Annotated in this window: 53 protein-coding genes and 6 tRNA genes (1 of these 59 running past the window's edge); 43 read left to right on the forward strand and 16 right to left on the reverse strand. The window is 55.2% G+C overall.

The annotated features are described in order from the left end of the window. The first annotated feature begins 66 nt into the window (after positions 1-66). Positions 67-142 (forward strand) — tRNA-Trp (locus B2Q93_RS14820). A 101-nt stretch (positions 143-243) separates the two neighbouring features. Here the strand turns inward: B2Q93_RS14820 and hdfR are convergent. Further along, positions 244-1,095 carry an HTH-type transcriptional regulator HdfR gene (hdfR, locus tag B2Q93_RS14825; RefSeq protein ID WP_172657828.1) on the reverse strand — a complete coding sequence of 284 codons (852 nt, stop codon included), beginning with the start codon at positions 1,093-1,095 and terminating at the stop codon, positions 244-246. 88 nt (positions 1,096-1,183) lie between these two features. Here hdfR and B2Q93_RS14830 point away from each other — a divergent pair, with 88 nt between their 5' ends. After that, positions 1,184-1,522 (forward strand): DUF413 domain-containing protein, encoded by a 339-nt coding sequence (locus B2Q93_RS14830; RefSeq protein ID WP_040078058.1) that lies wholly within the window; start codon positions 1,184-1,186, stop codon positions 1,520-1,522. Positions 1,523-1,546: 24 nt separating this feature from the next. Here B2Q93_RS14830 and B2Q93_RS14835 read toward each other — a convergent pair whose 3' ends face one another. Beyond that, on the reverse strand, positions 1,547-3,067 hold the full coding sequence (locus tag B2Q93_RS14835; RefSeq protein WP_286933628.1) for a YifB family Mg chelatase-like AAA ATPase: 1,521 nt from the start codon (positions 3,065-3,067) through the stop codon (positions 1,547-1,549). 341 nt (positions 3,068-3,408) lie between these two features. Between B2Q93_RS14835 and ilvL the strand changes: the two genes are divergently transcribed. From ilvL to ilvA, 6 genes are all read left to right on the forward strand, one after another. Next, entirely contained in the window at positions 3,409-3,507 is a 99-nt protein-coding gene (gene ilvL / locus B2Q93_RS14840) for an ilv operon leader peptide (protein ID WP_040090233.1), read from the forward strand. A 139-nt stretch (positions 3,508-3,646) separates the two neighbouring features. Next, positions 3,647-5,293 carry an acetolactate synthase 2 catalytic subunit gene (ilvG, locus tag B2Q93_RS14845; RefSeq protein ID WP_046886626.1) on the forward strand — a complete coding sequence of 549 codons (1,647 nt, stop codon included), beginning with the start codon at positions 3,647-3,649 and terminating at the stop codon, positions 5,291-5,293. After that, positions 5,290-5,553 (forward strand): acetolactate synthase 2 small subunit, encoded by a 264-nt coding sequence (ilvM, locus tag B2Q93_RS14850; RefSeq protein ID WP_040078062.1) that lies wholly within the window; start codon positions 5,290-5,292, stop codon positions 5,551-5,553. The genes ilvG and ilvM overlap by 4 nt, the downstream gene beginning before the upstream one ends. A 17-nt stretch (positions 5,554-5,570) precedes the next feature. After that, a complete protein-coding gene (locus tag B2Q93_RS14855) occupies positions 5,571-6,500 on the forward strand; it encodes a branched-chain amino acid transaminase (protein ID WP_040078063.1) in 930 nt (309 codons plus the stop codon). A 60-nt stretch (positions 6,501-6,560) separates the two neighbouring features. Then, entirely contained in the window at positions 6,561-8,411 is a 1,851-nt protein-coding gene (gene ilvD / locus B2Q93_RS14860; RefSeq protein WP_286933629.1) for a dihydroxy-acid dehydratase, read from the forward strand. Positions 8,412-8,413: 2 nt separating this feature from the next. After that, a complete protein-coding gene (gene ilvA / locus B2Q93_RS14865) occupies positions 8,414-9,958 on the forward strand; it encodes a threonine ammonia-lyase, biosynthetic (RefSeq protein ID WP_154298931.1) in 1,545 nt (514 codons plus the stop codon). On the opposite strand, the gene ilvY is transcribed toward ilvA, so the two are convergent. Further along, positions 9,955-10,845 carry an HTH-type transcriptional activator IlvY gene (gene ilvY, locus B2Q93_RS14870; protein WP_040078066.1) on the reverse strand — a complete coding sequence of 297 codons (891 nt, stop codon included), beginning with the start codon at positions 10,843-10,845 and terminating at the stop codon, positions 9,955-9,957. The two genes, ilvA and ilvY, sit on opposite strands and share 4 nt — an antisense overlap. Before the next feature lie 152 nt (positions 10,846-10,997). Here ilvY and ilvC point away from each other — a divergent pair, with 152 nt between their 5' ends. Next, positions 10,998-12,473: a ketol-acid reductoisomerase gene (ilvC, locus tag B2Q93_RS14875; RefSeq protein ID WP_046886624.1), complete on the forward strand. Its 1,476-nt coding sequence runs from the start codon at positions 10,998-11,000 to the stop codon at positions 12,471-12,473. Positions 12,474-12,529: 56 nt separating this feature from the next. Here ilvC and B2Q93_RS14880 read toward each other — a convergent pair whose 3' ends face one another. Next, positions 12,530-13,168, reverse strand: a complete 639-nt coding sequence (locus tag B2Q93_RS14880) for a class I SAM-dependent methyltransferase (RefSeq protein ID WP_052953298.1) — start codon at positions 13,166-13,168, stop codon at positions 12,530-12,532. Between the two features lie 124 nt (positions 13,169-13,292). Here B2Q93_RS14880 and B2Q93_RS14885 point away from each other — a divergent pair, with 124 nt between their 5' ends. Next, positions 13,293-13,733 carry an RrF2 family transcriptional regulator gene (locus tag B2Q93_RS14885; RefSeq protein WP_040078070.1) on the forward strand — a complete coding sequence of 147 codons (441 nt, stop codon included), beginning with the start codon at positions 13,293-13,295 and terminating at the stop codon, positions 13,731-13,733. Between the two features lie 19 nt (positions 13,734-13,752). Here the strand turns inward: B2Q93_RS14885 and ppiC (B2Q93_RS14890) are convergent, their stop codons facing one another. Together ppiC (B2Q93_RS14890) and ppiC (B2Q93_RS14895) are read right to left on the reverse strand one after the other, a co-directional pair. Continuing rightward, positions 13,753-14,034, reverse strand: a complete 282-nt coding sequence (gene ppiC / locus B2Q93_RS14890; protein ID WP_003017999.1) for a peptidylprolyl isomerase PpiC — start codon at positions 14,032-14,034, stop codon at positions 13,753-13,755. Between the two features lie 49 nt (positions 14,035-14,083). Next, a complete protein-coding gene (ppiC, locus tag B2Q93_RS14895) occupies positions 14,084-14,365 on the reverse strand; it encodes a peptidylprolyl isomerase PpiC (RefSeq protein ID WP_046886622.1) in 282 nt (93 codons plus the stop codon). A 112-nt stretch (positions 14,366-14,477) separates the two neighbouring features. On the opposite strand from ppiC (B2Q93_RS14895), the gene rep reads away from it, so the two are divergent. Then, positions 14,478-16,499: a DNA helicase Rep gene (gene rep / locus B2Q93_RS14900; protein ID WP_207292613.1), complete on the forward strand. Its 2,022-nt coding sequence runs from the start codon at positions 14,478-14,480 to the stop codon at positions 16,497-16,499. Positions 16,500-16,530: 31 nt separating this feature from the next. Here rep and gppA read toward each other — a convergent pair whose 3' ends face one another. Both gppA and rhlB read right to left on the reverse strand, forming a co-directional pair. Beyond that, a complete protein-coding gene (gene gppA / locus B2Q93_RS14905) occupies positions 16,531-18,015 on the reverse strand; it encodes a guanosine-5'-triphosphate,3'-diphosphate diphosphatase (protein ID WP_286758212.1) in 1,485 nt (494 codons plus the stop codon). A gap of 5 nt (positions 18,016-18,020) precedes the next feature. Further along, positions 18,021-19,286: an ATP-dependent RNA helicase RhlB gene (gene rhlB, locus B2Q93_RS14910; protein WP_040078076.1), complete on the reverse strand. Its 1,266-nt coding sequence runs from the start codon at positions 19,284-19,286 to the stop codon at positions 18,021-18,023. A gap of 144 nt (positions 19,287-19,430) precedes the next feature. On the opposite strand from rhlB, the gene trxA reads away from it, so the two are divergent. The 21 genes from trxA (at position 19,431) to B2Q93_RS15010 (ending at position 36,735) form a co-directional block, all read left to right on the forward strand. After that, complete coding sequence (trxA, locus tag B2Q93_RS14915) at positions 19,431-19,760, forward strand: thioredoxin TrxA (RefSeq protein ID WP_006179218.1); 330 nt, start codon at positions 19,431-19,433, stop codon at positions 19,758-19,760. 163 nt (positions 19,761-19,923) lie between these two features. After that, positions 19,924-20,007 (forward strand): rho operon leader peptide, encoded by an 84-nt coding sequence (locus B2Q93_RS21230; protein ID WP_325948127.1) that lies wholly within the window; start codon positions 19,924-19,926, stop codon positions 20,005-20,007. An 87-nt stretch (positions 20,008-20,094) separates the two neighbouring features. Continuing rightward, a complete protein-coding gene (rho, locus tag B2Q93_RS14920; RefSeq protein ID WP_001054528.1) occupies positions 20,095-21,354 on the forward strand; it encodes a transcription termination factor Rho in 1,260 nt (419 codons plus the stop codon). Between the two features lie 243 nt (positions 21,355-21,597). Then, on the forward strand, positions 21,598-22,692 hold the full coding sequence (gene wecA, locus B2Q93_RS14925) for a UDP-N-acetylglucosamine--undecaprenyl-phosphate N-acetylglucosaminephosphotransferase (RefSeq protein ID WP_040078077.1): 1,095 nt from the start codon (positions 21,598-21,600) through the stop codon (positions 22,690-22,692). A gap of 21 nt (positions 22,693-22,713) precedes the next feature. Further along, positions 22,714-23,760, forward strand: a complete 1,047-nt coding sequence (gene wzzE / locus B2Q93_RS14930) for an ECA polysaccharide chain length modulation protein (RefSeq protein WP_040078079.1) — start codon at positions 22,714-22,716, stop codon at positions 23,758-23,760. A gap of 56 nt (positions 23,761-23,816) precedes the next feature. Then, positions 23,817-24,947: a non-hydrolyzing UDP-N-acetylglucosamine 2-epimerase gene (wecB, locus tag B2Q93_RS14935; RefSeq protein WP_040078080.1), complete on the forward strand. Its 1,131-nt coding sequence runs from the start codon at positions 23,817-23,819 to the stop codon at positions 24,945-24,947. Next, on the forward strand, positions 24,944-26,206 hold the full coding sequence (wecC, locus tag B2Q93_RS14940; protein WP_286933632.1) for a UDP-N-acetyl-D-mannosamine dehydrogenase: 1,263 nt from the start codon (positions 24,944-24,946) through the stop codon (positions 26,204-26,206). The genes wecB and wecC overlap by 4 nt, the downstream gene beginning before the upstream one ends. Next, a complete protein-coding gene (gene rffG, locus B2Q93_RS14945; protein WP_233804480.1) occupies positions 26,203-27,270 on the forward strand; it encodes a dTDP-glucose 4,6-dehydratase in 1,068 nt (355 codons plus the stop codon). The genes wecC and rffG overlap by 4 nt, the downstream gene beginning before the upstream one ends. A gap of 12 nt (positions 27,271-27,282) precedes the next feature. Beyond that, positions 27,283-28,164 carry a glucose-1-phosphate thymidylyltransferase RfbA gene (gene rfbA, locus B2Q93_RS14950; RefSeq protein WP_046886617.1) on the forward strand — a complete coding sequence of 294 codons (882 nt, stop codon included), beginning with the start codon at positions 27,283-27,285 and terminating at the stop codon, positions 28,162-28,164. Beyond that, positions 28,142-28,816, forward strand: a complete 675-nt coding sequence (gene rffC, locus B2Q93_RS14955; protein ID WP_414672037.1) for a dTDP-4-amino-4,6-dideoxy-D-galactose acyltransferase — start codon at positions 28,142-28,144, stop codon at positions 28,814-28,816. The genes rfbA and rffC overlap by 23 nt, the downstream gene beginning before the upstream one ends. Positions 28,817-28,820: 4 nt before the next feature. Further along, positions 28,821-29,951, forward strand: a complete 1,131-nt coding sequence (rffA, locus tag B2Q93_RS14960; RefSeq protein WP_046886615.1) for a dTDP-4-amino-4,6-dideoxygalactose transaminase — start codon at positions 28,821-28,823, stop codon at positions 29,949-29,951. A gap of 1 nt (position 29,952) precedes the next feature. Beyond that, positions 29,953-31,203, forward strand: coding sequence for a lipid III flippase WzxE (wzxE, locus tag B2Q93_RS14965; RefSeq protein WP_286933633.1), 1,251 nt, complete (start codon positions 29,953-29,955; stop codon positions 31,201-31,203). Then, the gene (locus B2Q93_RS14970) at positions 31,200-32,279 is read left to right on the forward strand and encodes a TDP-N-acetylfucosamine:lipid II N-acetylfucosaminyltransferase (RefSeq protein WP_207292605.1); all 1,080 of its coding nucleotides are present in this window, start codon (positions 31,200-31,202) and stop codon (positions 32,277-32,279) included. The genes wzxE and B2Q93_RS14970 overlap by 4 nt, the downstream gene beginning before the upstream one ends. Beyond that, positions 32,276-33,628 carry an ECA oligosaccharide polymerase gene (gene wzyE, locus B2Q93_RS14975; protein ID WP_286933634.1) on the forward strand — a complete coding sequence of 451 codons (1,353 nt, stop codon included), beginning with the start codon at positions 32,276-32,278 and terminating at the stop codon, positions 33,626-33,628. The genes B2Q93_RS14970 and wzyE overlap by 4 nt, the downstream gene beginning before the upstream one ends. Positions 33,629-33,640: 12 nt before the next feature. After that, positions 33,641-34,381: a lipopolysaccharide N-acetylmannosaminouronosyltransferase gene (wecG, locus tag B2Q93_RS14980; protein WP_286933635.1), complete on the forward strand. Its 741-nt coding sequence runs from the start codon at positions 33,641-33,643 to the stop codon at positions 34,379-34,381. Between the two features lie 264 nt (positions 34,382-34,645). Further along, entirely contained in the window at positions 34,646-36,031 is a 1,386-nt protein-coding gene (gene thrP / locus B2Q93_RS14985; protein ID WP_046886610.1) for a bifunctional threonine/serine APC transporter ThrP, read from the forward strand. A 102-nt stretch (positions 36,032-36,133) separates the two neighbouring features. After that, positions 36,134-36,210, forward strand: a tRNA-Arg gene (locus B2Q93_RS14990). A gap of 57 nt (positions 36,211-36,267) precedes the next feature. Beyond that, positions 36,268-36,343: transfer RNA gene (locus tag B2Q93_RS14995), tRNA-His, on the forward strand. A 19-nt stretch (positions 36,344-36,362) separates the two neighbouring features. Beyond that, positions 36,363-36,448: transfer RNA gene (locus B2Q93_RS15000), tRNA-Leu, on the forward strand. 42 nt (positions 36,449-36,490) lie between these two features. Further along, a tRNA-Pro gene (locus tag B2Q93_RS15005) sits at positions 36,491-36,567 on the forward strand. Positions 36,568-36,658: 91 nt separating this feature from the next. After that, positions 36,659-36,735: transfer RNA gene (locus B2Q93_RS15010), tRNA-Pro, on the forward strand. A gap of 501 nt (positions 36,736-37,236) precedes the next feature. Here B2Q93_RS15010 and B2Q93_RS15015 read toward each other — a convergent pair. From B2Q93_RS15015 to hemC, 5 genes are all read right to left on the reverse strand, one after another. Further along, the gene (locus B2Q93_RS15015) at positions 37,237-38,448 is read right to left on the reverse strand and encodes an MFS transporter (RefSeq protein WP_286933637.1); all 1,212 of its coding nucleotides are present in this window, start codon (positions 38,446-38,448) and stop codon (positions 37,237-37,239) included. Positions 38,449-38,617: 169 nt separating this feature from the next. Then, complete coding sequence (gene hemY, locus B2Q93_RS15020; protein WP_286933639.1) at positions 38,618-39,817, reverse strand: protoheme IX biogenesis protein HemY; 1,200 nt, start codon at positions 39,815-39,817, stop codon at positions 38,618-38,620. Between the two features lie 2 nt (positions 39,818-39,819). Further along, positions 39,820-41,007 carry a uroporphyrinogen-III C-methyltransferase gene (hemX, locus tag B2Q93_RS15025; RefSeq protein ID WP_046886528.1) on the reverse strand — a complete coding sequence of 396 codons (1,188 nt, stop codon included), beginning with the start codon at positions 41,005-41,007 and terminating at the stop codon, positions 39,820-39,822. 21 nt (positions 41,008-41,028) lie between these two features. After that, positions 41,029-41,769: a uroporphyrinogen-III synthase gene (gene hemD / locus B2Q93_RS15030; protein WP_046886529.1), complete on the reverse strand. Its 741-nt coding sequence runs from the start codon at positions 41,767-41,769 to the stop codon at positions 41,029-41,031. Beyond that, the gene (hemC, locus tag B2Q93_RS15035; RefSeq protein WP_040078100.1) at positions 41,766-42,707 is read right to left on the reverse strand and encodes a hydroxymethylbilane synthase; all 942 of its coding nucleotides are present in this window, start codon (positions 42,705-42,707) and stop codon (positions 41,766-41,768) included. The genes hemD and hemC overlap by 4 nt, the downstream gene beginning before the upstream one ends. Before the next feature lie 343 nt (positions 42,708-43,050). On the opposite strand from hemC, the gene cyaA reads away from it, so the two are divergent. Next, positions 43,051-45,594 carry a class I adenylate cyclase gene (gene cyaA / locus B2Q93_RS15040; RefSeq protein ID WP_040078101.1) on the forward strand — a complete coding sequence of 848 codons (2,544 nt, stop codon included), beginning with the start codon at positions 43,051-43,053 and terminating at the stop codon, positions 45,592-45,594. A 39-nt stretch (positions 45,595-45,633) separates the two neighbouring features. Here cyaA and cyaY read toward each other — a convergent pair whose 3' ends face one another. Continuing rightward, positions 45,634-45,954: an iron donor protein CyaY gene (gene cyaY / locus B2Q93_RS15045; RefSeq protein ID WP_207292602.1), complete on the reverse strand. Its 321-nt coding sequence runs from the start codon at positions 45,952-45,954 to the stop codon at positions 45,634-45,636. A 139-nt stretch (positions 45,955-46,093) separates the two neighbouring features. On the opposite strand from cyaY, the gene lptM reads away from it, so the two are divergent. The 8 genes from lptM (at position 46,094) to corA (ending at position 53,021) form a co-directional block, all read left to right on the forward strand. Next, positions 46,094-46,297 (forward strand): LPS translocon maturation chaperone LptM, encoded by a 204-nt coding sequence (gene lptM, locus B2Q93_RS15050; RefSeq protein WP_040078103.1) that lies wholly within the window; start codon positions 46,094-46,096, stop codon positions 46,295-46,297. A gap of 34 nt (positions 46,298-46,331) precedes the next feature. Then, positions 46,332-47,156, forward strand: a complete 825-nt coding sequence (gene dapF / locus B2Q93_RS15055) for a diaminopimelate epimerase (RefSeq protein ID WP_040078104.1) — start codon at positions 46,332-46,334, stop codon at positions 47,154-47,156. Further along, positions 47,153-47,860, forward strand: coding sequence for a DUF484 domain-containing protein (locus tag B2Q93_RS15060; RefSeq protein WP_040078105.1), 708 nt, complete (start codon positions 47,153-47,155; stop codon positions 47,858-47,860). The genes dapF and B2Q93_RS15060 overlap by 4 nt, the downstream gene beginning before the upstream one ends. Continuing rightward, positions 47,857-48,759, forward strand: a complete 903-nt coding sequence (xerC, locus tag B2Q93_RS15065; RefSeq protein WP_207292601.1) for a tyrosine recombinase XerC — start codon at positions 47,857-47,859, stop codon at positions 48,757-48,759. Before B2Q93_RS15060 ends, xerC begins: the two co-directional genes overlap by 4 nt. Continuing rightward, complete coding sequence (yigB, locus tag B2Q93_RS15070) at positions 48,759-49,475, forward strand: 5-amino-6-(5-phospho-D-ribitylamino)uracil phosphatase YigB (RefSeq protein WP_040078108.1); 717 nt, start codon at positions 48,759-48,761, stop codon at positions 49,473-49,475. The genes xerC and yigB overlap by 1 nt, the downstream gene beginning before the upstream one ends. Before the next feature lie 76 nt (positions 49,476-49,551). After that, positions 49,552-51,714 (forward strand): DNA helicase II, encoded by a 2,163-nt coding sequence (uvrD, locus tag B2Q93_RS15075; protein WP_040078109.1) that lies wholly within the window; start codon positions 49,552-49,554, stop codon positions 51,712-51,714. Between the two features lie 149 nt (positions 51,715-51,863). Then, positions 51,864-51,920 carry a YsgD/CorL family protein gene (gene ysgD, locus B2Q93_RS15080; RefSeq protein ID WP_212743980.1) on the forward strand — a complete coding sequence of 19 codons (57 nt, stop codon included), beginning with the start codon at positions 51,864-51,866 and terminating at the stop codon, positions 51,918-51,920. Positions 51,921-52,070: 150 nt separating this feature from the next. Further along, positions 52,071-53,021 carry a magnesium/cobalt transporter CorA gene (corA, locus tag B2Q93_RS15085; RefSeq protein ID WP_040078111.1) on the forward strand — a complete coding sequence of 317 codons (951 nt, stop codon included), beginning with the start codon at positions 52,071-52,073 and terminating at the stop codon, positions 53,019-53,021. A 35-nt stretch (positions 53,022-53,056) separates the two neighbouring features. Here corA and rarD read toward each other — a convergent pair whose 3' ends face one another. Beyond that, a complete protein-coding gene (rarD, locus tag B2Q93_RS15090) occupies positions 53,057-53,953 on the reverse strand; it encodes an EamA family transporter RarD (protein ID WP_046886532.1) in 897 nt (298 codons plus the stop codon). 51 nt (positions 53,954-54,004) lie between these two features. Then, a complete protein-coding gene (yigI, locus tag B2Q93_RS15095) occupies positions 54,005-54,472 on the reverse strand; it encodes an acyl-CoA thioesterase YigI (RefSeq protein WP_040078113.1) in 468 nt (155 codons plus the stop codon). A gap of 159 nt (positions 54,473-54,631) precedes the next feature. On the opposite strand from yigI, the gene pldA reads away from it, so the two are divergent. Together pldA and recQ are read left to right on the forward strand one after the other, a co-directional pair. After that, a complete protein-coding gene (gene pldA / locus B2Q93_RS15100) occupies positions 54,632-55,501 on the forward strand; it encodes a phospholipase A (protein ID WP_207292599.1) in 870 nt (289 codons plus the stop codon). An 89-nt stretch (positions 55,502-55,590) separates the two neighbouring features. After that, positions 55,591-57,050, forward strand: the 5' portion of a protein-coding gene (recQ, locus tag B2Q93_RS15105) for an ATP-dependent DNA helicase RecQ (protein WP_286933640.1). It continues 370 nt past the right edge of the window; 1,460 of the gene's 1,830 nt are visible here — the first part of the coding sequence; its start codon is at positions 55,591-55,593; its stop codon lies off the right edge, out of view.

Raw genomic sequence — 57,050 nt, forward strand, 5'->3', positions numbered from 1 at the left:
CCGTCCGTTCCGCCACTTATTCAAATTAAGCCTGCTTTATAAGCAGGCTTAATGGTAAGAAAATTTAGGGGCGTAGCTCAGTTGGTAGAGCACCGGTCTCCAAAACCGGGTGTCGCGAGTTCGAGTCTCTCCGCCCCTGCCATATAAGAATCCTTTGCTACGGCAAAGGATTTTTTTTTGCCTGCGAATCCTCCACTTCCCCTCAACACAGTCTCTCATTAGCATCCTTGCTAACCCGATTCATTAGTCCATCACGTTGATTTTTAGAAGATCTTTTATCTGCCCTTGCTTATCGCTATTTTGTAGCCAAATAGCATATAGCGGACGCTGAAGCGTCGCCGAATCGGCCACTGTATGTAACCCCGCTTTGGTACTTGCCCATCGTTGCGGCAACCAGGTGCAGCCTTTCAGCAGTGCGAGTTGCTGACAGGCGATTTCTGCCGAACTGGTCGTCAGAAGAGGCACGTCTTCGGCAGTGATCAACCCTGCTTCATGTTGCTGAAAGTCCGGCCCCCACTCTAATCGCAGGTAATTCAGGTCGCTTTTCATGACCGCAGGTTCAGAGGCGTAAAGCGCCAGCGTGAACTGACCAAGTATTTGGCTGCTAAATTCGTCCATTTTCGGTGCTTCGGTGGTAATAAGCAGATCCAGCTGTCTTTCATGGAGTTGCTTAACCAAAGACTGCCGTTGCGCAATGCGCGCCTCAAATTGCAGGTGACCATGTGAACGATAGAGACGGTTAAGCCACGGACTTAACATACACTCCCACAGTGAAGCGCTGGCACCAATAGAGAACTCGTTATGCCGCGACGTATGCGCGACCTCTTTACGCGCAGCCTGCCAGGTATTCATCAACGTCTCAGCATAGGGCAGTAACTTCTCTCCTGCCGTCGTCAGGCGAATGTTATTGCGATGACGAGTGAACAGATTGACGCCCAATTGGTTTTCAAGCTGTCGAATACGAAAGCTGACGGCCGACTGAGTCAGGTAAAGCGCTTCAGCGGCGCGACCGAAGTGTCGCGTTCTGCTCACTTCGAGAAAAGTTTTTAGCAATTCCGTATCCACGGTTTTCTCCGCAAAATAATTTGTCGTTATGATTTAAATGTTTTGTTTTACACTCTGTCAAGCGTAACTAATACTCCGCGCCATAAATAGCTCGGCCAAAGATATAGGAGCGTGTAGGATGGCGGAAAGCTTTACGACTATTAATCGTTTTTTCGACAACAAAAATTATCCACGCGGATTTTCTCGTCATGGTGATTTCACCATCAAAGAGGCACAACTGCTTGAGCGCCATGGTTATGCTTTTAACGAGTTGGATCTGGGAAAACGTGAACCTGCGACTGAAGAAGAGACGCTGTTCGTTGCCGTATGTCGTGGCGAGCGCGAGCCTGTAACAGAAGCGGAACGTGTATGGATCAAGTACATGGCACGTATTAAGCGTCCTAAGCGTTTCCACACTCTGTCTGGTGGCAAGCCACAGATGGAAGGTGCAGAAGATTACACCGATTCAGACGACTAAATGAGAGGGGCTACGGCCCCTTTTTTAGGTCAGCATCTTTTGTAAGTGCTGTAATAATCTGTCGATGGCGCGATAGCCCAGCGCTTCCTGCAGATGCCTTCGTTCAATATTCAAACATTTCTCCAGATCGGCAATCGTGCGCGCGACCTTTAGCAGGCGCTGCCAGGCCCGTACGGAAAGACCGAAGCGAGTAAGCGTCTCCTCCAGCCATTTTGCATCTTCTGCTTCCAGCTGACAAAACCGGCGTATCTCGGCGTTATCAAGATGGGCGTTGAGTTTGTTTTGCCGCGCCATTTGCGTGCCCTGTGCTGCCATGACCCTTTTCCGCACGGTCGCGCTGTCCTCTCCCGTTTTCTGCATCTGGCAAAGCAGCCCTGGCGGCGGCAGGGGGATCTCCAGAGATAAATCAAACCTGTCGAGAAAAGGGCCGGACAGCCGCGACAGATAGCGCAACGTCTGCTCTGGCGTGCAGCGATTGTGTTGACCCTGATAGTGTCCTGTCGGACTGGGATTCATCGCTGCAATCAGCTGAAAACGGGCCGGATACGCTATCTTTGCGCGCGTGCGGGAGATATTGATCTGCCCTGACTCAATAGGCTCTCGCAGGGCATCAAGCACCCGTCGCTCAAACTCTGGCAGCTCATCCAGAAAAAGAATGCCATTATGGGCCAGCGAGATCTCGCCGGGAGCCGGAATAGAACCACCTCCCACCATGGCCGCCAGCGAGGCGCTATGATGTGGTGCGCGGAACGGGCGCATACGCCACTGTTTATGCAGAGAGCTGGCATTGACGAGGCTAATAATCGCTGCGCTTTCCAGAGCTTCATGATTACTCAGCGGCGGTAACAGTCCATTCAGCCGACTGGCAAGCATGGTCTTTCCTGTACCCGGAGGACCAATGAGCAAGAGATTATGAGAGCCAGCCGCGGTGATCTCGAGGGCGCGCTTGCCATGCTCCTGGCCAATAATATCATTGATATCATTTGATTCAGGCTCGGTGGAAAAGGGGACCGGCTCGGGCTCGGCCAGCTGATGTTTCCCTTCCAGGAAGGCGCAGACCTCCTGTAAATGCCCCGCGACCAGGCAGCCTTTCTGCTCGATAAGACTGACTTCTGCTGCATTATCGGTAGCGACGATGATCTCCCGACCAGCATTCAGCGCTGCGATTGCACCGGATATTGCACCTGGAACCCCTCTCAACGCGCCTGTAAGGGCCAGCTCACCCACAAACTCGTAATGACCCAGACGTGGTGCAGAGAGTTGCTCAGACGCAGTGAGAAGCGCAATAGCGATAGGTAAATCGTATCGCCCTCCCTCTTTGGGTAAATCCGCAGGGGCGAGGTTGATGGTGATTTTCTTTGCCGGAAAGGTATAACCGCTGTTGATAATCGCGCTGAGTACCCGGTCTCTGGCCTCCTTAACGGTGGTTTCCGGTAGACCCACCAGGGTCAGCCCCGGAAGCCCATTACTCAAATGCACTTCAACAGAAATGAGCGGCGCTTTTACCCCTAACGCCGCACGCGTGTAAACAACCGACAATGACATAGACACCCTCCTTAAAGGTGTACTATGCCATTACGATCGCTGCCAAATTACGGATGATTGCTCTCTTTGCGCGCACGATTCGTAATTTTCTTTACGTGGATGCAATGCTTGCAATGCACTGGAACAGCCGCCGCAAAAAGTCATCATTTTTTCTTTTTAAACGAAATTTGGTCAAAAAAATGAAAATAATTCATTTTCTATTTTTGTGATAAAAAACAATGATTTTTAACTAAATTCGTTGTCGCATAAAAAATAGCGTAATAAAAAAATCTTGTGATACCGAGCGAATCTGTGATAACTCTTTAGGTATTCCTTCGAACAAGAAGCTTAAAGAACTAAAAATGACAACCCTTCTACGAGTGATTAGCCTGGTCGTGATTAGCGTGGTGGTGATTATTATCCCACCGTGCGGGGCTGCACTTGGACGAGGAAAGGCTTAAAAATCAAGCCTTAACGAACTAAGACCCCCGCACCGAAAGGTCCGGGGGTTTTTTTATGGCCAAAAAATATAAGTGAGGAGCAGATTATGGGTTTTAGCATAAAATTCTGTTTCTCCCGATTTACGACGGGGAAGTAACTATGAATGGGGCACAGTGGGTAGTACATGCGTTGCGTGCACAGGGAGTCGAGACCGTTTTTGGTTACCCGGGTGGCGCAATTATGCCGATTTATGATGCGTTGTATGACGGCGGCGTGGAACATCTGTTGTGCCGACACGAGCAGGGAGCAGCGATGGCGGCCATTGGTTACGCCCGCTCTACCGGAAAAACCGGTGTTTGCATGGCAACATCGGGGCCTGGTGCAACCAACCTGATCACCGGCCTGGCCGATGCGCTGCTCGACTCCGTTCCCGTTGTTGCTATCACCGGTCAGGTTGCTTCTCCCTTCATCGGTACCGACGCCTTCCAGGAAGTGGATGTGCTCGGGTTATCGCTGGCTTGCACCAAACACAGTTTCCTTGTTCAGTCCCTGGAAGAGTTGCCGCGCGTGATGGCTGAAGCCTTTGAAGTGGCAAACTCGGGTCGACCTGGGCCGGTTCTGGTCGATATCCCGAAAGATATCCAGGTGGCCCTGGGCGATCTGGAACCGCATTTCTCCACCGTTGAAAGCGCCGATGTTTTCCCACACGCCGAAGTGAAAGAGGCCTTTCACATGTTGGCTCAGGCGCAAAAACCGATGCTCTACGTCGGCGGCGGGGTCGGCATGGCACAGGCGGTTCCCGCGCTGCGTGAGTTTCTCGCCGTTACGCAAATGCCGGCCACCTGTACGCTGAAAGGATTGGGCGCTGTCGATGCAGATAATCCGTACTATCTCGGCATGTTGGGCATGCACGGTACCAAAGCGGCGAACCTGGCGGTGCAAGAGTGTGACCTGCTCATCGCTGTAGGGGCCCGTTTTGACGACCGTGTTACCGGCAAGCTGAATACCTTCGCCCCCAATGCCAAAGTGATTCATATGGATATCGATCCGGCAGAGATGAACAAACTGCGTCAGGCGCACGTTGCTTTGCAGGGCGACCTCAATGCCCTGTTACCGGCGTTGCAACAACCGCTCAATATCGATGCGTGGCGCCAGCATGCAGCGGATATGCGCTGTGAGCACGCCTGGCGTTACGACCATCCCGGCGACGCCATTTATGCCCCTTTGCTGTTAAAACAGCTGTCGGATCGCAAGCCAGCAGACAGCGTAGTGACGACGGATGTCGGTCAGCATCAGATGTGGTCGGCCCAGCATATGACATACACTCGCCCGGAGAATTTCATCACTTCGAGTGGATTAGGCACGATGGGCTTCGGTCTGCCCGCTGCCGTTGGCGCGCAGGTCGCACGTCCAGACGATACTGTTATCTGCATCTCCGGTGATGGCTCGTTCATGATGAACGTGCAGGAACTGGGCACGGTGAAACGTAAGCAGTTACCGGTCAAGATCGTACTGCTTGATAACCAGCGTTTAGGCATGGTCCGCCAGTGGCAGCAGCTCTTCTTCCAGGAGCGCTACAGCGAAACGACCCTTACCGACAATCCCGATTTCCTTGTTCTGGCCAGCGCGTTTGGCATTCCAGGCCAGCACATCACCCGTAAAGACCAGGTTGAAGCGGCGCTCGACACCATGTTGTCCTGCAAAGGGCCGTACCTGCTTCATGTCTCAATCGACGAGCTTGAGAATGTCTGGCCGTTGGTGCCGCCTGGCGCCAGTAACTCACAAATGCTGGAGAAATTATCATGATGCAACATCAGGTCGCCGTGCAGGCTCGCTTCAACCCGGAAACGTTAGAACGTGTTTTACGCGTGGTTCGCCATCGGGGCTTTCAGATATGCTCGATGAATATGGAAACCGCAACGGATGCACAGAACATAAATATCGAATTGACCGTTGCCAGTCCACGGCCTGTCGAATTACTGTTTAGCCAGCTAAGTAAACTGGTCGACGTCGCGCATGTCGCCATCTGCCAGAGCACAACCACATCGCAACAAATCCGCGCCTGAGCGCAATAGGAAGAAAAATGACCACGAAAAAAGCTGATTACATTTGGTCCAATGGTGAGATGATTCGCTGGGAGGACGCGAAGGTCCACGTGATGTCCCACGCGCTGCACTACGGTACCTCTGTGTTTGAAGGTATCCGCTGCTATGACTCACACAAAGGTCCAGTGGTGTTCCGCCATCGCGAACATATGCAGCGTCTGCGTGATTCAGCCAAAATCTATCGATTCCCTGTTTCTCAAAGCGTTGATGAGCTGATGGAAGCTTGCCGCGCGGTTCTGCGTAAAAACAACCTGACCAGCGCCTACATCCGCCCGCTGGTATTTGTAGGTGATGTGGGCATGGGCGTGAACCCGCCGGCCGGCTATACCACTGATGTGATCATCGCGGCGTTCCCTTGGGGAGCTTACCTGGGCGCAGAAGCGCTAGAGCAGGGGATCGATGCCATGGTCTCCTCATGGAATCGTGTCGCACCCAACACCATTCCGACCGCGGCCAAAGCGGGCGGCAATTACCTCTCCTCTCTGCTGGTAGGCAGCGAAGCGCGTCGCCACGGTTACCAGGAAGGGATCGCACTGGATGTGAACGGCTACATCTCCGAAGGCGCTGGGGAAAACCTGTTTGAAGTGAAAGACGGTATTCTTTTCACGCCGCCGTTTACCTCTTCGGCACTGCCGGGTATCACCCGCGATGCCATTATCAAGCTGGCGCAGGATCTGGGGATCGAGGTTCGTGAGCAGGTTCTCTCTCGTGAATCCCTGTACCTGGCGGATGAAATATTTATGTCCGGTACCGCCGCAGAAATTACACCGGTACGCAGCGTTGACGGGATCCAGGTTGGCGAAGGCCGCCGTGGTCCGGTGACCAAGCGTATTCAGGAAGCGTTCTTTGGTCTCTTCACCGGCGAAACAGAAGATAAATACGGTTGGTTGGATCAGGTTAATCCATAAGCATCACTATGGGACGGCACGCACCGTCCCATTTACAAGATAGACGGGAGTAAATAAAGCATGCCTAAGTATCGTTCCGCCACCACCACCCACGGCCGCAACATGGCTGGTGCCCGCGCGCTGTGGCGCGCCACCGGGATGACCGACGCCGATTTTGGAAAACCGATTATCGCCGTGGTGAACTCTTTTACCCAGTTCGTTCCGGGTCACGTACACCTGCGCGATCTCGGTAAACTGGTCGCCGAACAGATCGAAGCTACGGGCGGTGTGGCGAAAGAGTTCAATACCATCGCCGTCGATGACGGTATCGCGATGGGCCACGGGGGCATGCTCTATTCACTGCCGTCGCGTGAGCTGATTGCCGACTCGGTTGAGTACATGGTGAATGCCCACTGTGCCGACGCCATGGTCTGTATCTCTAACTGTGACAAAATCACCCCAGGGATGCTGATGGCCTCCCTGCGCCTGAATATTCCAGTGATCTTCGTCTCTGGCGGCCCAATGGAAGCCGGTAAAACCAAGCTTTCCGACAAAATCATCAAGCTTGACCTTGTTGATGCCATGATTCAGGGTGCGGACCCGAAAGTCTCTGACGAGCAGAGCGATCAGGTAGAACGTTCGGCCTGTCCGACCTGCGGCTCCTGTTCAGGTATGTTCACCGCGAACTCCATGAACTGTCTGACCGAAGCGCTTGGCCTGTCCCAGCCGGGTAACGGCTCGCTGCTGGCGACCCACGCCGATCGTAAACAGCTGTTCCTTAATGCGGGTTCACGTATCGTTGAGCTGACTAAACGCTACTACGAGCAGGACGACGCCAGCGCACTGCCGCGCAACATCGCCAGTAAAGCGGCGTTTGAAAATGCCATGACGCTCGATATCGCCATGGGTGGCTCCACTAACACCGTTCTGCACCTGCTGGCTGCCGCCCAGGAAGCCGAAATCGACTTCACCATGAGCGATATCGACAAGCTTTCCCGCAAAGTGCCACAGCTGTGTAAAGTGGCGCCAAGTACCCAGAAATACCATATGGAAGACGTCCACCGCGCGGGCGGGGTTCTCGGTATCCTCGGCGAGCTGGATCGCGCCGGGTTGATGAACCGCGACGTGAAAAACGTGTTGGGTCTGACGCTGTCAGAGGCGCTGGAACAGTACGACGTGATGCTGACCAAAGATGAGGCGGTGAAAAAGATGTTCCGCGCAGGGCCGGCGGGTATCCGTACCACGCAGGCCTTCTCGCAGGATTGCCGCTGGGATACGCTGGATGACGATCGCGCAGAAGGCTGTATCCGCTCGCTGGAGCACGCCTACAGCAAAGACGGTGGGCTCGCGGTGCTCTACGGTAACTTCGCAGAAAATGGCTGTATCGTAAAAACCGCAGGCGTGGACGACAGCATCCTTAAATTTACCGGCCCTGCCAAAGTCTACGAAAGCCAGGACGAGGCAGTAGACGCTATCCTCGGTGGCAAAGTCGTAGAAGGCGACGTGGTCGTTATCCGTTACGAAGGGCCAAAAGGCGGTCCGGGTATGCAGGAAATGCTCTACCCAACCACCTTCCTGAAATCCATGGGGCTTGGCAAAGCCTGCGCGCTGATCACCGACGGTCGTTTCTCCGGCGGGACGTCCGGGCTCTCTATCGGCCACGTGTCACCAGAAGCGGCAAGCGGCGGCAACATCGCGATCATTGAAGATGGCGATCTGATTGAAATCGATATCCCGAACCGCGGTATTCAGCTGAAGCTGAGCGATCAGGAGATTGCTGCACGCCGTGAAGCGCAAGAAGCTCGCGGTGAGAAAGCCTGGACGCCGAAAGATCGTCAACGCGAAGTCTCCTTTGCTCTGCGTGCTTACGCGACCCTGGCCACTAGTGCAGATAAAGGCGCAGTGCGCGATAAATCGAAACTCGGGGGCTAATGATGGCCGACTCACAACCCCTGTCTGCCGCCCCCGAGGGGGCGGAATATCTCCGGGCGGTGCTACGCGCACCGGTCTATGAAGCCGCGCAGGTCACGCCGCTGCAGAAGATGGAAAAGATCTCTTCGCGCCTCGATAACGTGATTCTGGTGAAGCGTGAAGATCGGCAGCCGGTGCACAGCTTTAAGCTGCGGGGCGCTTACGCCATGATGGCCGGGCTAACCGAAGAGCAAAAAGCGCGTGGTGTGATCACCGCTTCGGCGGGTAACCATGCCCAGGGGGTTGCGTTCTCTGCGGCGCGTCTGGGTTTGAAAGCCTTGATTGTGATGCCTGTAGCAACGGCTGACATCAAAGTCGATGCCGTACGTGGCTTCGGTGGCGAGGTGCTGCTGCACGGTGCGAATTTCGATGAAGCGAAAGCCAAAGCGATTGAGCTGGCACAACAGCAGGGTTTTACCTGGGTCCCGCCGTTCGACCATCCGATGGTGATTGCCGGGCAGGGTACGCTGGCGCTTGAGCTTTTGCAGCAGGATGCCCACCTCGACCGCGTCTTCGTGCCGGTAGGCGGTGGCGGACTTGCGGCAGGCGTGGCGGTGCTAATCAAACAGCTAATGCCACAGATCAAAGTGATTGCCGTTGAAGCGGAAGACTCGGCCTGCCTGAAAGCGGCGCTGGAGGCCGGACATCCGGTTGACCTGCCGCGGGTCGGGCTGTTTGCCGAGGGGGTGGCCGTCAAACGCATTGGCGATGAAACGTTCCGTCTCTGTCAGGAATATCTCGACGATATCGTCACGGTTGATAGCGACGCTATCTGCGCGGCGATGAAAGATCTGTTCGAGGACGTTCGCGCTGTGGCGGAGCCGTCCGGCGCGCTGGCGCTGGCGGGAATGAAAAAATACATCGCGCAGCACAACATTCGCGGGGAACGTCTGGCTCACGTGCTCTCGGGCGCTAACGTCAACTTCCACGGTCTGCGCTACGTTTCCGAACGCTGCGAGCTGGGTGAGCAGCGTGAAGCGTTACTGGCGGTGACCATTCCGGAAGAGCAGGGGAGCTTCCTCAAGTTCTGCCAGCTGCTGGGTGGCCGTGCGGTGACGGAGTTTAACTACCGTTTTGCCGATGCGAAAGACGCCTGCATTTTTGTTGGTGTTCGCCTGAGCCGGGGTCTGGAGGAGCGCAAAGAGATCCTCAACCTGTTGCACGAAGGTGGCTACAGCGTAGTGGATCTTTCTGACGATGAAATGGCCAAGCTGCACGTGCGCTACATGGTCGGTGGCCGTCCATCGAAGCCGCTGCAGGAGCGTCTGTACAGTTTCGAATTCCCGGAATCGCCCGGCGCGTTGCTGAAGTTCCTGCATACGCTGGGCACGCACTGGAACATTTCGCTATTCCACTACCGCAGCCATGGCACCGACTATGGCCGCGTGCTGGCGGCGTTTGAACTGGGTGAGCACGAGCCGGATTTCGAAACCCGTCTGAACGAACTGGGTTATGACTGTCATGACGAGACCCATAACCCGGCGTTCCGCTTCTTCCTGGCGGGTTAACTGCCTGGCAGTAATTTCCAGAACGCATCAATAAGCGGCTCATGCAGCCGCTTTTTTTGTGCGCACACGCCAAGTTCGAACGGCGTTTTTTCATCACTGCGTTCGAGAATCATTACGCGGTTGCGCACCGGCTCCGGGCTGTTTTCCAGCACCACTTCCGGCAGCAGCGCCACGCCGCAGCCTAATGCCACCATTGAAACCATTGCCTCGTGGCCGCCCACCGTGGCGTAAATCGACGGATTGCTGATTTTTTGCCGACGGAACCAGAGTTCGATGCGACGACGCACTGGCCCCTGGTCGGCCATGATAAACGGCACCGTTGACCAGTCGGGTTTTTCCACCGATACCTGATTTCGCACCGGACACGGCAGCGCCGGTGCAATTAACACCACGGCCAGGTTCTCGAGCATTGAGAATGCCACCGCGCCCGGCAGGGTTTCCGGTTTGCCGGCGATCGCCAGATCGGCCTCACGGGTCACCACTTTTTCCATCGCATCGGCCGCATCGCCGGTGGTGAGTTTGATCTCTACCGAAGGGTGTTCAGCGCGAAAGCGATCCAGAATGGGGGGCAGATGACTGTAAGCCGCCGTCACAGAACAGAAAATATGGAGTTCGCCTGAAAGTGACGGGCCCTGCTGATCGATGGTGTGTCGCAGTTGCTGATACTGTAATAACGTCTGCTGAGCAAAAACGCGCAACTCTTCGCCCGCTTCCGTGAGCGTAACGGTGCGATTATCGCGTACAAACAGCGGCTGGCCGAGATCCTCCTCCAGACGCTGGATCTGGCGCGAGAGCGTGGAGGGGCTGACGTGCATCGCCCGCGCGCTGCGGCCAAAGTGGCGGCTTTCCGCCAGATGGAGAAACATTTTCAGATCGCGTAAATCCATTGATTTCACCCGCCCTTTTTACATTGCAGATATTGCAACGTGACGTTGTGAATATATCAATTTCCGCAATAAATTTCCTGTTGTAATGTGGGTACATTCTCGCTGAACAGCGAACCGAACAATAAGACACACAACATCACGAGGTATCACCCATGGCTAACTACTTTAATACACTGAATCTGCGCCAACAGCTGGCGCAGCTGGGCAAATGCCGCTTCATGGCGCGCGATGAATTTGCTGATGGCGCGAGCTACCTTCAGGGTAAAAAAGTGGTCATCGTCGGCTGTGGCGCACAGGGCCTGAACCAGGGTCTGAACATGCGTGACTCCGGTCTGGATATCTCCTACGCCCTGCGTAAAGAAGCGATTGCTGAGAAGCGTGCCTCCTGGCGTAAAGCGACCGAAAATGGCTTCAAAGTGGGTACCTACGAAGAGCTGATCCCGCAGGCGGATCTGGTGGTTAACCTGACGCCAGACAAACAGCACTCCGACGTAGTGCGTTCCGTGCAGCCGCTGATGAAAGATGGCGCAGCGCTGGGTTACTCCCACGGCTTCAACATCGTTGAAGTGGGCGAGCAGATCCGTAAAGACATCACCGTCGTGATGGTGGCACCGAAGTGCCCGGGTACCGAAGTACGTGAAGAGTACAAGCGTGGTTTCGGCGTACCGACGCTGATCGCGGTTCACCCGGAAAACGATCCGAAAGGCGAAGGCATGGCGATTGCCAAGGCATGGGCAGCGGCCACCGGCGGCCACCGTGCGGGCGTTCTGGAGTCCTCCTTCGTTGCAGAAGTGAAATCTGACCTGATGGGTGAGCAGACCATTCTGTGCGGTATGCTGCAGGCCGGTTCTCTGCTCTGCTTCGACAAGCTGGTGGAAGAGGGTACTGACCCGGCATACGCTGAGAAACTGATTCAGTTCGGCTGGGAAACCATCACCGAAGCGCTGAAACAGGGCGGTATCACCCTGATGATGGACCGTCTGTCTAACCCGGCAAAACTGCGTGCTTATGCGCTGTCTGAACAGCTGAAAACCATTATGGCACCGCTGTTCCAGAAACATATGGACGACATCATCTCCGGTGAGTTCTCTTCCGGCATGATGGCCGACTGGGCAAACGACGATAAAAACCTGCTGACCTGGCGCGAAGAGACCGGTAAAACTGCCTTTGAAACCGCTGCACAGTTCGAGGGTAAAATCAGCGAGCAAGAGTACTTCGATAAAGGCGTTCTGATGATCGCGATGGTGAAAGCGGGCGTTGAACTGGCGTTCGAAACCATGGTGGATTCCGGCATCATCGAAGAGTCAGCGTACTATGAATCGCTGCACGAACTGCCGTTGATTGCGAACACCATTGCCCGTAAGCGTCTGTACGAAATGAACGTGGTTATCTCTGATACCGCCGAGTACGGTAACTATCTGTTCTCCTACGCCTGCGTACCGCTGCTGAAAGAGTTTATGACTACCCTGCAGACAGGGGATCTGGGCAAAGCGATTACCGAAGGCGCGGTAGATAACGCCCAGCTGCGTGATGTGAACGAAGCGATTCGCAGCCACGAGATCGAGAAAGTGGGCCAGAAACTGCGTGGCTACATGACCGACATGAAGCGTATTGCTGTCGCGGGCTGATAACCCGATCGGGTGGCGCCAGCGCCTACCCGACCCCCAGGCAGGCCCGAAAAGCGTTAGCGCTGTCGGGCCTGTTTTTTGCGCTTCAGCGCAATAACCGCATCTGACACTTCGCCCTCTTGTCCTTCCGGCCCTTTCATTATTCTTGATACGTCATCGCAGAACACCGTTTCCCACTCCGCCGCCGATGGCGCCAGGGATGCAAAAGCCTCCTCCGCTGACTGGAAGGGGCGATCGGCATGCTTTGACCATGAAGGAGGTCTGGCATGCGATGTAATCAACAACATTCCGCCTGGCGTGACATGTTCTAATGCAGTACGAAAGATAGAGAAGCGATCGAAGGTGAGCGGAGATTCCAGGAACGATGCCACGATCAGATCGTACTGGCCCTCAGGGAAACGCGCGGTGAGATCGTATTGCGCGAAGGCGATCTTCCCGCTTACACCAGAACGCTCGGCATTGGCGGCAGCATAATCCAGCGCGCGTGGAGATAAATCAACCGCAGTAACCCGCCAGCCTTTTTTCGCCAGCCAGACGCTATCATCGCCACGCCCGCATCCCAACTCCAGCACCTTTCCGGGCGTAAGGGCATCGACAAAGCGCACCAGAATTTTACCGGGTATGCCGTTTGATAGGGGCGACATTGCTGCGTAATGCTCTTCCCAGAACAGATCGGGGGATTGTTCGGTAGCCATCGTTTTCTCCTGCATGAAGTCACTTATGTAACATCAAAAGTATCATAAGATTTACGGCCGTCAATCGGTGAATTTTTCATCCCAGAGGTTGAAGAGGCTAAGTACATGTAATAATGTAAGTTACATGAAAATAAATAACTCTTTCTCCGCCACGCTGCATATTCTGCTGCACCTTGAACAGATGGATAAGCCCTTAACATCGGAGCAGATGGCGGCATTTATCGACGGAAATCCCGCTTTTATCCGCAAGTTGTTGGCAGGATTGCGTGAGCAAAAAATTGTTGGTTCAAGCAAAGGGCATCATGGCGGGTGGACGCTTTCACGCCCCGCGAGTCAGGTCACGCTGTATGACATCTATACAGCGCTGGGCTCGCCAGTGCTGTTTGCACTGGGTAACCGAAACGAAAATCCGCGCTGCCTGGTCGAAAAGGGGGTAAACAGGGTAATGTCAGATACCTTTGCCGAAGCAGAAACGCTAATACTGGAAAGGTTTAAACGCCTGACGCTGGCAGAGGTAGGAAGTGAGTTTATCGACTATTTCAATGCACAAGGGCAGGACAACTAAGCCTGCCCCTGCAAAGAGATTAGTTACGGTACAGCACTTTAATGATGTGGTAACCGAACTGGGTGTGCAGTGGACCAGTGGGTTCCAGCACCGGGCAAGAGAAGACCACTTTATCGAATGCAGGTACCATCTGGCCCTGACGGAATTCGCCTAAATCACCGCCACGTTTGCCTGACGGGCAGATAGAGTGTTTCTTTGCCAGCTTGCCGAAGTCGGCACCGTTTTTAATCTGTTCCAGAAGATCCAGAGCCAGTTTCTCTTCTTTCACCAGGATATGCACTGCTGCTGCTGTTTTTGCCATGATTGTGCCTCGAAGGGGTTTAAGTCATCGGAGCGCAATATACCATGCGTTAACGGCGATAGAGCACCTTAATGATATGGTAGCCAAACCTGGTTTTCACCGGGCCAAAGGGCTTAAGAAGCGGGCAGCTAAAGACCGCCTGATCGAACGGGCCGACCATCGCCCCCTGCTTAAACTCGCCTAAATCACCGCCGTTACGCCCTGAAGGACATTTCGAATAGCGTTTCGCCAGATGATCAAAGCTAATGCCACGCTCCAGTTTGGCGAGGATCTCCTGCGCCAGCTTCTCTTCTTTCACCAGAATGTGCAGGGCTGCTGCGGTCTTTACCATGGTACTGTTCTCGGGGTTACACGCGTGACCTTCACTTTATCATTAGCCGGTAAATCTGCGCCCCGCTTTCTGCTACAATCCACACCCCGTTCGAAGATTGAGCACTATTCCCATGCGTTTAAACCCTGGACAACAACAAGCGGTCGAATTCGTTACTGGACCATGCCTGGTGCTGGCAGGGGCAGGATCCGGTAAAACCCGCGTGATCACCAATAAAATCGCCCACCTTATTCGTGGCTGTGGTTATCAGGCCCGCCATATCGCGGCAGTGACCTTTACCAACAAGGCAGCGCGCGAGATGAAAGAGCGTGTCGGCCAGACGCTGGGGCGCAAAGAGGCGCGCGGCCTGATGATCTCGACCTTCCACACTTTGGGGCTGGATATCATCAAGCGCGAATACGCCGCGCTGGGGATGAAGTCGAACTTTTCGCTTTTTGACGATACCGATCAGGTGGCGTTACTTAAAGAGTTAACCGAAGGGTTGATCGAAGACGACAAGTTGATCCTGCAACAACTGATCTCGACGATCTCCAACTGGAAAAACGATCTTATGACCCCTGCGCAAGCTGCGGCAAGCGCGAAAGGTGAGCGGGATCGGATCTTCGCGCACTGTTACAGCCTGTATGATGCGCATCTCAAGGCCTGCAATGTGCTCGACTTTGACGATCTCATTCTGTTGCCAACCCTGTTGCTTCAACGCAACGAAGAGGTACGCGAGCGCTGGCAGAATAAAATCCGCTATCTGCTGGTGGATGAGTATCAGGATACCAACACCAGCCAGTACGAACTGGTGAAGTTGTTGGTAGGACAACGTGCGCGCTTTACCGTGGTGGGTGATGATGATCAGTCGATTTACTCCTGGCGCGGCGCACGTCCACAAAACCTGGTGCTACTGAGCAAAGACTTCCCGGCGCTGCAGGTGATCAAACTGGAGCAAAATTACCGTTCTTCCGGGCGTATCCTGAAAGCGGCAAATATCCTGATTGCTAACAACCCGCACGTCTTTGAGAAACGCCTTTTCTCCGAGTTGGGTTACGGTACCGAACTCAAGGTGCTTAGCGCCAATAATGAAGAGCATGAAGCTGAGCGCGTCACCGGTGAACTCATTGCGCATCACTTCGTTAATAAAACCGGCTATAAAGACTACGCGATCCTCTATCGCGGCAATCACCAGTCACGCGTCTTTGAAAAGATGCTGATGCAGAACCGCATCCCGTACAAAATCTCCGGGGGCACCTCTTTCTTCTCACGCCCTGAAATCAAAGATCTGCTGGCCTATCTGCGGGTACTCACCAACCCGGATGACGACAGCGCATTCCTGCGTATCGTTAATACGCCGAAGCGTGAAATTGGCCCTGCAACGTTGCAAAAGCTGGGCGAATGGGCGATGACTCGCAACAAAAGTCTGTTTACCGCCAGCTTTGATATGGGCCTGAGTCAGACCCTCACCGGACGGGGCTACGAATCGCTAACGCGCTTTACGCAGTGGTTAGGTGAAATTCAGCGTCTTGCTGAACGTGAGCCGGTGGTTGCCGTACGCGATCTGATTCGCGGCATCGACTACGAGTCCTGGCTATACGAAACCTCCGCGAGCCCAAAAGCGGCGGAAATGCGCATGAAAAACGTTAACCAGCTCTTCAGCTGGATGAGTGAAATGCTTGAAGGCTCAGAAATTGATGAACCCATGACCCTGACCCAGGTCGTCACCCGTTTCACCCTGCGCGATATGATGGAGCGTGGCGAGAGCGAGGAAGAGGCCGATCAGGTACAGCTAATGACGTTGCATGCCTCGAAAGGGCTGGAATTCCCCTATGTCTATCTGGTGGGAATGGAAGAGGGGATACTGCCGCATCAGAGCAGCATTGACGAAGATAACGTCGATGAAGAGCGCCGGCTGGCTTATGTGGGCATTACGCGTGCGCAGAAGGAACTGGTCTTTACGCTTTGTAAAGAGCGCCGCCAGTACGGTGAATTGGTGCGTCCGGAGCCGAGCCGCTTTCTGATGGAATTGCCCCAGGATGATCTGATTTGGGAGCAGGAGCGTAAGGTCATTACGGCGGAAGAGAGAATGCACAAAGGTCAGGCAAACGTGGCAAACATACGTGCCATGCTGGCGAAAGCGAAAGATAAGTAACATGTCCCTCTCCTGCGGGAGAGGCGGCGTTTTACTGAATATGCAGGGGCCAGTGAACGTAGCTCTGCCACTGGCACTCTTGCTCAATCATCTCTGCGCCCAGTGGATGCTGCATCAGCCACCCTTCCGGTAACATCAGGGTGAGTATCTCACCTTCAGCCTGCAGGCCAATCTCTGGCAACAAATCATCGCGACGACGGCTGGCAAAAATGATCGCCAGACGCAGTATGCGACACAAATGTTCTGCAACGCGCGGCGGTACCGCATTTTGCTGATGCAGAGAGGAGAGGTCGAGCGGGTTGGTCTGGTTCAATAACAGCGTGGCGAGCAATTTTTTCTGCGCAGGAGTGAAGCCGGGCAGATCCAGATGACGAACCAGCCAGGCGGCATGCAGCGGTGCCTGCTTATATTCAACGCTAAGCCCAATTTCATGTAGCTGCGCGGCGCTTTGCAGCAGAACATGGCCTAACGGCCCTAAATCCCAGCTTTTGCCGACCTGATCGGCGAAATAAAGCGCCAACTGTGCAACGCGTTCGCCCTGGCTGGTATCCACCAGGAAGCGGCGTTGTACATTGCGCAAGGTACGGCTGCGAATATCTTCATCTACTGCCAGGTGCAGCATGCCGTAAACCAACCCTTCACGCAGAGCACCACCGGCCAGGGTCATGCACTGAATATCCAGTTCGGTAAAGATGGCGATCAGAATAGCCAGCCCGCTAGGGAAGACGAGGGCACGCTCGAGGGTCAGCCCCTCTATCTCCAGCTCTTCAAGTCGACCACACTGGATGGCGCGCTGTTTCAGCTGCTCCAGTTTGGCCAGGGTGATGCGCTCATCCATTCCCTGAGCCATCATGATCTCTTGCAACGCCTGAACGGTACCCGATGCGCCGACACAGACCTTCCAGCCGTGTTGTAGTAACGTACCAACAACAGGGCGAACCACCTCGCGGGCGGCCAGCTCTGCCTGATCGAAGCTCTCTTTTGTCAGATTACGGTCGGTGAAAAAACGCTCGAGCCAGGTCACGCAACCCATGGAAAGACTGTTGAGGGAGGTGGCCTGGGCGCCGTTGCCCGTTACCAGCTCAGTGCTGGCTCCGCCAATATCGACAACCAGACGGCGCTCGTCGCCACCGGTGGTGTGCGCCACGCCCTGATAAATCAGACGTGCTTCCTCTTCACCGCTGATGACTTGCACCGGGCAGCCCAGTATCGTCTGCGCTTTCGCAATAAATTCACCCGCGTTAACCGCAAGGCGCAACGTGGCCGTCGCGACGACACGAATCTGCTGGTGGGGAATATCCTGTAGGCGTTCAGCAAAGAGACGCAGGCACTGCCAGCCGCGCTCCATGGCCTCAGGAGAGAGATGATTATCACTACTAAGGCCCGCCGCGAGACGGACCTTACGCTTAATACGTGTCAGCGTTTGTATGCTTCCCGCCACCTCACGCACTACCAGCATATGAAAACTATTCGAACCTAAATCAATAGCGGCATAGAGTGAGGTGGTGCTGAGCATAATGTTTAGCCTGAACGACGACGATTACGCGGTGCGCCTGAACGACGCGGGCCATTGCCGGAGCGTGGGCGAGTAAGACGCTTCGCTGGCGGCAGTTCGCTTAATAGCGCATCCGGATTGTACTTACTCTGCGGAATAGAGTGGCCGATATACGTTTCAATGGCTGGCAGGTTCAGGGCGTACTCTTCACAGGCAAGGCTGATGGAGTGGCCACTGGCACCGGCACGACCGGTACGACCAATACGGTGCACGTAGTCTTCGCAATCATCAGGCAGATCGTAGTTGAAGACGTGAGTCACGGCTGGAATATGCAGGCCGCGTGCCGCAACGTCAGTTGCCACCAGGATGTCCAGATCGCCACGAGTGAATTCATCAAGAATACGCAGGCGTTTTTTCTGCGCAACATCACCCGTCAGCAAGCCAACGCGGTGTCCGTCTGCAGCCAGGTGGCCCCAGATATCTTCACAGCGGTGTTTGGTGTTGGCGAAGATAATGGCGCGATCTGGCCACTCTTCTTCGATCAGGGTTTGCAGCAGACGCATTTTCTCTTCGTTAGACGGATAGAAAAGCTCTTCTTTAATACGGTGACCTGTTTTCTGCTCTGGCTCGACTTCCACGTATTCGGCATTGTTCATCTGTTCGAATGCCAGCTCGCGTACGCGGTAAGAAAGGGTTGCGGAGAACAGCATGTTCAGACGCTGGTTTGCCGCAGGCATGCGACGGAACAACCAGCGAATATCTTTAATGAAGCCCAGATCGTACATGCGGTCTGCTTCATCCAGTACCACCACCTGAATGGCGCCGAGGTTGATGTGGTTCTGTTTGGCGTAGTCGATAAGACGGCCGGTAGTACCGATCAGGATATCTACGCCGCTTTCCAGCACTTTCAGCTGTTTATCGTAGCCATCACCGCCGTAGGCGAGGCCGAGCTTCAGGCCGGTAGCCTGTGCCAGCGGTTCCGCATCTGCGTGAATCTGTACCGCCAGTTCTCGCGTCGGAGCCATAATGAGCGCGCGCGGCTGGTTAACTTGACGGTCTGCAATTGCGGGATGAGAAAGTAAATAATGGAACGTTGACGTTAAAAACGCCATCGTTTTGCCGGTACCGGTTTGCGCCTGCCCCGCAACATCGCGACCGGCCAGCGTCAGCGGCAGGGCGAGAGCCTGAATAGGCGTGCAGTTATGAAACCCTTTAGTTTCAAGGGCTTCGATCACCTTTGGGTGCAGGGCGAAGTCGGAAAACTTCTGTTCTGTTAAATGTGTTTTGCTCATAGTGTGGTAGAATATCAGCTTACTATTGCTTTACGAAAGCGTATCCGGTGAAATAAAGTCAACCTTTAGTTGGTTAATGCGACATCAACACGTCGTTGATGATTGCTACACCAACGCGCCAGGCTTATTCCTGTGGAGTTATATATGAGCGATAAAATTATTCACCTGACTGACGATAGTTTTGACACGGACGTGCTTAAAGCTGACGGGCTGATCCTCGTCGATTTCTGGGCAGAATGGTGTGGTCCTTGCAAAATGATCGCCCCGATTCTGGATGAGATCGCCGACGAATATCAGGGCAAACTGACCGTTGCGAAACTGAACATCGACCAGAACCCGGGCACCGCGCCGAAATATGGCATCCGTGGTATCCCAACCCTGCTGCTGTTCAAAAATGGCGAAGTGGCTGCTACCAAAGTGGGCGCCCTGTCCAAAGGTCAGCTGAAAGAGTTCCTGGACGCTAACCTGGCGTAAGGGTTCTCGGCGGCGCGTCCGGGGTTTCAAAATTGTTTGGATCTCTGGACGCCCGGCAATAGTCGTGCTAAGTTACCTATGACTTCGTTTTAAACATACCTTGTCGTTCTTGTTTTACCCGATACTTCCCGTTGTTGACATAAACAGTGCGAGAAGTGGATAGATTCCGGGCTTGTCACTCAATCCGTCTTGTCGTTTCAGTTCTGTGCTTTTTCCTGTAAGCAGACAGCGAACAGACATGAGTTGATGGCCGCTAACAGGCATGGATGACCCTGCCATACCATTCACAATATTAAGTTCGAGTATTACCCCGAGTTTAAGAACCCACACCATTATGAATCTTACCGAATTAAAGAATACGCCGGTTTCTGAGCTGATCACTCTCGGCGAAAATATGGGGCTGGAAAACCAGGCTCGTATGCGCAAGCAGGACATTATTTTTGCCATCCTGAAGCAGCACGCAAAGAGTGGCGAAGATATCTTTGGCGACGGTGTGCTGGAGATATTGCAGGACGGATTTGGTTTCCTCCGCTCTGCAGACAGCTCCTACCTCGCCGGTCCTGATGACATCTACGTTTCCCCCAGCCAAATCCGCCGTTTCAACCTCCGCACAGGTGATACCATTTCAGGTAAGATTCGTCCTCCTAAAGAGGGTGAACGCTACTTCGCGCTGCTGAAAGTTAACGAAGTTAACTACGATAAGCCTGAAAACTCGCGTAATAAGATCCTGTTCGAAAACTTAACGCCGCTGCACGCGAACTCTCGTCTGCGCATGGAGCGTGGTAACGGGTCTACCGAAGACTTAACCGCTCGCGTGCTGGATCTCGCTTCGCCGATCGGCCGTGGACAGCGTGGTCTGATTGTTGCGCCGCCGAAAGCGGGTAAAACCATGCTGCTGCAGAACATTGCGCAGAGCATCGCCTACAACCACCCAGACTGTGTGCTGATGGTGCTGCTGATTGACGAACGTCCGGAAGAAGTGACCGAGATGCAGCGTCTGGTAAAAGGTGAAGTTGTGGCTTCTACCTTCGACGAACCCGCATCTCGTCACGTTCAGGTTGCGGAAATGGTTATCGAGAAGGCGAAACGCCTGGTTGAGCACAAGAAAGATGTCATCATCCTGCTCGACTCCATTACCCGTCTGGCGCGTGCGTACAACACCGTCGTCCCTGCTTCCGGCAAAGTACTGACCGGTGGTGTGGATGCCAACGCCCTGCATCGTCCGAAGCGTTTCTTCGGTGCCGCACGTAACGTGGAAGAGGGCGGTAGCCTGACCATCATCGCAACGGCACTGATCGACACCGGCTCTAAAATGGACGAAGTTATCTACGAAGAGTTTAAAGGTACAGGCAACATGGAACTGCACCTCTCTCGTAAGATTGCTGAGAAACGCGTCTTCCCGGCTATCGACTACAACCGTTCCGGTACCCGTAAAGAAGAACTGCTTACCACTCAGGAAGAGCTGCAGAAAATGTGGATCCTGCGCAAAATCATTCACCCAATGGGCGAAATCGACGCAATGGAATTCCTCATTAACAAGCTGGCGATGACCAAAACGAACGATGATTTCTTCGATATGATGAAACGTTCGTAAAATCACGTTAAAGCCGACAAACGCCACGTTTTTACGTGGCGTTTTTCTTTTAACGCTTATACGCTATTACGACAATCACTGAATGAATCCTTTCCTTCACGACAAAGGGAATGTGCGGAAAGTCAGGAAATTAATTGATTGAAAAATATACAAAGGGACTTGTAAGAGGCGAGCTTTATTCCTTCAGGCGTAGCGTCTTCAAGGTTATACTTCTGGGATCAACATTTGTAGAGAGCCTCCATTGTGAATTTACTCACTGCGGTGACTGAGCTAATCAGTATTTTTCTGTTCACGACCTGCTTCTTATTCGTTGCACGTAAGGCGGCAAAAAGAATCGGGTTGGTGGATAAGCCCAACTTTCGTAAGCGCCATCAGGGCCTGATACCGCTGGTTGGAGGGATTTCCGTTTATGCGGGGATCTGTTTTACCTTCAGTATTGCCGATTACTATATACCGCACGCAGCTCTCTATTTGGGATGCGCAGGTGTACTCGTGCTCGTGGGAGCCCTCGACGATCGCTACGACATCAGTGTAAAGATTCGGGCATCAATCCAGGCCGCGATCGGTATCGTCATGATGGCCGTCGGCAATCTCTATCTCAGCAGCCTGGGCCATATCTTTGGCTCGTGGGAGATGGTGCTTGGGCCATTCGGTTATTTCCTGACGCTATTTGCCGTCTGGGCGGCGATTAACGCTTTTAACATGGTCGACGGCATAGATGGTTTGCTGGGCGGCCTTTCCAGCGTCTCATTCGGCGCTATTGGCATCATCCTGTGGTTTGACGGCCAATACAGCCTCTCCATGTGGTGTTTTGCCATGATTGCCGCCATCCTGCCTTACATCCTGCTTAATCTCGGGGTGCTGGGACGTCGTTATAAAGTGTTTATGGGCGACGCAGGTAGCACGCTGATTGGTTTTACCGTTATCTGGATATTGCTCGAAACCACCCAGGGTAAAACGCACCCCATCAGCCCGGTAACGGCGCTCTGGATCATCGCCATCCCACTGATGGACATGGTGGCCATTATGTATCGCCGTCTGCGTAAAGGGATGAGTCCCTTCTCGCCAGACCGTCAGCATATTCATCATTTGATCATGCGCGCAGGGTTTACTTCGCGTCAGGCTTTTGTCCTTATCACCTTAGCCGCTGCACTTCTGGCAGCCATCGGCGTTGTAGCAGAATATTCCCATTTCGTCCCTGAGTGGGTGATGTTGGTATTATTCTTGCTAGCATTCTTCCTGTATGGCTACTGTATTAAGCGCGCCTGGAAGGTTGCGCGGTTTATTAAACGTGTAAAACGCCGGATGCGTCGTAACAGTAGCAGCAATCAAACTTAAACCAGGTAAATCGGGATTGAAATGACTCAACCGTTGGCGGGAGCTAAATCAGTGGCAACTGAGAATGAGCTGGATGTTCGTGGTTTGTTTCGCGTGTTATGGGCGGGCAAATTTTGGATTGCAGGAATCGCGCTGGGCTTTGCGTTAATCGCACTGGCCTATACTTTTTTTGCAAAGCAGGAGTGGAGCGCGACAGCGATCACCGATCGCCCGACTGTGAATATGCTCGGCGGCTTCTACTCTCAGCAGCAATTTCTGCGTAATCTGGATGTTAAAGCAAATCTCGCCCCGGTTGATCAGCCGTCCGTTATGGATGAGTCGTACAAAGAGTTCATTATGCAGCTGGCTTCCTGGGATACGCGCCGTGATTTCTGGAGCCAGACCGACTACTACAAACAGCGGATGGTCGGTAACAGTAAGGCGGATGCCGCGCTGCTTGATGAAATGATTAACAATATTCAGTTCATGCCCGGCGATGCGCTGCGCAATGTGAATGACAGCGTGAAGCTCATCGCGGAAACCGCGCCAGACGCCAATAACCTTCTACGTCAGTACGTGGCCTTCGCCAGCCAGCGCGCGGCAAGCCATCTGAACGATGAGCTTAAAGGTGCCTGGGCAGCGCGAACCATTCAGATGAAAGCGCAGGTGAAGCGTCAGGAAGAGGTAGCCAAAGCTATCTTCACGCGTCGCGTTCACAACATTGAACAGGCGCTGAAAATCGCTGAGAAGAGCAATATCTCACGCAGTGAAACCGATGTGCCAGCAGATGAACTGCCGGACTCCGAAATGTTCCTGCTGGGGCGCCCGATGCTGCAGGCTCGCCTGGAGAATTTACAGGCCGTCGGACCCGCCTTCGATCTCGATTACGACCAGAACCGCGCAATGATGACCACCCTGAACGTAGGTCCTACACTGGACCCGCGTTTTCAGACCTATCGTTATTTGCGCACGCCTGAAGAACCTGTAAAACGCGATAGCCCACGCCGTGCCTTCCTGATGATTATGTGGGGGATCGTGGGTGCATTAATTGGTGCTGGCGTCGCATTGACGCGCCGTCGCAGAAATTAAGATCGCCGTCTACGATGAAGGCTCTGGCCTTCATCGTCTAATCGAAGAGAATCGATGTGAAAGTACTCAGTGTCTTTGGTACAAGGCCGGAAGCCATCAAGATGGCGCCTCTGGTTCATGCGCTGGCGAATGACCCTCATTTTGAAGCGAAAGTCTGTGTTACCGCCCAGCATCGTGAGATGCTGGATCAGGTCTTGACCCTGTTTTCTATTGTTCCTGATTACGATCTTAACATTATGAAACCGGGGCAAGGGCTGACAGAAATTACCTGCCGAATTCTGGAAGGGTTAAAACCGATTCTGGAATCCTTTAAGCCTGATGTGGTGTTGGTGCATGGTGATACCACCACCACCATCGCCACGAGCCTTGCTGCATTTTATCAACGTATTCCGGTTGGCCACGTCGAAGCGGGCCTGCGTACGGGCGATCTCTATTCGCCCTGGCCGGAAGAGGCCAACCGCACGTTGACTGGACATCTGGCGATGTACCACTTTGCGCCAACCGAAAACTCTCGCCAGAATCTATTGCGGGAAAATATTCCTGACCGCACGGTGTTTGTTACCGGCAATACGGTCATCGACGCGCTCATCTGGGTACGCGATCGGGTGATGGCTAATGACGCGCTGCGTGCCGAACTGGCAGAACGTTATCCGTTCCTCTCCAACGGTAAAAAGATGATCCTGGTGACGGGGCATCGCCGTGAAAGCTTTGGCCGCGGTTTTGAGCAGATTTGCCATGCGTTAGCCGAAGTGGCGGCGCAGAACGAAGATGTGCAGATTGTTTATCCGGTGCATCTCAATCCAAACGTCAGCGAACCGGTGAATCGTATTCTCGGCCACGTTGAGAATGTGATCCTCATTGAGCCGCAGGACTATCTGCCCTTTGTCTGGCTAATGAACCACGCCTGGCTGATTCTGACCGACTCCGGTGGTATTCAGGAAGAGGCGCCATCCCTCGGTAAACCGGTGCTGGTCATGCGAGAAACAACCGAACGTCCGGAGGCCGTCAAGGCCGGTACCGTGCGTCTGGTTGGCACCGATACCAAACATATCGTTGAAGAGGTCACTCGCCTGCTGCATGACGACGAGGCGTATCAGACAATGAGCCGTGCCCATAACCCTTACGGTGACGGGCAGGCTTGTGATCGTATTTTGTATGCACTTAAACACAATCGGGTATCGCTATGAGTTTTACTACCATCTCCGTCATTGGCCTGGGCTACATTGGCTTGCCAACCGCTGCCGCTTTCGCTTCGCGTCAAAAGCAGGTTGTAGGGGTAGATATCAACCAGCATGCGGTTGATACCATTAACCGGGGTGAAATTCATATCGTCGAACCCGATCTCGATAAGGTTGTTAAGAGCGCGGTAGAGGGTGGCTATCTGAAAGCCAGCACCACGCCGGTAGAAGCCGATGCCTGGCTGATTGCCGTGCCGACGCCTTTTAAGGGCGATCATGAGCCCGATATGGTCTACGTTGAGGCGGCCGCAAAATCGCTCGCCCCGGTGCTGAAGAAGGGAGCGCTGGTCATCCTTGAATCCACCTCGCCGGTGGGGGCGACCGAGCAGATGGCCCAGTGGCTGGCTGATGCCCGCCCGGATCTGACCTTCCCGCAGCAGGCTGGTGAGCAGGCTGATGTGAACATCGCCTACTGCCCGGAGCGTGTACTGCCGGGACAGGTGATGGTTGAGCTTATCAAGAACGACCGCATTATTGGCGGCATGACGCCAGTCTGCTCCGCCCGCGCCAGCGAGCTTTATAAAATCTTCCTGGAGGGTGAGTGCGTGGTAACTAACTCCCGCACCGCTGAAATGTGCAAACTGACAGAAAACAGCTTCCGCGACGTTAATATCGCTTTTGCCAATGAACTGTCGTTAATTTGTGCCGATCAGGGGATTAACGTCTGGGAACTTATTCGCCTGGCTAACCGCCATCCACGCGTTAACATCCTGCAGCCCGGTCCGGGCGTCGGGGGCCACTGCATTGCGGTCGATCCCTGGTTTATCGTGGCGCAAAACCCTGAACAGGCGCGTCTGATCCGCACTGCACGTGAAGTTAACGACGGAAAGCCGCACTGGGTGATTAATCAGGTTAAAGCCACCGTGGCAGATAGCCTGGCTGAAAGCGGCAAACGCGCCAGCGAACTGAAAATTGCCTGCTTTGGTCTGGCGTTCAAACCCAATATTGACGATCTGCGCGAAAGCCCGGCGATGGAGATTGCCGAAATGATCGCCGACTGGCACAGCGGCGAAACGCTGGTGGTCGAACCCAATATCCACGCCTTACCGAAAAAACTGGCGGATAAATGTCAGCTGGTGGCCATGGACGCAGCGCTGGCTACCGCAGATGTACTGGTGCTGTTGGTCGATCATAAAGAATTCAAAGCCATCAGCGGCGATGCGATTCATCAGCAGCATGTCGTCGATACAAAAGGAGTCTGGCGTTGAGAAGGATTTTAGTTACCGGCGGCGCGGGGTTTATCGGTTCCGCGGTAGTTCGCCATATTATCCAGAACACCCAGGACGCCGTAGTGGTGGTGGATAAACTCACCTACGCGGGCAACCTGGCCTCGCTGGCGCCAGTGGCGGACAATCCGCGCTTCGCCTTTGAGCAGGTTGATATCTGCGATCGCGACGCCCTGAACACCGTCTTTGCTACCCATAAACCCGATGTGGTGATGCACCTGGCCGCAGAGAGCCACGTCGATCGCTCTATCGATGGCCCGGCAGTGTTTATCGAGACCAATATCGTCGGTACCTATAACCTGCTGGAGACGTCTCGTGCCTGGTGGAGCGGCTTAGCCGCTGAGCAGAAAGCGGCGTTCCGCTTCCATCACATCTCTACTGATGAGGTGTATGGCGACCTGCATTCGATGGACGATTTTTTCACCGAAACCACGCCTTATGCGCCCAGCAGCCCCTATTCCGCGTCTAAAGCCAGCAGCGACCATCTGGTTCGCGCCTGGCAGCGCACTTATGGTTTGCCGACGCTGGTGACCAACTGTTCCAATAACTATGGCCCCTATCATTTCCCGGAGAAATTGATTCCGCTGATGATTCTGAATGCCATCGCGGGCAAACCCTTGCCGGTATACGGCGATGGTCAACAGATTCGCGACTGGCTGTATGTTGAAGATCATGCCCGGGCGCTCTATTTGGTGGCGACAGAAGGCACCCCCGGCGAAACCTGGAATATCGGCGGGCATAACGAGCGCAAAAATCTCGACGTCGTTACTACCATTTGCGATCTGCTGGAAGAGCTGGTCCCGGTGAAACCGCAGGGTGTACAGCAGTATCGTGATCTGATCACCCGGGTACCCGACCGTCCAGGTCATGACCTCCGCTATGCTATTGATGCGTCCAAGATCGAACGTGAGCTGGGCTGGGCCCCGCAAGAGACGTTCGAAAGCGGCATTCGCAAAACCGTTGAGTGGTATCTCGCCAATGAAGGCTGGTGGAAGCAGGTACTGGATGGCAGTTACCAGGGCGAGCGTCTGGGGCTGAAGGGCTAACCGGGAGAATTTATGAAAGGCATTATTCTGGCAGGGGGCTCAGGCACGCGCCTGCATCCCATCACTCGCGGCGTATCGAAGCAACTGCTGCCAATTTATGATAAGCCGATGATTTATTATCCGCTTTCGGTGCTGATGCTGGCCGGTATTCGCGAAATTTTAATCATCACCACGCCGGAAGATAAAAGCACCTATCAGCGCCTGTTGGGCGATGGTAGCGAATTTGGCATTGCGCTGACCTACGCAGAACAACCGAGCCCGGATGGTCTTGCCCAGGCCTTTATCATTGGCGAAACCTTCCTGAACGGCGAGCCCTCTTGCCTGGTGCTGGGAGATAACATCTTCTTCGGGCAGGGGTTCAGCCCTAAGCTGCGCTCGGTTGCGGCACGCTCCGAAGGGGCGACGGTCTTTGGCTATCAGGTCATGGATCCAGAACGCTTTGGCGTAGTGGAGTTTGACGATAATTTCCGCGCACTGTCGCTGGAAGAGAAGCCCAAACAGCCAAAATCAAAGTGGGCGGTGACGGGTCTCTATTTCTACGATAACAAGGTCGTAGATTACGCGAAGCGGGTCAAACCCTCTGAGCGCGGCGAGCTTGAGATCACCTCAATCAACCAGATGTACCTCGAAGAGGGCAACCTCACGGTTGAGCTGCTGGGCCGCGGTTTCGCCTGGCTGGACACCGGTACCCATGACAGCCTGATCGAAGCCAGTACGTTTGTGCAAACCGTCGAAAAACGACAAGGCTTTAAAATTGCCTGTCTGGAAGAGATTGCCTGGCGTAATGGCTGGCTGGATGACGACGGCGTGAAACGCGCGGCCAGCCAGTTGGCTAAAACGGGTTATGGCCAGTATCTGCTGGAGCTGCTCCGTGCACGTCCACGCCAGTATTGACCCTCTCGTCTGGGAGAGCGATTTTTTCGGCATTCCGTCGGCGATTGTACGGGTCAATGCTGACGCGCCGCCGCTTTCTGCAGCCGATTTCGCCCCCTGGCAACGTCTGCAGGCGAAAATTCCGGCAGATCGTAGCGATCTGCTGGATGCGCTTCAACAGCAAGGGTTTCGCCTTGTCGAAGGTGAAGTTGATCTGGCCATCACGGTGAGTCAGCACACCAATCCTGGCGCGGAGGTGGCGAAGGTCCAGGATATTCCTGCGCTTCGTCATCTTGCCGCAGAAGCCTTTGCCCAAAGCCGTTTTCGAACGCCCTGGTACGCGCCACAAGACAGCGGGCGTTTTTATGCCCAGTGGATTGAGAACGCGGTACAAGGCACCTTCGACCATCTCTGCCTGGTGTTTCGCGCGGCAGATGGCGGGATCCAGGGGTTTGTCTCGCTGCGAAAACTGAACGACAGCGAAGGACGGATTGGTCTTCTCGCCGGGCGCGGTCTCGGCGAAAAATTAATGCAGGCAGCCCTCCATTGGGCGCAGCAACAGCAGCTTTCCACTCTGCGCGTGGCGACCCAGTTGGGCAACACCGCCGCACTTAAACGTTACATTGCGAGCGGCGCCAACATTACAGCGACTGCTTACTGGCTATACAGGTGACAAGATGATTCCATTTAATGCGCCTCCTGTGGTGGGCACCGAACTCGATTACATGCAGTCTGCAATGGGCAGCGGCAAGCTCTGCGGCGATGGTGGTTTTACTCGTCGTTGCCAGCAGTGGATGGAGCAGCGCTTCCACAGCGCCAAAGTCCTGCTGACCCCGTCCTGCACCGCCTCGCTGGAGATGGCCGCGCTGCTGCTGGACATTGGGCCTGGCGATGAAGTGATCATGCCGAGCTATACCTTCGTCTCGACGGCGAATGCCTTTGTGCTTCGCGGTGCAAAAATCGTCTTTGTTGATGTGCGTCCGGATACCATGAACATTGACGAGACGCTGATCGAAGCGGCTATTACGGATAAAACGCGGGCGATTGTGCCGGTGCATTACGCGGGCGTGGCCTGTGAGATGGACACCATTATGGCGATCGCCAAAAAACACAACCTGTTCGTGGTAGAAGATGCCGCACAGGGGGTGATGTCCACCTACAAAGGGCGCGCACTGGGCACCATTGGCCATGTCGGCTGTTTCAGCTTCCACGAAACGAAGAACTACACCGCAGGCGGTGAAGGTGGCGCAACGCTGATTAACGATCGCGCGCTGGTAGAGCGTGCCGAGATCATCCGCGAGAAAGGCACTAACCGCAGCCAGTTCTTCCGCGGCCAGGTGGATAAATACACCTGGCGTGATATTGGCTCCAGCTACCTGATGGCCGACCTGCAGGCCGCCTATCTGTGGGGGCAACTCGAGGCTGCAGACCGCATCAATCAGCAGCGCCTTGCGTTGTGGCAGACCTATTACGATGCGCTGGCCCCGCTGGCGAAGAAAGGGCGTATTGCGCTGCCAACGATACCGGCGGACTGCGTTCATAACGCGCACATGTTTTACATCAAACTGCGTGACAACGACGATCGCAGCAAGCTGATCGACTATCTTAAAGAAGCCGAGATTCTGGCCGTTTTCCACTACATTCCGCTGCACTCCAGCCCGGCTGGCGAAGCCTTCGGACGTTTCGTGGGCGAAGACCGCTTTACGACGAAAGAGAGTGAGCGGTTACTCCGCTTGCCGCTGTTCTACAACCTTACTGCGTCTAATCAGCGCACGGTTATTAATTCCCTTCTGAGCTACTTCAGCTGATATGTCTCTGGCGAAAGCATCGGTGTGGACCGCCGCGTCCACCCTCGTCAAAATCGGCACGGGACTGCTGGTTGTGAAATTACTGGCGGTCTCTTATGGTCCTTCTGGTGTTGGGCAGGCGGGTAACTTCCGCCAGCTGGTCACCGTGCTTGGCGTACTGGCCGGGGCGGGGATTTTTAACGGCGTGACCAAATACGTCGCGCAATACCAGGATGACACGGCACAGTTGCGCCGCGTGGTGGGCACCTCGTCGGCGATGGTGCTGGGTTTCTCTACGCTGCTGGCTGTCATCTTTCTTCTGGCTGCTGCGCCTATCAGCCAGGGGCTGTTCGGGCATACCCACTACCAGGGGCTGGTGCGCCTGGTGGCGCTGGTTCAGATGGGCATCGCCTGGGCCAACCTGCTCCTGGCGCTGATGAAAGGGTTCCGTGACGCGGCCGGTAACGCGCTGGCGCTCATCTCTGGCAGCATAATCGGCGTGATTGCCTATTATGCGTGCTATCGGCTGGGCGGCTACGAAGGGGCGCTGCTGGGGCTGGCGTTGGTGCCTGCACTGGTGGTGATCCCGGCAGGATTTTTCTTGCTTCGGCGCGACAATATCCCGCTGCATTATCTGAAGCCGCAGTGGGACAAGATGCTGGCCAGCAGCCTGGGCAAGTTTACCCTGATGGCGTTGATCACCTCAGTCACCTTGCCTGTCGCCTATGTGATGATGCGAAACCTGCTGGCGGCGCACTACAGCTGGGACGAAGTGGGGATCTGGCAGGGGGTGAGCAGTATTTCTGACGCCTACCTGCAGTTTATCACGGCCTCCTTTAGCGTCTGGCTGCTGCCAACGCTGTCGCGCCTGACCTCCCGCGAGGATATCACCTGCGAGATTGGCCGCTCGCTGCGCTTTGTGTTACCTGCTGTAGCGGTGGCCAGCTTAACTGTCTGGCTGCTGCGCGATGTTGCCATCTGGCTCCTCTTTTCCGACAAATTCACCCCCATGCGCGATCTGTTCGCCTGGCAACTGGTGGGGGATGTACTGAAAGTAGGCGCTTACGTCTTCGGCTATCTGGTGATTGCGAAAGCCTCGCTGCGGTTGTACATCCTGGCGGAAATCAGCCAGTTCACCTTGTTAACTGCTTTCTCTTACTGGCTGATACCTGCGCACGGTGCGCTGGGGGCAGCCCAGGCCTATATGGCCACCTATATTGTCTATTTCGCTGCCTGTTGCGGCGTATTTTTACTTTGGCGTAGACGCGCATGACTGCACTGATTCACGTACTGGGATCGGATATCCCGCACCATAACCAGACCGTATTGCGGTTTTTTAACGATCAACTGGCGTCAGGTAATCCTGATGCGCGCGCGTTTATGGTGGTTAGTCAAACGCCCGACTCCGTTGCTCATTTTCCAGCTCTGGCTATCACCGTCTGGCCTGATAAAGCCAGCCTGGCAAAAGCCGTTATCGCGAAAGCGAAAGCGAACCGCGAGCAGCGATTTTTCTTCCATGGGCAATTCAATACCGGGCTTTGGCTGGGACTACTAAGCGGTGGGCTGCGGCCTTCGCAGGTGAGCTGGCACATCTGGGGCGCCGACCTCTATGAAGCATCGCGGGGCTGGAAATTCCGCCTCTTTTACCCGATACGCCGGATGGCACAAGGGCGGGTAGGGTGCGTTTTTGCCACCCGAGGCGATCTCAATTATTTTGCGAAACAGCATCCGGCTGTCCGTGGTGAGTTGCTCTACTTTCCCACCCGTATGGATCCTGGTCTGAACAGTCTGGCGAAGGATATCCGCCGGGAAGGGAAGTTAACCATTCTGGTGGGGAACTCCGGGGACCGCAGCAATGACCATCTCGCGGCGCTAAAAGCGGTACACCAGCAATTTGGCGATACGGTTAATGTGGTTGTGCCGATGGGCTACCCTGCACATAACGAAGGGTATATCGCCGAGGTGCGCCAATGTGCGCTGGGGCTTTTCAGCGCCGACAATGTCCAGATCCTCAGTGATAAGCTGGAGTTTGACGCTTATCTGGCGCTGCTGCGTCAGTGCGATTTAGGCTATTTTATCTTTGCGCGACAGCAGGGCATTGGCACACTCTGTCTGCTGATTCAGGCGGGCGTGCCCTGTGTGTTGAATCGCGAAAATCCCTTCTGGCAGGACATGGCTGAGCAGAGCATCCCGGTGTTGTTCACCAGCGATGAGCTGAATGTAGAGGTGGTACGCGAAGCACAGCGCCAGCTCGCACTGGTTGATAAAAACGCCATCACATTTTTCAGCCCGAACTATCTTGCTCCCTGGCATCAGGCATTACGGATCGCTTCAGGAGGTCAGAAATGAGCCAGTTGCAATTCAGTGGCCTGCTGGTGGTATGGCTGCTGAGCACGCTCTTCATCGCTACTCTGACGTGGTTCGAGTTCCGTCGCGTGCGTTTTAACTTCAACGTCTTTTTCTCGTTGCTGTTTCTGCTCACTTTTTACTTCGGCTTCCCGCTAACCAGCATCCTGGTCTTCCGCTTTGATGTAGCCGTGGTGCCGCCCGAAATTCTCATGCAGGCGCTGCTGTCGGCTACCTGTTTCTATGGTGTCTATTACGTCACCTACAAGACGCGGCTAAGGTCGAACGCCAGCACCGCGCCGCGAAGTGCGTTGTTCACTATGAATCGGGTCGAGACGCATCTGACCTGGATAATGCTGATGATGATCGCGCTGGTAAGTGTCGGCATCTTCTTTATGCACAACGGATTTTTGCTGTTTAAGTTGCACTCTTACAGCCAGATTTTCTCCAGTGAAGTGTCCGGTGTAGCGCTGAAAAGGTTCTTCTACTTCTTTATACCGGCGATGCTGGTGGTCTATTTCCTGCGCCAGGATGCCCGAGGATGGCTCTTCTTCCTCGTCAGTACGGTGGCGTTTGGCTTGCTGACCTATATGATCGTCGGCGGCACGCGCGCCAATATTATTATCGCCTTCGCCATCTTCTTGTTTATCGGCATTATTCGTGGCTGGATTTCGCTGTGGATGTTGGCCGCTGCGGGAGTGATGGGCATTGTGGGGATGTTCTGGCTAGCGCTTAAACGCTACGGTATGGACGTGAGCGGAGACGAGGCGTTTTACACCTTCCTCTACCTCACCCGCGATACCTTTTCGCCATGGGAAAATTTGGCGTTACTGTTGCAAAACTACGACAAGATCGACTTCCAGGGGCTGGCGCCGATTGTCCGCGATTTTTATGTCTTTATCCCCACCTGGCTGTGGCCAGACCGACCAGGCATTGTGCTCAATACTGCCAACTACTTTACCTGGGAAGTGCTGAATAACCACTCCGGGCTGGCTATCTCCCCCACGCTTATCGGCTCGCTGGTGGTGATGGGCGGCGGCTGGTTTATTCTGCCGGGCGCGATTGTCGTGGGGCTGATTATCAAGTGGTTTGACTGGCTCTACACCCTGGGTAACCAGGAGACAAACCGCTATAAGGCCGCGATTTTGCATAGTTTCTGTTTTGGTGCCATTTTCAATATGATCGTGCTGGCGCGAGAGGGGCTGGATTCGTTCGTCTCCCGTGTGGTTTTTTTCATGATGATTTTTGGTGCCTGTCTGCTGATGGCGAAACTGTTGTACTGGCTATTCGACAGCGCCGGACTGGTGCATAAACGTGAATCAAGACCCAGCAGAACGCTCTCGCAAGTCTGAGTAAGGATAAGAATGACTGACAATACCTCTGCGCCGCAGTATGACCTGCGTGGTCTGAAACTGATCGGCTGGCGTGATATGCAGCATGCGCTGGACTATCTGTGTGCTGGCGGCCACATCAAAACTGGCACCCTGGTCGCCATCAATGCAGAAAAGATGCTTACCCTTGAAGACAACCCCGAGGTTCGTCAACTGATCGAGGCGGCAGAATTTAAATACGCCGACGGCATCAGCGTAGTGCGTTCGGTACGTAAAAAATACCCCGCGGCGAATATCTCCCGCGTGGCAGGGGCCGATCTCTGGGAGGCGCTGATGGCACGTGCAGGCGCGGACGGCACGCCGGTGTTCCTGGTTGGGGGTAAGCCAGAAATCCTTGCGCAGACGGAACAGAAGCTACGCCGCCTGTGGAACGTCAATATCGTGGGCAGCCAGGACGGCTATTTCAAACCGGACGATCGTCAGGTGCTATTTGAACGTATCCGCGACAGCGGAGCCAAAATTATTACCGTGGCGATGGGATCGCCGCGCCAGGAGATCCTGATGCGAGACTGCCGTCAGGTCTGCCCGGATGCGCTCTATATGGGCGTGGGCGGGACTTACGATGTCTTCACCGGGCATGTGAAACGCGCGCCAAAAGTGTGGCAAAACCTGGGTCTTGAGTGGCTCTATCGTCTGCTTTCTCAGCCGAGCCGCATCACGCGTCAGCTCCGTTTGCTGCGTTATCTGCGCTGGCACTATACCGGGCGCTTATAAAGTTGGCCGGGCAGCGCGACAGAGTGGTCGCGCTGCAACCCACCTGTAAACCTGCTGCATTATTGTACGATACATCTATTTTTTTAACACACCGTTTGCCATTTCTCCGATTTTAAGAAACCATTCCCTCCCGTCGCAGTGCCATGGTGTTTTTTGCGCCAACCGTCAATCAGACGGTCGACGCTGCATGGCCTGTTATGGCGCATGTTTACCATAACAATAACCGGCTGACGCCGGGAGAGTAGCAAGCACAACTGAGGATTTATGGCAGAGAAAAAACCGGAGCTACAGCGTGGGCTGGAAGCTCGTCATATCGAATTGATTGCCCTCGGCGGCACTATTGGCGTGGGGCTGTTTATGGGCTCCGCCAGCACCCTGAAGTGGGCAGGCCCGTCCGTCCTGCTCGCCTACATTATCGCCGGGCTGTTCGTCTTCTTCATCATGCGTTCGATGGGCGAGATGCTGTTCCTGGAGCCGGTGGCTGGCTCCTTTGCGGTGTATGCTCACCGGTATATGAGCCCATTCTTCGGCTATCTTACCGCCTGGTCCTACTGGTTTATGTGGATGGCGGTAGGGATATCTGAAATTACGGCGATAGGGGTCTATGTCCAGTTCTGGTTCCCGGAGATGGCGCAGTGGATACCCGCGCTTATTGCCGTGGGGCTGGTCGCGTTAGCTAACCTTGCTGCCGTACGTCTTTACGGCGAAATTGAGTTCTGGTTTGCGATGATTAAAGTCACCACCATCATCGTGATGATTGTGGTCGGGCTGGGGGTGATCTTCTTTGGCCTGGGTAATGGTGGCGAGTCGATTGGCTTTGGCAACCTGACCGAGAACGGCGGCTTCTTCGCCGGCGGCTGGAAAGGCTTCCTGACGGCGTTGTGTATCGTAGTGGCGTCCTATCAGGGCGTAGAGCTGATCGGCATCACCGCCGGTGAAGCGAAAAATCCGCAGGTGACGCTGCGCAGCGCGGTAGGCAAAGTGCTGTGGCGTATCCTGATTTTCTATGTGGGCGCGATTTTCGTTATCGTCACCATCTTCCCGTGGAACGAGATTGGTAGCAACGGCAGTCCGTTTGTTCTCACCTTTGCCAAAATTGGTATTACGGCGGCGGCAGGCATCATCAACTTCGTGGTGCTGACGGCGGCGCTCTCGGGTTGTAACAGCGGCATGTATAGCTGCGGCCGTATGCTCTATGCTCTGGCGAAAAACCGCCAGCTTCCGGCGGCGGTAGGTAAGGTCTCGCGTGCGGGCGTACCGGTAGCGGGCGTGGCGATCTCTATTGCGATACTGCTGATCGGCTCCTGCCTCAACTACATTATCCCGAACCCGCAGCGCGTGTTTGTATATGTCTACAGCGCCAGCGTGCTGCCGGGTATGGTGCCATGGTTCGTGATCCTGATTAGCCAACTGCGTTTCCGTGAAGCGCATAAAAAAGCCATCGCCAGCCATCCGTTCCGCTCGATTCTGTTCCCGTGGACCAACTATGCGACAATGGCGTTCCTGGTCTGCGTATTGATCGGCATGTATTTTAACGAAGATACCCGTATGTCGCTGTTTGTCGGGGTCGCCTTCCTGGCGCTGGTAACAGCGTTCTACAAGCTTTTTGGGCTTGGGCGCCACGTCACGCGTCATAATATGGGCGAATAAGCGGCAAAATGCGCAAAGCGTAACCAAACGCGCATTTTTTTAAAAAAAGCACTAGACAGAACTACGAGACCTCCGTAATATCCAGCCCCGCAACGGCGCTAAGCGCCCGTAGCTCAGCTGGATAGAGCGCTGCCCTCCGGAGGCAGAGGTCTCAGGTTCGAATCCTGTCGGGCGCACCATTAACCCGGTGCTGGAGCTGCGGTGGTTTCGATACCGCGTAGAAAAGATTTGCAGTGGTGGCTATAGCTCAGTTGGTAGAGCCCTGGATTGTGATTCCAGTTGTCGTGGGTTCGAATCCCATTAGCCACCCCATTATTTAAAGTTGTGAAATGCGAAGGTGGCGGAATTGGTAGACGCGCTAGCTTCAGGTGTTAGTGTCCTTAGGATGTGGGGGTTCGAGTCCCCCCCCTCGCACCACGACTTAATGAGTTGAACTAAAAATTCAAAAAAGCAGTAAAGCGGCGAGTAGCGCAGCTTGGTAGCGCAACTGGTTTGGGACCAGTGGGTCGGAGGTTCGAATCCTCTCTCGCCGACCAATTTTGGACCCCGCCAAGGCGGGGTTTTTTGTATCCCACCCGACGAATTACGATTCGCAGGGTTGAAGTAAAAAGTAAAAAAGCAGTACATCGGCGAGTAGCGCAGCTTGGTAGCGCAACTGGTTTGGGACCAGTGGGTCGGAGGTTCGAATCCTCTCTCGCCGACCAATTTTGAACCCCGCTTCGGCGGGGTTTTTTGTTTTCTACCTTTCCTGCTGTGTTGCTCATCGCCGACAATCCCGTTCAGCATTGTCGTGAATGGGTGACAAATAACGCTTTGAATAATCTACATATTTTATTTGAACGCCTTTAGTGTCGCTACCAGGAGACACTTATTGTATCGCTGACCCTTTTTCTCCTGCCTCATTCCCTATGAACTGACATAAATCCCTTAGAACTTAAAAAGTTGTAGTGAAATCCATTTTCAGATGCGACGTTGGCACGTTACGTGCAATAATATAAATGTAGATGCTCATTCCATCTCTTATGTTCGCCTTAGTGCCTCATAAACTCAGGAATGATGCAGAGCCATTTAAGGTGCTTATCGTCCACCGACAGATGTCGCTTCGGCCTCATCAAACACCATGGACATAACGTTGAGTGAAGCACCACTATGTTGTCAAACAGACCTGTTTAACGCCTGCTTTTATAGCAGGCGTTTTTTTTGGTTTATTCCCGGTAGCGGATCATCACGGCAGCGACCAGCAACAGCGCGCTCGCCGACACCAGATAAAACGCCTGTATCGCCCCGTGCGTGGCGGCAATCAGCGCCGCGATGCTGGTAAAGACCGAGGCACTGACTGTTTGCCATCGCCATGCTTTGCCACTGGCGGCGGAGATATGCGTGGCTGCAAAACTGCTCAGCACACCAAAGGTTCCGGCCGCAAAGATAATATTCGATGCCAGGTGAGCAATAAAAATCAGCCCCAGAGCGATGGCTTGCTTTCCAGGCAGAGCCGGAATAAATGCGTAAGCGACGAAAAACAGGCCCAGACAAAGCAGTAGCGGTCGATTTTGACCTGCATAGCGGGGAAGACTCTCCTTATTGATCAGCAGCGGCCCGCAAAGTTGCCCCAGGCTACGGGCAAACAGTAACGGGAGCGCCATACCGGCAGCGTCAGCAGGCTGAATTTGCTGCGCCAGTGCAGGAAGGAGGGCCATAGCGGGCGCACCGACAGCCGCCAGTGCAGGCAAGAGTAACAGGCTGCGTTTTTGCCGTAGCGTGAGGCTTCGCCAGGACACGGTTACCGCCTGCGGGGTGTTGGGCTCTGAAGGCGCAGGTTTGCCAGAAAAGGCTCGCCCGGTCTGATAAAGCAGCAGTAAAGATCCCCCAAAGCTGAGCGCATCTGTCGCCAGTAACACGGCCATAGGGACATGTTGAAACAACAAAACCCCAAGCCCGGTGCCCAGCAATACCTGCGAGGCAAAAATCATATGCTCAAGGCAAGTCGCGGCTGGCAGCTCTGGCTCAGGAAGGCCCCGTTTGAAGAGCAACGTCAGTGCAGGCCAGCTCATACCGCTCAATAATGCTTCGCATGACTGTACCGCCAGCAGCGCCGTGATGCTGTGATAGTGCATCCCCAGCAGGGGAAATAACAGCGCCAGTAAACCCAGTAACTCGGTGATGATTAAGATCCTGATGGGGGCAAATCGCGTGCAGAGCTTTTCGCCGAGCAGGCTACCCACAAAGCCGGGAAGGGTGGCAAAAAGCCAGGCAAGGGTCAGTAATGATGGGGGCGCTTGCCACTCCAGCAACAGGCCAAACACCAGCACCTGCGTGAGTCCATTACCCAGTGAGGTAAAAATAAAAGCACAGGCAAGCAGGCGGAGCCAACGATGGCACCGCAGCGCGCTCAAGAGCGCGTACAGAAGGGTGTTCATGAACACAGTCCTTTCAAAAACGGTTTAATCCACGCGGCAAAGCGCGTGTACGAATAAAGGTTGATGAAAGGATGTCGTTACATTGGCGGGACGTTTCTCTGATGGCGATGAACAGACTGTAGCAGGCCTGCAGCGATAAAAAAAGGAGGCCTTACGGCCTCCTGATGCGCTACGGTTGGACGCTGTTATTTTGCAGCGTTAACAGCAAGCCATCGCGACGCATCGCGGCGGCCTCTTCTGGCTGGTGCAGCCTGTCCAGCGTATCGGCAAGCCAGGCATAGTCGAACGCGTCCGGACGCTGCTTAAGCGCGGCGCGGAAGGCGAGGCTGGCCTCTTTCCACTCACCGTGTTTAGTGAGCGACTGGCCCAGCGTGCTCCACAGCAGCGGGCGATCGCCCACGGTTTTGATCTGCTGGCGCAGCATTTTTTCGATCTGCTCTGGATTGTTGGTTTTCAGGCGCGGGATGACCATGACCAGGCGATCGTCATACTGGCGCTTCAGGCCATCGAGGATGATCTCCTGTGCGGTGTCATGATCGTCACATTCGATAAGATGCTCCGCCATGGCCACCTGCAGCGATACCTGCTGGCGCGTTTTACGGCTTTGGTTCTTCCACCAGCTTTTCAGACCATCGCTGCCCAAATCGGCCCGGGCCTGATCCATCAGCCCAATCCAGGCGAGACGTTGCAACTCATCGCGCTGTTCTTCGTCACCCACGTCGGCTTTCGCCATCGATGGAATGATGTCCAGCAACGAGCCCCAGGCACCGGTACGGATATAGGCCTGTTCGGCCAGACGCAGCACTTCAGGATGACGCGGGGTGATCTCCAGCAGACGGTCAATGCCGTGGCGTGCCGCATGATTTTCGTTACGCGCCAGCTGCAGGCGTACGCGGGTAATTTCCACCGGGATCTGATCGTTGGACGCCAGTTCAGCGGCGCGCTCCAGGTGCTGATTGGCACGAGCTTCATCGCCTCGCTGCTGCGCCGCTTCGGCCGCCAACAGGTAGTTCACTACCGGCTGTTCAGCGTGGTCGGCATTCTTCGACATCAGCTTTTCAACCTGCTGATAGTCGCCTTCGGCCAGTTTCAGCAGCGCCTGTTCAGTCTGTTTACGTGCGCGACGGCGTTTACGTCCCACAAACCAGCTCCGGGTGTGAGCCCCGGTCTGGAAGATGCGGCGCAGGATCCACTCGACGGCGAACAGCACAACCATCGCCAGGATCAGAATGATCACCAGCCCCGTGACGCTGGTTTCAACGTTGTAGTTGTCCGTCTGGATCAAGACGTACCCCTGATGGCCCGCCAGCATTGGGCCGAGGACGATCCCGGCGATCAACAGTAAGAAGAGCAACAAGACTTTGATCATGGTTACTCTCCCTGCGGTGCGCTTTGTGGCGCGCTTTCAGGCGCAGCGGTATTTGCTTCGGAGGCGACACCAGGCTGTGCCAGCAGATTACGCACGCGCGTTTGCATCAGTTTTTCCAGCACCGGCTGGCTTTCCAGCTTGTCCGGGACATTCATGGTGATGTTCTGCTGGCTGAGCTTATCCACCTCTTCCAGGAACGCGGTGGTGGTGGCATCGTCGGTATCGTAATAGGCGCGAACCCAGGTGGAGACGTTGTCCAGCGCCTGCTTGTAAGTCTCTTCCTGATGGCGCGGCACGGCCTGGGCGGCGACCAGCAGGCGGGAGCGGATGTTTTCACGCAGATAGACATCCTGATTAGGCGCCAGTAACGGTACGGCGGTTTCGTCACGGCGGCGAATGGTAATAAAGCTGTCCATAAAGTTCTGCCAGCTTTTTTGCAGGTTTATGCGCCACTCACTGATAGAGCTGGAAAGTTCGCCGCTATCAGAATCCATCGGGGTGTCGTCATCGTTGTTATCCGCCAGACGCAGGTTATCAATCTGGTTCGACAGTTGGTTAACCTTAAGGATAATGCCGTCGTAATCGACCTGAGAAACGGCGGCCAGGCTTGCGATATCTTCGGTGATGGCACGACGCGCGTTGATCAGGCTCGGGTCGTTCATATCGGCCAGGCTGGCGTCGGCGCTTTTCAGCAGAGCGGCGGCGGTGGTGACATCCTGATCGCTCCACAGCTTACGTCCGGCCAGTTTGACCAGGAAATCGGACTGGGCCAGCAGCCAGGTTTTGGCATCGGTACCGGAGATGGTGGCCACCTTCTGCTGCACCTCGTCCAGCTGTTTTGTCAGCTCAGCCTGCTTGTTATTGGCGGCGGTCAGCGCATCGGCCTGCTGCTTAATAACCGCTTCCAGATCCGTTTTTTGCGTCTCCTGCGCTTTTTGCAAGGCGGTGACCTGGCTCACCAGCGCATCATTGGTGGCGGTCTGGTTGGAGGCCTGATTTTTCACCAGACCGTACAGACCTACGCCCGCGGCGAGCGCGATCGCAATCGCAATGGCGCTTAGCGCAAGGCTGGTTTTATTCGTGTCGCGCTTCTGGGCAGTAGTGTTCTCGGTCTTCTCTGACTGTGGCGTGGTGTCCACCGTCTCCCTGGTCTCTTCAACCACGGCGGAGGATTTTTCTTGTTCCGTCATTATGGCTTCCCATTATGAGAGTTATTGTAATGCGCGCAGCAGCGCATCGTTGTCGGCGTTATCAGCGACCCTAATATCTTGCCAGCCCAGTTCCCGGGCGAGGTTCGCCAGACGCTCACTGACGACAATCAGCCGACAGCGGAGTAACCAGTTTTCACGATACCATGGTGGAATGAGCGACCAGAGCTGTTGCAGCATTTCACCGCTGGTGATCACCAGCGTTGTCACGCCGCGTTGATGCCAGCGCATGGCCTCTTCCGCACCATCATAATGCCTGGTACAACGTTGATAACATTCGCAGAATTTCACCTCTGCGCCGCGCTCGCGAAGCGTTTCACCCAACAGCTCACGCCCGCCGTTTCCGCGCAGAATCAGTGCGCGCTTTCCTGCAACAGACTGTAATTCAGGTAATTGTAGCAATACTTCGCTGGTCTCCCGATCCCGCGGATAGCGAATATCGATTCCGCTAACGGTATGCAGGGCCAGCGCGGTGGTTCGGCCAATGGCGAAGTAGCCGGGGGAAAGCGGCCAGGTTTGGCCTTCCTGTTGCAATTGCGCATGGGCAAACTCCACGGCATGTTGCGACAGCGCAAAAAGCAGGTCGCCTTCCCGTAGGGCGTGAAGCTGCTCTGTGAGCAGAGGCAGCTCCCTTCCCTGAGAGAACTCAATCAGCGGAAAGCTCCATGCCACCTGCCCCAGTGCGCGCAGACGGCTCACTAACTGCTCTCCTGCGGGAGAAGGGCGGGTGACGAGAATACTCATGCCGGGGGTTCTCCGTTATAAACGTCTGCCAGGATCTCGCGCGCGCCATTATCAAGCAGTTCCTCAGCGAGCGATACGCCAAGCTGCTCGGCATCTTGCGGTTTACCGCGACGTTCACCGCGCACCATTTTAGATCCGTCCGGGGCGCCAACCAGCGCCCGCAGCCACAGCTCATCATTCTTTAATTCAGCATAGCTGCCAATCGGCACCTGACAGCCGCCTTCGAGGCGGGTATTCATGGCGCGCTCCGCCTGGACACGAATCGCGGTTTCGTCGTGATTGAGCGGGGCGAGCAGGTCGCGGGTGTGTTGGTCGTCGAGACGGCACTCAATACCCACCGCACCCTGGCCCACCGCAGGCAGAGAGAGTTCGGGTGGCAACGCCACGCGTACGCGTGACTCCAGCCCCAGACGTTTCAGCCCAGCGACCGCAAGGATGATGGCATCATAGTCGCCGTTATCAAGTTTGCTCAGGCGGGTACCCACGTTGCCGCGCAGCGATCGGATAACCAGATCCGGGCGCCGCTCGGCCAGCTGACACTGGCGGCGTAAACTTGACGTGCCAACCACGCTGCCCTGAGGCAACGCGTCAAGCGAGGCGAAGTGGTTGGAGACAAACGCATCGCGCGGATCTTCACGCTCGCAAATCGTGACCAGGCCCAGCCCTTCGGGAAACTCAACCGGAACGTCTTTCATGGAGTGAACGGCAATATCGGCACGGCCTTCGAGCAGGGCCAGTTCCAGCTCTTTGACAAACAGCCCTTTACCGCCCACCTTGGCCAGCGGCGTATCGAGGATCACATCGCCCCGCGTCACCATAGGAACCAGCTCAACATGGAGATCGGCGTGGTAGGCTTCGAGGCGCTGCTTTACATAATGTGCCTGCCAGAGCGCAAGAGGGCTTTGGCGTGTGGCAATTCTTAAAACATTGTCTAACATGCTTGTTACCGTCATTTTCGTCTACTGACCATCCTAACATTGTTGTCTCTGTGATGGCAGTTTTACGGACGATGATGGGAAGAGGGACAAGGCAGCGGCACAAGTTGCCTGGCGCCGTATTCAGGAATTTACACGTACAGAACGGTGCTACACTTGTATGTAGCGCATCTTTCTTTACGGTCAATCGGCAAGGTGTTAAATTGATCACGTTTTAGACCATTTTTTCGTCGTTATGACCATAATGACCCAGGGCGAAAAGTGACGGTTTATTTTTGAAATAGTGTGAATGCGTTTCTCGCGGCCCCGCCAACGGCAACGCCTTCAGAACATCAGGCGATACGTCTTGTACCTCTATATTGAGACTCTGAAACAGAGACTGGATGCCATTAACCAACTGCGCGTAGATCGCGCGCTTGCTGCAATGGGACCCGCTTTCCAGCAGGTTTACAGTCTACTGCCGACATTGTTGCACTATCACCATCCGCTGATGCCAGGCTACCTGGACGGTAACGTTCCCAGAGGCATCTGTCTTTTCACGCCTGATGAAACCCAACAGCACTATCTGAACGAGCTGGAACTCTACCGTGGCATGCCGCCACAAGACTCTCCGAAAGGTGAACTGCCGATCACCGGCGTTTACACGATGGGCAGTACCTCATCGGTAGGGCAAAGCTGTTCTTCTGACCTGGATATCTGGGTCTGCCATCAATCCTGGCTTGATAACGAAGAGCGCCAGCTGTTGCAGCGTAAATGCAGCCTGCTGGAGAGCTGGGCGGCATCGCTCGGTGTGGAAGTGAGCTTCTTCCTGATTGATGAAAACCGATTCCGTCATAACGAAAGCGGCAGTCTGGGTGGTGAAGACTGCGGCTCGACTCAGCATATGCTGTTGCTGGATGAATTTTACCGTAGTGCTGTTCGCCTGGCCGGTAAGCGTATTCTGTGGAATATGGTGCCGTGCGATGAAGAAGAGCATTACGACGATTACGTCATGTCGCTCTATTCTCAGGGTGTGCTGACGCCAAACGAGTGGCTGGACCTGGGCGGCTTAAGCTCCCTTTCCGCTGAAGAGTATTTTGGCGCCAGCCTCTGGCAGCTCTATAAAAGTATCGACTCACCGTACAAAGCGGTGTTGAAAACCCTGCTCCTCGAAACCTACTCCTGGGAATATCCTACGCCGCGCCTGCTGGCGAAAGACATCAAGCAGCGTCTGCACGACGGGGAGATTGTCTCCTTCGGGCTCGATGCCTACTGCATGATGCTGGAGCGCGTGACGGAATACCTGAAAGCCATTGACGACACCACCCGTCTGGACCTGGTGCGTCGCTGTTTCTATCTCAAAGTCTGTGAGAAGCTGAGCCGCGAACGGGCCTGCGTGGGCTGGCGTCGTGAAGTAGTCAGCCAACTGGTCAAAGAGTGGGGATGGGACGAAGAGCGGCTGGCAATGCTCGACAATCGCGCCAACTGGAAGATCGATCAGGTGCGAGAAGCGCATAATGAACTGCTCGATGCCATGATGCAGAGCTACCGTAACCTGATTCGCTTTGCTCGACGCAACAACCTCAGCGTTTCCGCCAGTCCGCAGGATATTGGGGTGTTGACCCGTAAACTGTACGCTGCGTTTGAAGCGCTGCCGGGTAAAGTCACGCTGGTTAACCCGCAGATTTCGCCAGACCTGTCTGAACCGAATCTGACCTTTATCTATGTACCGCCGGGCCGCGCGAACCGCACCGGGTGGTATCTGTATAACCGTGCGCCAAGCATGGATTCGATTATCAGCCATCAGCCGCTGGAATATAACCGCTACCTGAACAAGCTGGTGGCCTGGGCCTGGTTCAATGGCCTGCTGACGTCGCGCACCCGGCTGTTTATCAAAGGCAATGAGGTCGTCGACTTAGCCAAGCTGCAGGAGATGGTCGCAGACGTATCGAGCCACTTCCCGCTGCGTCTGCCGGCACCGACGCCAAAAGCGCTCTACAGTCCGTGCGAAATTCGCCATCTGGCGATCATCGTTAACCTGGAGTACGACCCGACGGCGGCCTTCCGCAATCAGGTGGTTCACTTTGATTTCCGCAAGCTGGATGTCTTTAGCTTTGGCGAGCAGCAAAATTGCCTGGTGGGCAGTATCGACCTGCTCTATCGCAACTCCTGGAACGAAGTGCGTACGCTGCACTTCAACGGCGAGCAAGCGATGATCGAAGCGCTGAAGACCATTCTCGGCAAGATGCACCAGGATGCGGCTCCGCCGGACAGCGTCGAGGTGTTCTGCTATAGCCAGCACCTGCGCGGTTTGATCCGTACCCGCGTGCAGCAACTGGTCTCCGAGTGTATCGAACTGCGTCTTTCAAGCACCCGCCACGAAACTGGCCGCTTCAAAGCGCTGCGTGTCTCCGGCCAGACCTGGGGGCTGTTCTTCGAGCGGCTGAACGTATCGGTGCAGAAACTGGAAAACGCCATCGAGTTTTACGGCGCGATTTCCCATAACAAGCTGCATGGCTTGTCTGTGCAGGTAGAAACCAACCACGTGAAGTTGCCGCAGGTAGTGGATGGCTTTGCCAGTGAAGGGATTATTCAGTTCTTCTTTGAAGAGGTGGGGGATGACGCCGGGTTTAACATCTATATCCTGGATGAGACCAACCGCGCCGAAGTTTATCACCACTGTGAAGGCAGCAAAGAGGAGCTGGTACGCGACGTGAGCCGCTTCTACTCCTCATCGCACGATCGCTTCACCTACGGCTCCAGCTTTATTAACTTTAACCTGCCGCAGTTCTACCAGATTGTGAAAGTGGATGGCCGTGCACAGGTGATTCCGTTCCGTACGCAGGTGATTGCCGCCGCCCCCGCGAATCAGGACGCCGGCGCACCGCTGCTGCAGCAGTATTTCTCGTAGTCGGGCCCGGTAAGCGTGACGCTACCGGGCTAAAACGCGTTAGCTAAAGCTGACTGTCTCGCCTGCCTGGGATGTTGCCGCCTGTTCCAGCAGATCCCAGAAGCGCTCGCCGCTACGGTCACAAATCCACTCATCACCTTTCAGATCGAAATGGTAGCCGCCCTGTTTGGTCGCCAGCCACACCTGATGCAGCGGCTCTTGACGGTTAATGATGATTTTAGTGCCGTTTTCGAAGCTGATGGTCAGCACGCCGCCGTTGATCTCACAATCGATATCGCTGTCGCCGTCCCAGTCGTCCAGGCGCTCTTCAATGGTCTGCCACAGGTCGTCTGCAAGGCGATGGAATTCACTGTCATTCATTGGTCTGTTCCTGTTTTTCGTGATGGCGGCAGTATAACGCTAAATAATTCCCGTTGCAGGTAAGCGGCAAACTCTTGCTTTTGTGTCTTCTCCTGCGATGATAGAAAGCATAAAGCACGAACTTACAGGCAACTAAATAATGAAAAACGTTTTTGGAACGCTGGCCGTTCTCCTCACGCTGCTGAGCCTGACCGGCTGTGGTCTGAAGGGGCCGCTCTATTTCCCACCCGCGGATAAAACGGCGCCGCCGCCAACCCGGCCGGTGGAGAGCCATATTGAGTCAACCACCCCGGTCAGTAACGATCGTGGCGACAACGGCGGCCCGACTCAGGTGAACTACTGACGACCCGTTCTGTACCCGCGCAATGGAGCAAATGATGCAGTTCTCTAAAATGCATGGCCTTGGCAACGATTTTATGGTCGTCGACGCGGTAACGCAGAATGTCTTCTTTTCCCCGGAGCTGATTCGCCGTCTGTCAGACAGACACCTGGGCGTGGGTTTTGACCAACTGTTGGTGGTTGAACCCCCCTACGATCCGGATCTCGATTTTCATTACCGCATTTTTAACGCGGACGGCAGCGAAGTCTCTCAGTGCGGCAACGGTGCGCGCTGTTTTGCCCGCTTTGTCCGCCTGAAAGGGCTGACCAACAAGCGTGACATTCGCGTCAGCACCGCCAACGGCCGCATGGTGCTTAGCGTTACCGATGATGAACTGGTGCGGGTCAACATGGGTGAGCCGCAGTTTGAGCCCTCGCAGGTGCCGTTTCGCGCCAACAAAGCGGAAAAGACCTATATCATGCGCGCCGCGGAACAGACAGTCTTGTGCGGCGTGGTCTCCATGGGTAATCCCCACTGTGTGATTCAGGTTGATGATGTCACTACCGCCGCCGTCGAAACCCTTGGCCCGATACTGGAAAGCCATGAACGTTTCCCGGAGCGCGCCAATATCGGCTTTATGCAGGTAGTGAAAAACGAGCATATCCGGCTGCGCGTGTATGAGCGTGGTGCGGGTGAGACACAAGCTTGCGGCAGCGGCGCGTGTGCCGCCGTTGCGGTAGGGATCTCACAAGGGTTACTGGCAGAAGAGGTTCGCGTGGAGTTACCCGGCGGCCGACTGGATATTGCCTGGAAAGGCCCGGGTCACCCACTGTATATGACCGGCCCGGCGGCACATGTTTACGACGGATTTATTCATCTATGAAGCAACCAGGGGAAGAACTGCAGGAGTCACTGACAGAGCTGGACGATCGGGCGGTTGTTGATTATCTGCTGCGCCATCCTGAGTTTTTTATCCGCAATGCGCGCGTTGTCGAACAGATGCGTGTACCGCATCCGGTTCGCGAAACCGTGTCACTGGTCGAGTGGCATATGGCGCGCTCGCGTCATCAGATCTCGCATCTGGAAGAGAATATCTCTCTGCTGATGGAACAAGCCACCAGCAATGAGAGCCTCTTCTACCGGCTGCTGCATCTGCAGTCCCGGCTGGCATCTGCCAGCAGCCTGGACGAATTCCTCAACCGTTTCCATCGCTGGGCCCGCGAACTGGGGTTGGCAGGCGCAACGATCCGCCTGTTCCCTGACCGCTGGCGTATCGGCGCGCCCTCTGGCTTTACCCATCTGGCACTGAACCGTCAGGCCTTCGAACCGTTGCGCATTCAGCGTCTGGGCAGAGAGCATCACTATCTGGGTACGCTCAACGGACCAGAACTGCTGGTGGTGCTACCGGAGGCTAAAGCCATCGGTTCGGTGGCGATGTCGCTGATGGGACGTGACGGCGATCTTGGCGTGATACTCTTTACCAGCCGGGACGCGCAGCATTATCAGCAGGGACAGGGCACTCAGCTGCTCCAGGAGATAGCTTTGATGTTGCCAGAACTGCTGGAGCGCTGGGTCGAGCGCCTATGACCGGGGCCTCGCTAACTTCTGCCGTGACGCGCTTTATGCGCTACCTGGGCGTTGAGCGCCAGCTCAGCCCCATTACGCTTAAGAATTATCAGCGTCAGCTGGATGCCATCATGCAGATTGCGGAAGAGAGCGGTCTGCAAAGCTGGCAGCAGTGCGATGCTGCCACGGTACGGGGATTTGCCGTACGCAGCCGCCGCAAAGGCCTTGGCCCGGCGAGCCTGGCGTTACGCCTCTCGGCATTACGTAGCTTCTTTGACTGGCTGGTGGCTCAGGGCGAACTCACGGCCAATCCGGCGAAAGGCATCTCCGCGCCGAAAGCACCGCGTCATCTGCCTAAAAATATCGATGTGGATGACGTTAACCGCCTTCTGAATATCGACCTTAACGATCCGCTGGCGGTGCGCGACAGGGCGATGCTGGAAGTGATGTATGGCGCCGGCCTGCGACTCTCTGAACTGGTGAACCTGGACAGTAAACATCTCGATCTCGACACCGGTGAAGTGTGGGTGATAGGCAAGGGGAGCAAAGAGCGCCGTCTGCCGATTGGCCGCAACGCCGTCGTCTGGATTGAACACTGGCTGGATCTGCGCGGGCTGTTTGGTGCCGACGACGATGCGCTGTTTCTCTCGAAGCTGGGCAAGCGCATCTCGGCGCGTAACGTGCAAAAACGCTTCGCTGAGTGGGGCATCAAGCAGGGGCTGAACAGCCATGTGCATCCTCACAAACTGCGCCACTCCTTCGCCTCTCATATGCTGGAGTCCAGCGGCGATCTGCGCGGCGTTCAGGAGTTATTGGGGCATGCCAATTTATCCACCACTCAAATCTATACCCATCTCGATTTTCAACACCTTGCCTCGGTGTACGACGCGGCGCATCCACGCGCCAAACGGGGGAAATAATGCGTTTTTACCGTCCGGTCGGCCAGATTTCTGCGCTGACCTTTGATCTTGATGACACGCTGTACGATAACCGTCAGGTGATCCTGCGCACCGAGCAGGAAGCGCTGAGCTTTGTTCAGAACTATCACCCGGCGTTAAAAACGCTGCAAAACAGCGAGTTTCATCGCCTGCGCCAGGCGTTACGGGAGACTGAACCGGATATTTATCACGATGTCACCGAATGGCGGCGTCGGGCGGTTGAACAGGCAATGCTGGATGCCGGCCTCACGGCGTCCGAAGCGGCTCTGGGCGCGGAGGCGTCGATGGCGCATTTTGCTAAATGGCGTAGCCGTATCGATGTGCCGCAAGAGACGCACGATACCCTTGCCGCGCTTGCCGAAAAGTGGCCGCTGGTGGCTATCACCAACGGCAATGCTCAGCCAGAGCTCTTTGGCCTGGGTGATTACTTCGAATTTGTACTGCGTGCCGGCCCGGACGGACGCTCGAAGCCGTTCAACGACATGTACCATCTGGCGGCGAAAAGACTCAACGTACCGCTGGGCGAGATCCTGCACGTGGGCGATGACCTCACCACCGACGTGGCGGGGGCGATCCGCTGTGGCATGCAGGCTTGCTGGATCAAGCCTGAAAACGCCGACCTGATGCAGGCTTTCGACAGCCGCCTGCTGCCACACGTGGAAATTTCGCGGTTGGCATCCCTCACGACGCTGATATAATCACCAGCAGTATTGTATAAATTAACAGTATGTCCGGTGGCAAGCGCCGCCGGGCAGCTCACTTCTGGCGGTGCCAATGGACGTTTCTTACCTTCTCGACAGCCTTAATGATAAACAGCGTGATGCGGTTGCCGCCTCGCGCACTAACTTGCTGGTGCTGGCAGGGGCGGGGAGTGGTAAGACACGTGTGTTAGTGCACCGTATCGCCTGGTTACAGAGCGTAGAAAACTGCTCGCCTTACTCCATCATGGCGGTGACCTTCACCAACAAGGCGGCGGCGGAGATGCGCCACCGTATCACTCAACTAATGGGCACCAGCCAGGGCGGTATGTGGGTGGGTACTTTCCACGGCCTGGCGCATCGCCTGCTGCGCGCTCACCATCTGGATGCTAACCTGCCGCAGGATTTCCAGATCCTCGATAGCGAAGACCAGCTGCGTCTGCTTAAGCGCTTGATCAAGGCGATGAACCTTGATGAGAAGCAGTGGCCGCCGCGTCAGGCGATGTGGTACATCAACGGCCAGAAAGACGAAGGGCTACGTCCACACCATATCCAGAGTTTCGGTAATCCGGTCGAGCAGACCTGGCAGAAGGTTTACCAGGCCTATCAGGAAGCTTGTGACCGTGCGGGGCTGGTCGACTTCGCTGAGCTGCTGCTGCGTGCCCATGAGCTGTGGCTCAACAAGCCGCATATTTTGCAGCACTATCGCGAGCGCTTTACCAACATCCTGGTGGACGAATTCCAGGATACCAACAACATTCAGTACGCGTGGATCCGCCTGCTGGCGGGCGACACCGGCAAGGTGATGATCGTTGGCGATGACGACCAGTCGATCTACGGCTGGCGCGGGGCGCAGGTTGAAAATATTCAGCGCTTCCTCAACGACTTCCCCGGTGCGCAGACCATCCGCCTGGAACAGAACTACCGTTCAACCAGCAACATTCTGAGCGCGGCCAACGCCCTGATCGAGAACAACAACGGACGTCTGGGCAAAAAGCTCTGGACGGACGGCGTCGATGGCGAGCCAATCTCTCTTTACTGCGCGTTCAACGAACTCGATGAAGCGCGGTTTGTGGTGAACCGCATCAAGACCTGGCAGGACAACGGCGGCGCGCTGGAGCAGTGCGCTATTCTCTATCGCAGCAACGCCCAGTCGCGTGTGCTGGAAGAGGCGCTGCTGCAGGTGAGCATGCCGTACCGCATTTACGGGGGCATGCGCTTCTTCGAGCGCCAGGAGATCAAAGATGCGCTCTCCTATCTGCGCCTGATTGCCAACCGTAATGACGATGCCGCCTTTGAGCGCGTGGTGAATACCCCGACGCGCGGGATCGGCGATCGTACCCTGGACGTGGTGCGTCAGACCTCGCGTGAACGTCAGCTCACGTTATGGCAGGCCTGTCGCGAGTTATTACAGGAGAGAGCCCTCGCCGGGCGTGCCGCCAGCGCCCTGCAGCGTTTCCTCGAGCTTATCGAAGCGCTGGCGCAAGAGACCGCCGACATGCCGCTGCACGTGCAGACCGACCGGGTGATTAAAGATTCCGGCCTGCGCACCATGTATGAGCAGGAAAAGGGCGAGAAAGGCCAGACCCGTATCGAAAACTTAGAGGAGCTGGTGACGGCAACGCGCCAGTTCAGCTACAACGAAGAAGACGAAGACCTGATGCCGCTGCAGGCATTCCTCTCTCACGCCGCGCTGGAAGCGGGCGAAGGGCAGGCGGATACCTGGCAGGACGCGGTGCAACTTATGACCCTGCACTCCGCGAAAGGGCTGGAGTTCCCCCAGGTGTTCATCGTCGGGATGGAAGAGGGGATGTTCCCCAGCCAGATGTCGCTGGATGAGGGCGGTCGTCTGGAAGAAGAGCGTCGCCTGGCCTACGTGGGGGTGACGCGTGCAATGCAGAAGCTGACGCTCACCTACGCCGAAACCCGTCGTCTGTACGGCAAAGAGGTCTATCATCGCCCGTCACGTTTTATTGGCGAGCTGCCAGAAGCGTGCGTGGAAGAGGTACGCCTGCGCGCCAGCATCAGCCGTCCGGTCAGCCATCAGCGTATGGGAACGCCCGTCTCTGAAAACGACACGGGATACAAACTGGGGCAGCGTGTCCGCCATGCTAAATTTGGCGAGGGCACCATCGTCAATCTGGAAGGCAGCGGCGAGCACAGCCGCCTGCAGGTCGCGTTTCAGGGCCAGGGAATTAAATGGCTGGTGGCCGCTTACGCGAAGCTGGAAGCAGTGTAACTTGCAGAAAAACATCATAATTTTGTAATTATCTGCTAGCCTTATACGTTGAGGGTGATTTATTGCTCTTCAGCGTTCCGTTGCGTGTTGACGCCGCAGTTATTGCTGGCGTAACATGCGCGCACGATTACGCTAAGAGGACATTCGCCTTGGACACACCCAGTAGATACTGGCTCAATTCCCTGTCATCCAGGAACAACTCCTAAGGCTATCTCCTCACGCTGATGGCCTTAGTGGTTGTCAGCGACTGCATTATTCCCGTCGCGCTGAGTCAGGCTGTTTAATGGTCTGAAACCCAATTTGTTTCTGTGTGCCCACCGAACTGTCCGATATTTTTTGCATTGGGAGTCCCGGTCATGCTGAGCGCATTTCAACTGGAAAACAACCGACTAACCCGGCTTGAAGCCGAGGAGTCACAACCCCTCATTGATGCCGTATGGGTGGATCTGGTCGAGCCGGATGACGAGGAACGTACACGCGTTCAGTCAGAGCTCGGGCAGAGTCTGGCCACCCGACCGGAACTGGAAGACATCGAAGCATCCGCCCGTTTCTTCGAGGACGAAGACGGCCTGCATATTCACTCCTTCTTCTTCTTTGAAGATGCCGAAGATCACGCTGGCAACTCCACCGTGGCATTTACCATCCGTGATGGCCGCCTGTTCACGCTGCGCGAACGGGAACTGCCCGCGTTTCGCCTCTACCGCATGCGGGCCCGCAGCCAGGCGATGGTGGACGGGAACGCTTACGAACTGCTGCTGGATCTGTTTGAAACCAAAATTGAACAGCTGGCAGACGAGATTGAAAATATCTACAGCGATCTGGAAAAGCTGAGCCGCGTCATTATGGAAGGGCATCAGGGCGATGAGTATGACGAAGCGCTCTCGACGCTGGCCGAGCTGGAAGATATTGGCTGGAAGGTACGTTTGTGTCTGATGGATACCCAGCGCGCGCTGAACTTCCTGGTGCGCAAGGCGCGTCTGCCAGGGGGCCAACTGGAGCAGGCGCGTGAGATCCTGCGCGATATCGAATCCCTGCTGCCGCACAACGAATCCCTGTTCCAGAAGGTGAACTTCCTGATGCAGGCGGCAATGGGCTTTATCAACATCGAGCAGAACCGCATCATCAAGATCTTCTCGGTGGTATCGGTCGTGTTCCTGCCACCGACGCTGGTGGCCTCAAGCTACGGAATGAACTTTGAGTTTATGCCGGAGCTGAAGTGGAGCTTTGGCTATCCGGGCGCGATTGTCTTTATGATCCTCGCCGGGCTGGCGCCTTACCTCTACTTCAAGCGCCGTAACTGGCTGTAAGCACATCACCCTCTCCATGGGGAGAGGGTGAAATACTACAATCCTCTTTTTACGCGACGCTGGGTATAAATCGCATCGGCAACGAAAATCGCCAGTGCGACCCAGATAAACGCAAACGTCACCATCTTATCCGCACCGGGTACTTCACCGTAAAACACCACCGCCAGCAGGAACATCAGCGTGGGGCCGATGTACTGGAAGAAGCCCAGCGTGGAGAGGCGCAGGCGCGTTGCCGCACCGGTAAAGCACAGCAGCGGGATAGTAGTGACGACACCTGCGGCCATCAGCATCAGGTTCAGCGACCATGGATTGCCGCCCATATGGCTGGTGGCGCTATCGGCAATGCCAAACAGATAAATCGCGGCGACTGGCAACAGCCACAAAGTTTCGAACAGCATTCCGGTCTGGGCTTCGACGGCGATTTTTTTGCGCACCAGGCCGTAGAAAGCAAAGCTGAACGCCAGCCCCAGCGCAATGACAGGCAGCGAGCCGAACGTCCATAGCTGGACCAGCACCCCGCAGAAGGCGAGAAGTACCGCCACCCACTGCATCCGGCGGAAGCGCTCGCCGAGGAAAATCATCCCCAGCACAATGTTCACCAGCGGGTTAATAAAATAACCCAGGCTTGCTTCGAGCATGTGATGGTTATTCACAGCCCAGATGAACAGCAGCCAGTTGCCGCCAATTAACACGGCAGAGAGCGCCAGCAGAAAGACCTTTTTCGGCGTTTTGAGCAGCGTTTTAACGCCCGACCACTGGCGGCTGATACTCATCAGCGCAATCATAAAGAAGAAGGACCAGATAACGCGGTGAGTGAGGATCTCGTCCGCCGGCACGTAGGCGATCAGTTTGAAGTACGCCGGTGCGATACCCCAAATAAAATAAGCGGCAAGAGCGAGTAAAACGCCCTGCCGCGTCTGTTTAGCATCCATCGGGAAAATCCGTTACAAATAAGTGAATTCACTTTACCCGATTTTCTCACCTCAACCCACCATATAAGTGGCTGTTGCGCTGGCGATATAAACCTGCTCGTCGTTATGCAGCTCTACGCGGGCAACGGCGACTTTGTTACCCGCCCGCAGCAGACTGCTGGTGCAGGTGAAGCGATTTCCGCGGCCGGGCCGCAGGTAGTCAACGCGTAAATCGATCGTGCCCATTCTTGATAAACGTTGACGCAGTTCATCTTCGTTGATGGTCTCGTGGCGCGTTAAGGTGCTACCCACGCAGACCAGCCCGGCGGCGACATCCAGCGCTGAGGCAATCACCCCGCCGTGCAGAATACTCTGCGCCCAGTTTCCCACCATCATCGGCTGGTTATTGAAACTGAGCTGCGCAAAATCCTTCTCGTAGCGCTCTAGCTCCAGGCCCAGTGCGCGGTTAAATGGCATGTGATAGACAAAAATCTCACCGACCAGCTTCAGAGCTTGTTCCGCAGTTAGCGTGGCTGACATGGCACAACAGATCCTTATTGTTAATAAAATGTTGATTTTATCCCTCGCCAACGCGATTTACCACTTTAAGACATCTGGATGCAGCAGACGGCAAATAAATATGTAGAATGTGGTGGGCAAAATTATTCTTAAAAACTATCTACCTGGAGAACACCACCGATGCGGACGTATCTGGTCTGGTTACTTGCAGCGGTTGCGCTGCCTTTCACAGCTTATGCGCAGGAAGCGACCGTTAAAGAGGTGCACGATGCCCCGGCGGTACGCGGGAGCATCATCGCTAACCTGCTGCAGGAGCATGACAACCCATTTACGCTCTATCCATACGACACTAACTACCTGCTTTACACGACCACCAGCGACCTGAACAAAGAAGCTATTAGCACCTACAACTGGTCTGATAACGCGCGTAAAGATGAGGTAAAATTTCAGCTGAGCCTGGCCTTCCCGTTCTGGCGCGGTATTCTGGGGCCGAATTCGGTGCTGGGCGCATCATATACGCAGAAATCCTGGTGGCAGCTCTCAAACAGCGGTGAATCATCGCCGTTCCGCGAGACCAACTACGAACCGCAGTTGTTCCTCGGCTTTGCGACTGACTATGAATTTGCTGGCTGGACGCTGCGCGATGTGGAGTTTGGTTATAACCACGACTCCAATGGACGTTCAGACCCGACCTCACGTAGCTGGAACCGTCTGTACACCCGACTGGCGGCGCAAAACGGCAACTGGCTGGTTGAAGTGAAGCCCTGGTACGTCGTAGGCGATACCGACGATAACCCGGATATCACCAAATATATGGGTTATTACCAGCTGCGCGTGGGTTATCAGCTGGGCGAGGCGGTATTAAGCGCGAAAGGGCAGTACAACTGGAATACCGGCTACGGCGGTGCGGAGATTGGCCTCAGCTATCCAATGACCAGGCATGTACGCCTTTATACTCAGGTATATAGCGGCTATGGCGAGTCACTTATCGATTATAACTTCAACCAGACCCGCGTCGGTGTGGGCGTGATGCTGAACGATCTTTTCTAGCATCCTCGAATGTTTTTGTCTTAATCGTTGAAGTTTCTCTCTCAGGCGCTGAAAATAGCGCCTGTTTTTATTTCAGGCAGGTGGTTAATGTGGCGCAGGCGGAAGTTTTGAATCAGACATTGCTGGCTAAACAGGTTCTGCATGAGACCTTTGGCTACCAGCAATTCCGCCCGGGCCAGGAGACCATCATCGATGCCGTCCTCGAAGGGCGTGATTGCCTGGTCGTGATGCCCACCGGCGGCGGGAAGTCGCTCTGTTATCAGGTGCCCGCGCTGGTGCTTAACGGCCTGACGGTGGTGGTCTCTCCGCTTATCTCGTTGATGAAAGACCAGGTCGATCAGCTGCTGGCTAACGGCGTGGCAGCGGCCTGCCTGAACTCGACGCAAACCCGCGAGCAGCAGCAAGAGGTGATGGCTGGTTGCCGTACCGGGCAGATCCGTCTTCTTTATATCGCTCCAGAGCGGCTGATGCTGGATAACTTCCTCGACCATTTGACGCACTGGAACCCGGTGCTGTTGGCGGTGGATGAAGCGCACTGCATCTCCCAGTGGGGGCATGATTTCCGTCCGGAGTATGCCGCGCTCGGTCAGTTGCGCCAGCGCTTCCCGGCGCTGCCCTTTATGGCGCTCACCGCCACGGCAGATGACACGACCCGTCTGGATATCGTCCGACTGCTGGGGCTGAATGACCCCTTTATCCAGGTTAGCAGCTTCGATCGCCCTAACATCCGCTACATGCTGATGGAGAAATTCAAGCCGCTGGATCAGCTCTTACGCTACGTCCAGGAGCAGCGCGGCAAGTCGGGCATCATCTACTGCAACAGCCGCGCAAAGGTGGAAGACACCGCCGCGCGCCTGCAAAACCGTGGCTTCAGCGCCGCAGCCTATCATGCCGGGTTAGAAAACCACATCCGCGCCGACGTGCAGGAGAAATTCCAGCGCGACGATCTGCAAATCGTTGTTGCGACGGTGGCGTTCGGCATGGGGATCAACAAGCCCAACGTGCGCTTTGTGGTGCATTTCGACATCCCCCGCAATATCGAATCTTACTATCAGGAAACGGGCCGCGCCGGGCGTGATGGCCTGCCTGCGGAAGCGATGCTGTTTTACGATCCGGCGGATATGGCGTGGCTGCGCCGCTGCCTGGAAGAGAAACCGCAGGGACAGCTGCAGGACATTGAGCGCCATAAGCTGAACGCGATGGGGGCCTTTGCCGAAGCGCAAACCTGCCGCCGTCTGGTGCTGCTCAACTACTTTGGTGAAGGACGACAGGAATCGTGCGGTAACTGCGATATCTGCCTCGACCCACCGAAGCAGTACGATGGCCTGATGGACGCGCGTAAGGCGCTCTCAACCATCTACCGCGTCAATCAACGCTTCGGGATGGGCTACGTGGTGGAAGTGCTGCGCGGCGCGAATAATCAGCGTATCCGTGATATGAGCCACGACAAGCTGCCTGTCTACGGCATCGGCAAAGACCAGAGCCACGAGCACTGGGTCAGCATTATCCGCCAGCTGATCCACATGGGGTTCGCTACGCAAAACATTGC

Origin of the sequence: Leclercia sp. UBA5958 (genome assembly GCF_002430365.1) — a bacterium.
Taxonomy (GTDB): domain Bacteria; phylum Pseudomonadota; class Gammaproteobacteria; order Enterobacterales; family Enterobacteriaceae; genus Enterobacter; species Enterobacter pneumoniae.

What these genes read in the sequence shown, in the direction of transcription:
- lptM (WP_040078103.1), top strand. Translation starts at nt 46,094, where the DNA reads ATGAAAAACGTTTTTGGAACGCTGGCCGTTCTCCTCACGCTGCTGAGC.
- rho (WP_001054528.1), top strand. Translation starts at nt 20,095, where the DNA reads ATGAATCTTACCGAATTAAAGAATACGCCGGTTTCTGAGCTGATCACT.
- rhlB (WP_040078076.1), bottom strand. Translation starts at nt 19,286, where the DNA reads ATGAGCAAAACACATTTAACAGAACAGAAGTTTTCCGACTTCGCCCTG.
- B2Q93_RS14970 (WP_207292605.1), top strand. Translation starts at nt 31,200, where the DNA reads ATGACTGCACTGATTCACGTACTGGGATCGGATATCCCGCACCATAAC.
- B2Q93_RS15060 (WP_040078105.1), top strand. Translation starts at nt 47,153, where the DNA reads ATGAAGCAACCAGGGGAAGAACTGCAGGAGTCACTGACAGAGCTGGAC.
- ilvD (WP_286933629.1), top strand. Translation starts at nt 6,561, where the DNA reads ATGCCTAAGTATCGTTCCGCCACCACCACCCACGGCCGCAACATGGCT.
- hemX (WP_046886528.1), bottom strand. Translation starts at nt 41,007, where the DNA reads ATGACGGAACAAGAAAAATCCTCCGCCGTGGTTGAAGAGACCAGGGAG.
- hemY (WP_286933639.1), bottom strand. Translation starts at nt 39,817, where the DNA reads ATGATCAAAGTCTTGTTGCTCTTCTTACTGTTGATCGCCGGGATCGTC.
- ilvG (WP_046886626.1), top strand. Translation starts at nt 3,647, where the DNA reads ATGAATGGGGCACAGTGGGTAGTACATGCGTTGCGTGCACAGGGAGTC.
- thrP (WP_046886610.1), top strand. Translation starts at nt 34,646, where the DNA reads ATGGCAGAGAAAAAACCGGAGCTACAGCGTGGGCTGGAAGCTCGTCAT.
- corA (WP_040078111.1), top strand. Translation starts at nt 52,071, where the DNA reads ATGCTGAGCGCATTTCAACTGGAAAACAACCGACTAACCCGGCTTGAA.
- wecC (WP_286933632.1), top strand. Translation starts at nt 24,944, where the DNA reads ATGAGTTTTACTACCATCTCCGTCATTGGCCTGGGCTACATTGGCTTG.
- wzzE (WP_040078079.1), top strand. Translation starts at nt 22,714, where the DNA reads ATGACTCAACCGTTGGCGGGAGCTAAATCAGTGGCAACTGAGAATGAG.
- B2Q93_RS14855 (WP_040078063.1), top strand. Translation starts at nt 5,571, where the DNA reads ATGACCACGAAAAAAGCTGATTACATTTGGTCCAATGGTGAGATGATT.
- uvrD (WP_040078109.1), top strand. Translation starts at nt 49,552, where the DNA reads ATGGACGTTTCTTACCTTCTCGACAGCCTTAATGATAAACAGCGTGAT.
- yigB (WP_040078108.1), top strand. Translation starts at nt 48,759, where the DNA reads ATGCGTTTTTACCGTCCGGTCGGCCAGATTTCTGCGCTGACCTTTGAT.
- wzyE (WP_286933634.1), top strand. Translation starts at nt 32,276, where the DNA reads ATGAGCCAGTTGCAATTCAGTGGCCTGCTGGTGGTATGGCTGCTGAGC.
- ppiC (WP_003017999.1), bottom strand. Translation starts at nt 14,034, where the DNA reads ATGGCAAAAACAGCAGCAGCAGTGCATATCCTGGTGAAAGAAGAGAAA.
- wzxE (WP_286933633.1), top strand. Translation starts at nt 29,953, where the DNA reads ATGTCTCTGGCGAAAGCATCGGTGTGGACCGCCGCGTCCACCCTCGTC.
- ppiC (WP_046886622.1), bottom strand. Translation starts at nt 14,365, where the DNA reads ATGGTAAAGACCGCAGCAGCCCTGCACATTCTGGTGAAAGAAGAGAAG.
- dapF (WP_040078104.1), top strand. Translation starts at nt 46,332, where the DNA reads ATGCAGTTCTCTAAAATGCATGGCCTTGGCAACGATTTTATGGTCGTC.
- rep (WP_207292613.1), top strand. Translation starts at nt 14,478, where the DNA reads ATGCGTTTAAACCCTGGACAACAACAAGCGGTCGAATTCGTTACTGGA.
- ilvM (WP_040078062.1), top strand. Translation starts at nt 5,290, where the DNA reads ATGATGCAACATCAGGTCGCCGTGCAGGCTCGCTTCAACCCGGAAACG.
- rfbA (WP_046886617.1), top strand. Translation starts at nt 27,283, where the DNA reads ATGAAAGGCATTATTCTGGCAGGGGGCTCAGGCACGCGCCTGCATCCC.
- ilvC (WP_046886624.1), top strand. Translation starts at nt 10,998, where the DNA reads ATGGCTAACTACTTTAATACACTGAATCTGCGCCAACAGCTGGCGCAG.
- rffA (WP_046886615.1), top strand. Translation starts at nt 28,821, where the DNA reads ATGATTCCATTTAATGCGCCTCCTGTGGTGGGCACCGAACTCGATTAC.
- gppA (WP_286758212.1), bottom strand. Translation starts at nt 18,015, where the DNA reads ATGCTCAGCACCACCTCACTCTATGCCGCTATTGATTTAGGTTCGAAT.
- wecG (WP_286933635.1), top strand. Translation starts at nt 33,641, where the DNA reads ATGACTGACAATACCTCTGCGCCGCAGTATGACCTGCGTGGTCTGAAA.
- cyaY (WP_207292602.1), bottom strand. Translation starts at nt 45,954, where the DNA reads ATGAATGACAGTGAATTCCATCGCCTTGCAGACGACCTGTGGCAGACC.
- pldA (WP_207292599.1), top strand. Translation starts at nt 54,632, where the DNA reads ATGCGGACGTATCTGGTCTGGTTACTTGCAGCGGTTGCGCTGCCTTTC.
- B2Q93_RS14885 (WP_040078070.1), top strand. Translation starts at nt 13,293, where the DNA reads ATGAAAATAAATAACTCTTTCTCCGCCACGCTGCATATTCTGCTGCAC.
- ilvA (WP_154298931.1), top strand. Translation starts at nt 8,414, where the DNA reads ATGGCCGACTCACAACCCCTGTCTGCCGCCCCCGAGGGGGCGGAATAT.
- B2Q93_RS14880 (WP_052953298.1), bottom strand. Translation starts at nt 13,168, where the DNA reads ATGGCTACCGAACAATCCCCCGATCTGTTCTGGGAAGAGCATTACGCA.
- B2Q93_RS14835 (WP_286933628.1), bottom strand. Translation starts at nt 3,067, where the DNA reads ATGTCATTGTCGGTTGTTTACACGCGTGCGGCGTTAGGGGTAAAAGCG.
- yigI (WP_040078113.1), bottom strand. Translation starts at nt 54,472, where the DNA reads ATGTCAGCCACGCTAACTGCGGAACAAGCTCTGAAGCTGGTCGGTGAG.
- hemD (WP_046886529.1), bottom strand. Translation starts at nt 41,769, where the DNA reads ATGAGTATTCTCGTCACCCGCCCTTCTCCCGCAGGAGAGCAGTTAGTG.
- trxA (WP_006179218.1), top strand. Translation starts at nt 19,431, where the DNA reads ATGAGCGATAAAATTATTCACCTGACTGACGATAGTTTTGACACGGAC.
- xerC (WP_207292601.1), top strand. Translation starts at nt 47,857, where the DNA reads ATGACCGGGGCCTCGCTAACTTCTGCCGTGACGCGCTTTATGCGCTAC.
- B2Q93_RS15015 (WP_286933637.1), bottom strand. Translation starts at nt 38,448, where the DNA reads ATGAACACCCTTCTGTACGCGCTCTTGAGCGCGCTGCGGTGCCATCGT.
- rarD (WP_046886532.1), bottom strand. Translation starts at nt 53,953, where the DNA reads ATGGATGCTAAACAGACGCGGCAGGGCGTTTTACTCGCTCTTGCCGCT.
- ilvY (WP_040078066.1), bottom strand. Translation starts at nt 10,845, where the DNA reads ATGGATTTACGCGATCTGAAAATGTTTCTCCATCTGGCGGAAAGCCGC.
- B2Q93_RS14830 (WP_040078058.1), top strand. Translation starts at nt 1,184, where the DNA reads ATGGCGGAAAGCTTTACGACTATTAATCGTTTTTTCGACAACAAAAAT.
- hemC (WP_040078100.1), bottom strand. Translation starts at nt 42,707, where the DNA reads ATGTTAGACAATGTTTTAAGAATTGCCACACGCCAAAGCCCTCTTGCG.
- ilvL (WP_040090233.1), top strand. Translation starts at nt 3,409, where the DNA reads ATGACAACCCTTCTACGAGTGATTAGCCTGGTCGTGATTAGCGTGGTG.